This is a genomic window from Nocardia sp. TBRC8007, assembly GCF_056629435.1.
Genome location: NZ_JBWSOR010000002.1, coordinates 1 through 57,671, shown reverse-complemented (window position 1 = coordinate 57,671; position 57,671 = coordinate 1). Strand labels below are relative to the sequence as shown.

Annotated in this window: 43 protein-coding genes (1 of these 43 running past the window's edge); 18 read left to right on the top strand and 25 right to left on the bottom strand. The window is 64.8% G+C overall.

Going from position 1 to position 57,671, the window contains the following annotated elements:
• Together ACX4ZE_RS02885 and ACX4ZE_RS02880 are read left to right on the top strand one after the other, a co-directional pair.
• Positions 1–842, top strand: the 3' portion of a protein-coding gene (locus tag ACX4ZE_RS02885; RefSeq protein WP_480271703.1) for a serine hydrolase. 55 nt of this gene lie to the left of the window's left edge; 842 of the gene's 897 nt are visible here — the last part of the coding sequence; its start codon lies beyond the left edge, outside the window; its stop codon occupies positions 840–842.
• A 193-nt stretch (positions 843–1,035) separates the two neighbouring features.
• Positions 1,036–1,482 carry an SRPBCC family protein gene (locus ACX4ZE_RS02880; protein ID WP_480271702.1) on the top strand — a complete coding sequence of 149 codons (447 nt, stop codon included), beginning with the start codon at positions 1,036–1,038 and terminating at the stop codon, positions 1,480–1,482.
• Positions 1,483–1,642: 160 nt separating this feature from the next.
• Here the strand turns inward: ACX4ZE_RS02880 and gatA are convergent, their stop codons facing one another.
• Both gatA and gatC read right to left on the bottom strand, forming a co-directional pair.
• Positions 1,643–3,115 carry an Asp-tRNA(Asn)/Glu-tRNA(Gln) amidotransferase subunit GatA gene (gene gatA / locus ACX4ZE_RS02875; protein WP_480271701.1) on the bottom strand — a complete coding sequence of 491 codons (1,473 nt, stop codon included), beginning with the start codon at positions 3,113–3,115 and terminating at the stop codon, positions 1,643–1,645.
• Positions 3,116–3,253: 138 nt separating this feature from the next.
• Complete coding sequence (gene gatC, locus ACX4ZE_RS02870; protein ID WP_480271700.1) at positions 3,254–3,553, bottom strand: Asp-tRNA(Asn)/Glu-tRNA(Gln) amidotransferase subunit GatC; 300 nt, start codon at positions 3,551–3,553, stop codon at positions 3,254–3,256.
• 362 nt (positions 3,554–3,915) lie between these two features.
• On the opposite strand from gatC, the gene ACX4ZE_RS02865 reads away from it, so the two are divergent.
• On the top strand, positions 3,916–4,566 hold the full coding sequence (locus ACX4ZE_RS02865) for an ACT domain-containing protein (RefSeq protein WP_480271699.1): 651 nt from the start codon (positions 3,916–3,918) through the stop codon (positions 4,564–4,566).
• Between the two features lie 58 nt (positions 4,567–4,624).
• On the opposite strand, the gene ACX4ZE_RS02860 is transcribed toward ACX4ZE_RS02865, so the two are convergent.
• The 4 genes from ACX4ZE_RS02860 to ACX4ZE_RS02845 form a co-directional block, all read right to left on the bottom strand.
• On the bottom strand, positions 4,625–5,164 hold the full coding sequence (locus ACX4ZE_RS02860; protein WP_480271698.1) for a GNAT family N-acetyltransferase: 540 nt from the start codon (positions 5,162–5,164) through the stop codon (positions 4,625–4,627).
• A gap of 76 nt (positions 5,165–5,240) precedes the next feature.
• Entirely contained in the window at positions 5,241–5,573 is a 333-nt protein-coding gene (locus ACX4ZE_RS02855) for a hypothetical protein (RefSeq protein ID WP_480271697.1), read from the bottom strand.
• 21 nt (positions 5,574–5,594) lie between these two features.
• Positions 5,595–6,911, bottom strand: a complete 1,317-nt coding sequence (locus tag ACX4ZE_RS02850) for an AAA family ATPase (protein ID WP_480271696.1) — start codon at positions 6,909–6,911, stop codon at positions 5,595–5,597.
• A 44-nt stretch (positions 6,912–6,955) separates the two neighbouring features.
• A complete protein-coding gene (locus tag ACX4ZE_RS02845) occupies positions 6,956–7,111 on the bottom strand; it encodes a hypothetical protein (protein ID WP_480271695.1) in 156 nt (51 codons plus the stop codon).
• Between the two features lie 363 nt (positions 7,112–7,474).
• On the opposite strand from ACX4ZE_RS02845, the gene ACX4ZE_RS02840 reads away from it, so the two are divergent.
• Positions 7,475–8,206, top strand: coding sequence for an IPT/TIG domain-containing protein (locus ACX4ZE_RS02840; RefSeq protein WP_480271694.1), 732 nt, complete (start codon positions 7,475–7,477; stop codon positions 8,204–8,206).
• Positions 8,207–8,743 (top strand): IPT/TIG domain-containing protein, encoded by a 537-nt coding sequence (locus ACX4ZE_RS02835; protein WP_480271939.1) that lies wholly within the window; start codon positions 8,207–8,209, stop codon positions 8,741–8,743.
• Between the two features lie 220 nt (positions 8,744–8,963).
• On the opposite strand, the gene ligA is transcribed toward ACX4ZE_RS02835, so the two are convergent.
• From ligA to ACX4ZE_RS02800, 7 genes are all read right to left on the bottom strand, one after another.
• The gene (ligA, locus tag ACX4ZE_RS02830; RefSeq protein WP_480271693.1) at positions 8,964–11,069 is read right to left on the bottom strand and encodes an NAD-dependent DNA ligase LigA; all 2,106 of its coding nucleotides are present in this window, start codon (positions 11,067–11,069) and stop codon (positions 8,964–8,966) included.
• 98 nt (positions 11,070–11,167) lie between these two features.
• Complete coding sequence (locus ACX4ZE_RS02825) at positions 11,168–12,202, bottom strand: methionine synthase (protein ID WP_480271938.1); 1,035 nt, start codon at positions 12,200–12,202, stop codon at positions 11,168–11,170.
• A gap of 146 nt (positions 12,203–12,348) precedes the next feature.
• Positions 12,349–13,452, bottom strand: a complete 1,104-nt coding sequence (mnmA, locus tag ACX4ZE_RS02820; RefSeq protein ID WP_480271692.1) for a tRNA 2-thiouridine(34) synthase MnmA — start codon at positions 13,450–13,452, stop codon at positions 12,349–12,351.
• Positions 13,452–14,681, bottom strand: a complete 1,230-nt coding sequence (locus tag ACX4ZE_RS02815) for a cysteine desulfurase family protein (protein WP_480271691.1) — start codon at positions 14,679–14,681, stop codon at positions 13,452–13,454. The genes mnmA and ACX4ZE_RS02815 overlap by 1 nt, the downstream gene beginning before the upstream one ends.
• Before the next feature lie 106 nt (positions 14,682–14,787).
• A complete protein-coding gene (locus ACX4ZE_RS02810; RefSeq protein WP_480271690.1) occupies positions 14,788–15,663 on the bottom strand; it encodes a lysophospholipid acyltransferase family protein in 876 nt (291 codons plus the stop codon).
• Between the two features lie 4 nt (positions 15,664–15,667).
• Positions 15,668–16,495 (bottom strand): GNAT family N-acetyltransferase, encoded by an 828-nt coding sequence (locus ACX4ZE_RS02805; protein WP_480271689.1) that lies wholly within the window; start codon positions 16,493–16,495, stop codon positions 15,668–15,670.
• A 193-nt stretch (positions 16,496–16,688) separates the two neighbouring features.
• Positions 16,689–17,981, bottom strand: coding sequence for an NAD(P)/FAD-dependent oxidoreductase (locus tag ACX4ZE_RS02800; RefSeq protein WP_480271688.1), 1,293 nt, complete (start codon positions 17,979–17,981; stop codon positions 16,689–16,691).
• 111 nt (positions 17,982–18,092) lie between these two features.
• Between ACX4ZE_RS02800 and ACX4ZE_RS02795 the strand changes: the two genes are divergently transcribed.
• From ACX4ZE_RS02795 to ACX4ZE_RS02785, 3 genes are all read left to right on the top strand, one after another.
• Positions 18,093–18,950, top strand: coding sequence for a LysR family transcriptional regulator (locus tag ACX4ZE_RS02795; protein WP_480271687.1), 858 nt, complete (start codon positions 18,093–18,095; stop codon positions 18,948–18,950).
• Positions 18,951–19,211: 261 nt separating this feature from the next.
• Positions 19,212–20,462, top strand: coding sequence for an ATP-binding protein (locus ACX4ZE_RS02790; protein ID WP_480271686.1), 1,251 nt, complete (start codon positions 19,212–19,214; stop codon positions 20,460–20,462).
• 42 nt (positions 20,463–20,504) lie between these two features.
• Positions 20,505–21,215, top strand: a complete 711-nt coding sequence (locus ACX4ZE_RS02785) for a PIG-L deacetylase family protein (RefSeq protein WP_480271685.1) — start codon at positions 20,505–20,507, stop codon at positions 21,213–21,215.
• A 114-nt stretch (positions 21,216–21,329) separates the two neighbouring features.
• Here ACX4ZE_RS02785 and ACX4ZE_RS02780 read toward each other — a convergent pair whose 3' ends face one another.
• Both ACX4ZE_RS02780 and ACX4ZE_RS02775 read right to left on the bottom strand, forming a co-directional pair.
• Positions 21,330–22,286 carry an electron transfer flavoprotein subunit alpha/FixB family protein gene (locus tag ACX4ZE_RS02780; protein ID WP_480271684.1) on the bottom strand — a complete coding sequence of 319 codons (957 nt, stop codon included), beginning with the start codon at positions 22,284–22,286 and terminating at the stop codon, positions 21,330–21,332.
• A gap of 109 nt (positions 22,287–22,395) precedes the next feature.
• Positions 22,396–23,181, bottom strand: coding sequence for an electron transfer flavoprotein subunit beta/FixA family protein (locus ACX4ZE_RS02775; protein WP_480271683.1), 786 nt, complete (start codon positions 23,179–23,181; stop codon positions 22,396–22,398).
• Between the two features lie 272 nt (positions 23,182–23,453).
• Between ACX4ZE_RS02775 and ACX4ZE_RS02770 the strand changes: the two genes are divergently transcribed.
• Genes ACX4ZE_RS02770 through ACX4ZE_RS02760 form a run of 3 tightly spaced genes read left to right on the top strand, consistent with a single transcriptional unit; the run spans position 23,454 to position 27,213 of the window.
• Positions 23,454–24,299: a class I SAM-dependent methyltransferase gene (locus ACX4ZE_RS02770; RefSeq protein WP_480271682.1), complete on the top strand. Its 846-nt coding sequence runs from the start codon at positions 23,454–23,456 to the stop codon at positions 24,297–24,299.
• Positions 24,296–25,963, top strand: a complete 1,668-nt coding sequence (locus tag ACX4ZE_RS02765) for a 1,4-alpha-glucan branching protein domain-containing protein (protein WP_480271681.1) — start codon at positions 24,296–24,298, stop codon at positions 25,961–25,963. Before ACX4ZE_RS02770 ends, ACX4ZE_RS02765 begins: the two co-directional genes overlap by 4 nt.
• Positions 25,960–27,213 carry a glycosyltransferase family 4 protein gene (locus tag ACX4ZE_RS02760; protein WP_480271680.1) on the top strand — a complete coding sequence of 418 codons (1,254 nt, stop codon included), beginning with the start codon at positions 25,960–25,962 and terminating at the stop codon, positions 27,211–27,213. The genes ACX4ZE_RS02765 and ACX4ZE_RS02760 overlap by 4 nt, the downstream gene beginning before the upstream one ends.
• Before the next feature lie 81 nt (positions 27,214–27,294).
• On the opposite strand, the gene ACX4ZE_RS02755 is transcribed toward ACX4ZE_RS02760, so the two are convergent.
• Positions 27,295–28,041 (bottom strand): acyltransferase, encoded by a 747-nt coding sequence (locus tag ACX4ZE_RS02755; RefSeq protein ID WP_480271937.1) that lies wholly within the window; start codon positions 28,039–28,041, stop codon positions 27,295–27,297.
• Positions 28,042–28,310: 269 nt separating this feature from the next.
• Here ACX4ZE_RS02755 and ACX4ZE_RS02750 point away from each other — a divergent pair, with 269 nt between their 5' ends.
• Positions 28,311–29,639, top strand: coding sequence for an outer membrane protein assembly factor BamB family protein (locus ACX4ZE_RS02750; protein WP_480271679.1), 1,329 nt, complete (start codon positions 28,311–28,313; stop codon positions 29,637–29,639).
• Between the two features lie 6 nt (positions 29,640–29,645).
• On the opposite strand, the gene ACX4ZE_RS02745 is transcribed toward ACX4ZE_RS02750, so the two are convergent.
• From ACX4ZE_RS02745 to ctaD, 8 genes are all read right to left on the bottom strand, one after another.
• A complete protein-coding gene (locus tag ACX4ZE_RS02745) occupies positions 29,646–30,872 on the bottom strand; it encodes a THUMP-like domain-containing protein (protein ID WP_480271678.1) in 1,227 nt (408 codons plus the stop codon).
• The gene (locus ACX4ZE_RS02740) at positions 30,872–31,849 is read right to left on the bottom strand and encodes a class I SAM-dependent methyltransferase (RefSeq protein WP_480271677.1); all 978 of its coding nucleotides are present in this window, start codon (positions 31,847–31,849) and stop codon (positions 30,872–30,874) included. Before ACX4ZE_RS02740 ends, ACX4ZE_RS02745 begins: the two co-directional genes overlap by 1 nt.
• Before the next feature lie 37 nt (positions 31,850–31,886).
• The gene (locus ACX4ZE_RS02735) at positions 31,887–32,663 is read right to left on the bottom strand and encodes an enoyl-CoA hydratase-related protein (RefSeq protein WP_480271676.1); all 777 of its coding nucleotides are present in this window, start codon (positions 32,661–32,663) and stop codon (positions 31,887–31,889) included.
• 108 nt (positions 32,664–32,771) lie between these two features.
• Complete coding sequence (locus ACX4ZE_RS02730) at positions 32,772–33,536, bottom strand: NUDIX hydrolase (protein WP_480271936.1); 765 nt, start codon at positions 33,534–33,536, stop codon at positions 32,772–32,774.
• A gap of 122 nt (positions 33,537–33,658) precedes the next feature.
• Complete coding sequence (locus tag ACX4ZE_RS02725) at positions 33,659–34,492, bottom strand: ABC transporter ATP-binding protein (RefSeq protein ID WP_480271675.1); 834 nt, start codon at positions 34,490–34,492, stop codon at positions 33,659–33,661.
• A gap of 128 nt (positions 34,493–34,620) precedes the next feature.
• The gene (locus ACX4ZE_RS02720) at positions 34,621–35,379 is read right to left on the bottom strand and encodes an aminoacyl-tRNA hydrolase (protein WP_480271935.1); all 759 of its coding nucleotides are present in this window, start codon (positions 35,377–35,379) and stop codon (positions 34,621–34,623) included.
• Positions 35,380–35,451: 72 nt separating this feature from the next.
• Positions 35,452–36,669: a phosphoserine phosphatase SerB gene (serB, locus tag ACX4ZE_RS02715; protein ID WP_480271934.1), complete on the bottom strand. Its 1,218-nt coding sequence runs from the start codon at positions 36,667–36,669 to the stop codon at positions 35,452–35,454.
• Between the two features lie 166 nt (positions 36,670–36,835).
• Positions 36,836–38,578 (bottom strand): aa3-type cytochrome oxidase subunit I, encoded by a 1,743-nt coding sequence (ctaD, locus tag ACX4ZE_RS02710; protein WP_480271674.1) that lies wholly within the window; start codon positions 38,576–38,578, stop codon positions 36,836–36,838.
• A gap of 296 nt (positions 38,579–38,874) precedes the next feature.
• On the opposite strand from ctaD, the gene ACX4ZE_RS02705 reads away from it, so the two are divergent.
• The 6 genes from ACX4ZE_RS02705 (at position 38,875) to ACX4ZE_RS02680 (ending at position 56,736) form a co-directional block, all read left to right on the top strand.
• Positions 38,875–40,002 carry an ABC transporter substrate-binding protein gene (locus ACX4ZE_RS02705; RefSeq protein WP_480271673.1) on the top strand — a complete coding sequence of 376 codons (1,128 nt, stop codon included), beginning with the start codon at positions 38,875–38,877 and terminating at the stop codon, positions 40,000–40,002.
• Between the two features lie 143 nt (positions 40,003–40,145).
• The gene (locus tag ACX4ZE_RS02700) at positions 40,146–40,607 is read left to right on the top strand and encodes an AMP-binding protein (protein ID WP_480271672.1); all 462 of its coding nucleotides are present in this window, start codon (positions 40,146–40,148) and stop codon (positions 40,605–40,607) included.
• Between the two features lie 196 nt (positions 40,608–40,803).
• On the top strand, positions 40,804–54,093 hold the full coding sequence (locus tag ACX4ZE_RS02695; protein ID WP_480271671.1) for an amino acid adenylation domain-containing protein: 13,290 nt from the start codon (positions 40,804–40,806) through the stop codon (positions 54,091–54,093).
• Entirely contained in the window at positions 54,090–55,103 is a 1,014-nt protein-coding gene (locus tag ACX4ZE_RS02690) for an ATP-binding cassette domain-containing protein (protein WP_480271670.1), read from the top strand. The genes ACX4ZE_RS02695 and ACX4ZE_RS02690 overlap by 4 nt, the downstream gene beginning before the upstream one ends.
• Complete coding sequence (locus ACX4ZE_RS02685; protein ID WP_480271669.1) at positions 55,100–55,918, top strand: ABC-2 transporter permease; 819 nt, start codon at positions 55,100–55,102, stop codon at positions 55,916–55,918. Before ACX4ZE_RS02690 ends, ACX4ZE_RS02685 begins: the two co-directional genes overlap by 4 nt.
• Complete coding sequence (locus ACX4ZE_RS02680) at positions 55,918–56,736, top strand: ABC transporter permease (RefSeq protein ID WP_480271668.1); 819 nt, start codon at positions 55,918–55,920, stop codon at positions 56,734–56,736. Before ACX4ZE_RS02685 ends, ACX4ZE_RS02680 begins: the two co-directional genes overlap by 1 nt.
• Before the next feature lie 36 nt (positions 56,737–56,772).
• Here ACX4ZE_RS02680 and ACX4ZE_RS02675 read toward each other — a convergent pair whose 3' ends face one another.
• On the bottom strand, positions 56,773–57,165 hold the full coding sequence (locus ACX4ZE_RS02675; protein WP_480271667.1) for a DUF7144 family membrane protein: 393 nt from the start codon (positions 57,163–57,165) through the stop codon (positions 56,773–56,775).
• Positions 57,166–57,671: the final 506 nt, after the last annotated feature.

Genomic DNA, 57,671 nt, shown 5'->3' with positions numbered 1-57,671 from the left:
TTGCCTTCTGTGCGCCTATTCCCGGCGAACGCCGAATGGCCGAGGCACCCGCCATGGTCATGGAAGCCGCTAGTCCCTCGCTGCCGGGCCTCCCTGTGTTCTCGCCTGACGCATTGGCCGCCGATTTCACCTACCTGCGGCAGCGGCTCGCTGGGGAGGTCGGCATGGCGATCATGCCGGTCGGCGGTAGCCGGATAACCCTCTTCGGCACCTGGAGCAGTGGCATCGCATGGTCGACCATCAAGGTTCCGCTCGCGATCGCCGCACTACGGCACGACCATCGCGGGCAGATCGTCCGCCAGGCCGAGGCCGCCATCACAGTATCGGACAACGAAGCCGCCCGAGTACTGTGGCGGTCACTCGGCAATAGCCGGGAGGCCGCCGCGGCTGTCCAAGCCGTACTGGACGAAGCGATTACCAGTGCCGTCGGCGCGGAACCACGCACCATGCTGGACTACACCGCCTTCGGTGGGACCGAATGGACACTGACCAACCAGGTCCGGTTCGCATCTCAACTGCCTTGCTTAGCCGAGACGTACCAGGTTCCTGAACTGATGACGGCGATTACGCCCGAGCAGGCATGGGGCCTCGGCGTTCTGGAGGGCACCGCGTTCAAGGGTGGCTGGGGGCCGGACGATGTAACCGGCATCTATACCGTCCGACAGTTCGGCTTGGTCCCGGTCCGATCCGGAACAGTCGCCGTTGCCTTCGCCGCACAGGCCGATTCGGGCGCATTCGACGATGCCACCGCCATCCTGAGCCAGCTGGGGCAGTTGCTCGGCCGCCACCTCCACGAGTTGAATGGCGGGTTCTGCCCACCACCGCCGATCAGCCCGGAGTGACCAGGCCTGTCCCTGGTAGTTTCCAGTATTCAGCTTCGCGTGTACCATTGTTGATCCGCTCGCCGCGCTCGCATTCCTCATAGCCACGGTCACCATGACGATATCGATCAGGGCACCGCCATAGCGGTGCCCTGATCATCGGTTCCACTCGACATCTACACACGACCAAGTTGGAACGTGTTCTAATTCCCTCATGGCCTTCATCATCGACCGCGCCATCGATATCGACGCACCCACCGATCTGGTGTGGCAAGTGATCACCGATTTCCCGCGTTACAGCGAATGGAATTCCTTCGTTTCGCAGTGCCGCAGCTCCCTGGTTCCCGGTGAGCCGATCGATATGCTCGTCCATGTCTCCGGCTCGAGCCCGCGTAAACAGCGTGAATGGATCCGCTCGCACACCCCTGGCCGAGGATTCAGTTACGCGATGCGGCCGCTCCCACTAGGAGCACTGCACAGCTTGCGCTCACATACCGTGACACCCCTCGCGGACAACCGCACCCGCTACGAATCACATTTCGAACTCGGTGGATGGCTCCGCCCGGTAGTCGTCGCACTTCTGGGCGAGAACCTGCGCCGCGGCTTCACAGATATGACCGAGGGAATCCGCAAGCAAGCCGAATCACTACCCGCCGCCTGAACAGCCCAGCCCACACCTGGCGATCCCGCGTCGGTCCACTCCTGGAACACGTCTACGAAAGAAGCGGAAGCGACCGACCAGGGACCATCACAGAGCTGCTCGGTCCTCGCTACCCGCTTGGTATCGGAGGAACGAACAGCCCTGCGTGGCGCGGCCCAGGTCAGGCGATCGAACCGCGGGCGACCTCATACGCAGCGCCCACCCGATAGAGCCGATCGTCAGCGAACGCGGGAGCCATGATCTGCAGACCGACGGGCATGCCGTCGTCCTCGCTCAGACCGGAAGGAACCGACATCGCCGGATGGCCGGCCAGATTGGTGGGCAGAGTGCACAAGTCCGACAGGTACATGGCCAGCGGGTCGTCGACCTTCTCGCCGAGCTTCCACGGTGTGCAGGGGCTCGTCGGCGAGACGAGCACATCGACCTGCTCGTAAGCGTTGTCGAAATCGCGGGCGATGAGCGTGCGCACCTTGAGCGCCTGACCGTAGTACGCATCGTAATAGCCCGCCGACAGCGCATAGGTACCGATCATGATGCGGCGCTTGACCTCAGGGCCGAATCCGGCCGCACGGGTGGCCGCCATGACCTGTTCCGCGCTGCGCAGTCCGTCATCGGCGACACGCAATCCATAGCGCATGGCGTCGAACCGCGCCAGATTCGACGACACCTCCGAAGGCAGCACCAGGTAATAGGAAGCCAGCGCGTACTCGAAGTGCGGACACGACACTTCGACCACTTCGGCGCCGAGATCCTTCAGCAGGGCGACCGCGGCATCGAAAGACGCGAGTACGCCCGGTTGGTAGCTGTCGGAATGCAACTCCTTCACCACCCCGACTCGCACACCGCGCAGATCACCCCCGGCCCCCGCACGCGCGGCGGCCACCACCTGAGGCACCGCGACGTCGCGCGAAGTGGAATCGCGTGCGTCGTATCCAGCGATCACCTCATGCAGCAGCGCGGTGTCCAGCACCGTCCGGCCACACGGGCCACCCTGGTCCAGCGAAGACGCGCAAGCGATCAAGCCGAAACGCGACACCGTGCCATAAGTCGGCTTGGTCCCGACAGTCGCGGTGACGGCAGCAGGCTGGCGGATCGACCCACCAGTATCGGTGCCGATCGCCAGCGGCGCCTGATTCGAAGCCAACGCGGCCGCGGAGCCGCCGCCGGAGCCACCCGGGATACGGGTGGTGTCCCATGGATTGCGGGTCGGACCATAAGCCGAGTTCTCGGTGGAGGACCCCATGGCGAACTCGTCCATGTTGGTTTTTCCGAGGATCGGGATACCCGCCGCACGCAACCGCGTAGTGACTGTCGCGTCATACGGCGACATCCAACCATCGAGGATTTTCGACGCGCAGGTGGTCGGCATGTCCGTAGTAGTGAACACGTCCTTGAGCGCCAGTGGAACCCCAGCCAGCGGCGAAGCCGGCTCAGCACTGGAGGCGAGAGCGGAGTCCACCGCGGCCGCGGTCGCCAGCGCCTGCTCCTGCGCGACATGCAAGAAAGCATGGTACTCACCGTCGACCGCGGCGATCCGATCCAGATACGCCCGGGTGACCTCCACCGAGGACAACTCACCGCCGTGGATCTTACCGGCCAGATCGGCCGCCGACAGTGTGGTCAGATCGGTCATTCACCCTCCTGTGTTATGCGGGAGTCCCCGCACCCCGTCGGCCGAACGACCGCTGCGCGATTGTCCGTCACTCGGCCTCCTGTGTCACGCGGGAGTCCCCGCACCCCGTCGGCCGAACGACCGCTGCGCGATTGTCCGTCACTCGGCCTCCCCGAGGATCTGCGGGACCATGAATCGCTGTTCCTCTACGGCGGGCGCCCCGGACAACGCCTCCTGTGGAGTCAGACACGGCACCACTTCGTCGGGCCGGGTCACATTGCTCACCGGATTCGGCGAAGCCGTGGCCGGGACATCGGCTGCGGCGACCTCGGAGATGGTCTGCACATGGCTCAGGATCGAATCCAACTGTCCGGCAAAATGATCCAGTTCGGCATCGGACAGCGCGAGCCGGGACAGCCGGGCAAGGTGTGCGACCTCGTCACGGGAGATGGCGGGCACCACGGAACCCCTTTCGGCTTCGATTTCAACAGTTCACACCGACTCCGCTCACGACGGACGGCGACGTGCGCGACAAACACGTGCACGACAAACACATAGCCTAGCTACCGGCGCCGACCACCCCTCCGGCACCCACGCTTCGTCCGGCGACCCACGCAGTCGAACCGAACCGGCACCTGGCAACCGCTGTCGGGATCACCGCATCTGTCCTGAGCCGTTCGACCCGTCACCCTCGCACACATCATCGACGTGACCCAAGTCACCAGCATGACCTCGACTCGATAACCAGCCGTCAAGGGTGTAATCATTGCTTTACCCGGGTATATGTTGAGAATCTCGGTCGCTCGAGGAAAGGAACGCACGTGTCGTATCTACTCCGCGTGCAGCTTCCAGATCGACCGGGAAGCCTCGGGGCGCTCGCACTCGCGTTGGGCTCCGTCGGCGCCGACATCCTCTCGTTGGATGTGGTGGAGCGCGGTGCGGGCTACGCTGTCGACGACCTCGTCGTCGAGGTCCCCTCCGGTGCACTGCCCGACACTCTGATCACCGCGGCCGAATCTATCGGCGACGTACTCGTGGACTCGATACGCCCCTACTCGGGAGTGCTGGACACACACCGCGAACTCGAGCTCATCGACAACGTGGCCGGCGCCCGCGACGACCGGTTACAAGTGCTGGTCGACGGTGTGCCACGGGTGCTGCGGGTCGGCTGGAGCACAATTATCGGTATCGGCCCACACGGTACCTATCGAGTGGTCGGAAGCCCCGGTGCACCACAGACACAAGCGGGTTCGGCGCCATGGATGCCGCTGGAGAAACCTTCCACGCTGGATCCCGAGGCCGACTGGGTACCGAAGATATGGCGCGATATGGACACCAGGCTGGCCGCCGCACCGCTCGGCAACACAGGCAAAGCGTTGCTATTAGGTCGGCCCGGTGGTCCTGACTTCCGGCCCTCCGAGGTGGCCCGGCTCGGTTATCTCGCGGGGATAATCGCGACCGTGCTCATCTAGTTCCGGTAGGTCCGGTTTCGCCGCCGACCCGGCTCCACTCGAGCGAGTCGCCCCTCGGCTATGGCGCTGTACCCGCGGAGTCCCTTCCCTCCGGAAGGAATGGTAACCGCAGAACATGCAGCTGTTCACCCGACCCGGTGCGCCAGTCCCGACTCGGGACAGGGTGAAAACCGAAGCGGTGGTAGATCCGGCGGGCATCCACCATGGCAGGCATAGTGGTGAGCACAACAGCGGCGAATCCCTCCGCGCGGGCCAGGTCGATCACCGTACGCACCAACTCCGTTCCGGCACCGAGACCACGCGCCGACTTCGCGACAGCCAACATACGGAACTCCAGCTCACCCGGTAGCGCGATCTCCGCGTAGGGAGTGCCGGGATACGCGACGGTGAGTGAGCCGACGATCCGGTCGGCATGGGTGGCGACAAGGATCCGGCCGGTCACCGCACGGCGAGCGGTATCAGCCAGCTCACCCGCGTACGGGCTGTCGGCTGACACGTAGCCCTCACCGACGTAGACCTGTACGGTCAGTTCACCTACCTCGCCGTACTCCTCGGGTCGAGCCGCCCGGACGACGACCCCGAGGTCGTACACACGCATACCATGCATAATGCCATCGGCAGTCGTGTCGGCCGTCGCCCACGCGCCACACTGAGCGGACCCGACCCATCTCTGCTCAGCTGGGCAGGCAAAGCTGCCAGCGTTCTGGTTTACCCACCGGATAGACAACGGTGAAAAGATCCCCGCTCTCCGGCCAAGAACTGGTATTCCAGACGAAACGGCCGTACACCACTGTGCCGGGGACCGAAGGCCCGGTGAGTTCGCCGGTGATGGTCACATACTGCTCACCAAAAGCATTCGGACGCGGGCTCACACCGGTGACATACAGCGTCCCCTGCTCCGGGTTCGTCAGCTGACGGCCCGGACGACCCTGGCGGGCACGGACGGCCAGCGCGATCAGCGACGCCAGTACCGCGGTCAGGATTACCAACGAGGCGAACTCCAGCATGTCCTCATGCTAGGACCCGCGCTATACCGGCATGAGCTCGCTGCCGCCCTGGCCAGTACGGCGAATCTGCCATACCGAGGTGCGAGTGCGTTGCGAGCGCCCATTGCCCCGATCGATCAGGATACGGTTGCCGGTGGTGAAGATCAGTTGAGCGCCACGGCGATTGGTCTCCGGATTCTGAAACAACTGGATCAGCCGGTCAGTCTCCTCGACAGACAGGCACACGTCGATATCGTCGATGACCAGGACCCGGCCCATATCCAGGGCGTCGAGCATGGCGGGCAGCAGCCGCAGCAGCGCTAGCGTGGCGGAAGATTCGTCGCCGATCTCGAACGGATTCTCGATGCCCTCGTGCACCAGGTTCAGGCCGACTCCGCGCCGGGCCACCATCCGCGCGTACAGGGCATCGCGCGCGGCTTTCAGGTTGATCAGCTCGCGCTCGAGCAACACGTCGGTGAGACCGTGCTCGCGCAGTAGCTGATCCGCGTAGTCGCCAGAAGCGGCACACCGATCGATCTGTTCAGCGAGACCGGCGATGTCGGCATCCAATTCGCGCAAGTAGTCGGTATACATCGGGTCGTTCTCCGCGATGAGCACATCGGTGATGCCCAGCTCGGCACTGCGCAGCAGCATCATTAAGCGGGTCGCGTTCTCCGGCGACCTGGACAGATGTCCGGCCAGCCGATAGGCGACGGCGGCCTGCTCAGTGTGCCCGCACTGCACCTCTAGCATCGATTGAAACCACCGGTACGCGGGTACGAGCGCATCGGAATACAGCTGTCCGGCGAGACTGAGCAGCAGCGCGTTCGGACGGACCAGCGGCACCAGCGCGGCGATTCCATAGCGGGCCGCCTCGAACATCGGGCCGATCTTGATCTGTTCTCCGCTGCGCTCGAACACGATTCGCTTGCGCGAGCGTGGATGGGTGTGCAGCCATTCCGCAGTCACGTCGGCGGTGCTCAGTCGGAATCCGTAGGTGTAGGGCACCCCCTCGGCCACGAACGCCGCCACGAATTCCGAAGGTCGATCCGGGAATCCGAGGTGCGGAACCCGAACCGGTCCCGCATACGGATCCCACCCGGCGACCGAGTGCACCACCGCGTCTCGCATCTGCCGGAGTGCGTCGATCAGGTTCGTCTTGCCCGCCGCGGCGCCACCATGGATAGCGGTCACCGGCACAGCGACCGGCCCGCTGCCCTTGGTGAGCCGCAGCTCCTGTGCATCGGCCAGCGATCTGTGATTGGTCACCCGAAAACTGCGCAGCATGTCGCCATACTTCCCGCTGCGCACCGACTCGGCGACACCAGCCCGGCAGTAACCGCGTCCAGGATGATCCACCCGGTCCCCGACAACCCCGAATCGATATCATGAGTGGAAGCGGGCTACATTGCCGGGCCTGCGGTTTCGAACCCCCACGGCCCACGGCAGCCACCGCCATCCTCGCGCACGTGCCCTAGCGCCCCTTCCTGCCACCACCGGATAAAGACAGTCGCAGATTCCACGTCGAATTCGTCCGAGGCGAAGAGCTCGACCCTCATCGGCTTCATGCTCTCCCGCTTCTCGACGGTATGCCGTATCGACCGCGTTCAGGTCAGCCCTGTACTCGAATATCTCGAAACCCGGACCCCGACCTCGAAGCTACTCCAGTACAGCAACTCTCGGCGCCGGACATCCGATTACATACCATCCGGGCCTGATACCCACTGCCGGACAACCATTATCACCCCACAAGACCGGCCGTTCACAGTTCCGAGCCGAAAACTGTCCAGGCAATTCGTTGCGGAACCGCGGCCAAGGATACGTTGCGGAACCACCACCGCCGGTGGCCTACTGAATACAGCGGTAGCGCTTAACTCGATAAATGTTGCAGGACAACCACTTTCCATGTTCGAAGACCTCCGATGGCGCCTGTGCTCACCTCACTCGACCCCACCTTCGGTCCCACCTCCGGCGGCAACACGGTACAGATCTTCGGCAGCGGGTTCGCCGGCGTCGGCCCGCTGACAGTACGGTTCGGGGCGACCGCCACCACGTTCACCATTGTCTCCGACACCCAGATCGACGCCATCGCCCCGCCTGGCACCGGCACCGTCGAGGTCACCGTCGCCGCCCTGCTGAACGGCACCAGCAACCCACTGCCCTACACCTACAACGGTGCCGGGCTGCTGTTCTTCACCGATGGCGTCTCCCCTGTCGGCAATGTGTATTCGGTACCGCAAACCGGTGGCACACCGACTTTCCTGGCGACCGACCTGAGGCCCGTAGGTCTCGTCCGGGTCGGTAGCCTACTCTACATCTGCGATCAAGGGGCCGATCGGGTGGTGACGGTGCCGACAACCGGTGGCACGCCGACCTCCCTGGTGACCGGACTGTCGAGCCCTACGGATATCACCGTCTCCGGCAGCACCCTGTTCATCACCAACTTAGGTACCAGTCAGGTAGTGTCGGCGCCGATCACCGGCACCGCCACCCCCACCGTGATCGCCACCAGCCCCACCGGCATCTTCGGCATCACCGACGGGGTGCCCACCCAATCGGGGCTTGCTTCGGTCTCGGCGGCTCTGCTGGCCGCACCTGTGCTCACGGCGCTCAGCCCGATTTCCGGTCCCGAATCCGGCGGCAACACGGTATAGATCTTCGGCAGTGGGTTCACCGGCCCGTTGACCGTACGGTTCGGGGCGACGGCGACCACCTTCACCATCGTCTCCGACACCCAGATCAACGCTATCGCCCCACCCGGCACCGGCACCGTCGAGGTCACCGTCACCTCCGTGGACGGCATCAGCAATCCACTGCCCTACACCTACGGCGGCCTGTTGTTCTTCACCGACTTCGGCGCCGGCAATGTGTACTCGGTGCCGCAAACCGGAGGCACACCAACCCTATTGGCGTCCGGCCTGGACCTTCCTATAGCCCTCGTCCGGGTCGGCAACCTCCTCTACATCTGCGAGCCCGCGGCCAATCGAGTGTCCACGGTGCCGGTCACCGGCGGCACACCGACCCCCTTGGTGACCGGACTGTCGAACCCTTCAGGTATCACCGCTTCCGGCAGCACCCTGTTCATCACCAACCGAAACACCGCTCAGGTGGTGTCGGCGCCGATCACCGGCACCGCCACCCCCACCGTGATCGCCACCAGCCCCACCAGCGTATTCGGGATCACGATTTGAGCGGCGACCCGACCACCGCATTGTGCGGCACCGCCGAGATCCCCCTCGGGCCGTGCCGCACAGCACAGCGGGGCTGCAGCAGACGCCACAGGGGGAGCGCCGCACCGAACCCGGCTGACGCACCTGTGCTCAAAGTTGGTGGGACGAGGCATGATGAACTCTTGATAGTCGCCCATCAGTTGATCCTCATACCTCAAACTATCTCGAGGGCAAGTATCGTTCACTCCTCGGCTTCGGCATCCGCCGCGGCCGTCTCCGGCGCGACCGCATCGGGTCCGCTTGCCAGCAGCCGCCGGAATCCCTCCTCATCGAGGATCGGCACACCCAGTTCCTCCGCCTTGGTAGCCTTGCTTCCCGGTGCGTCACCGACCACGACGAACGCGGTCTTCTTCGATACCGAACTCGCGGCCTTGCCGCCGCGCACCAGAATTGCCTCCTTGGCGCCATCACGGGTGAATCCCTGCAAAGAACCGGTCACCACGATGGACAGGCCCGCGAGATGGCGCGCGACGGAATCGTCGCGTTCATCTGCCATCCGCACCCCAGCGGCCCGCCACTTCGCCACCACGGCGCGGTGCCAGTCGACGGTGAACCATTCCGATACTGCGGCCGCGATGGTCGGACCGACGCCATCCGTGGCAGCCAGTTCCTCGACCGAAGCCTCCTCGATACGGTCCAGGCTTCCGAACTCGGCGGCCAGCGCGCGCGCTGCCGTGGGGCCGACGTGCCGGATAGACAAGCCGACCAGCACTCGCCACAGCGGCCGGTTCTCGGCCGTGGCCAGATTCTCCAGTAAACGCTTGCCATTGGCCGACAAACTGCCGTCCTTATTGGCGTATAACGAGGTGGTCAGCAGAGCCGCCTCATCCAGATCGAACAGGTCGCCCTCGTCGATGATCGCACCGGATTTCAGCAGATCGATCGCACCCTCATAACCGAGCGCCTCGATGTCGAACGCGCCACGGCCTGCCACGTGGGATACCCGCTCACGCAACTGCGCCGGGCAGAATTGCTGATTCGGACAACGGATGTCGGCATCGCCCTCCTTCTCCGGCCGCAACTCGGTGCCACACTCCGGGCAGTGCGTCGGCATGACGAACTCACGGACATCGGCGGGGCGCGCATCCACCACCGGGCCGAGTACCTCGGGGATCACGTCACCCGCCTTGCGAATGGTGACCGTATCGCCGATCAACACGCCTTTGCGTTTGACCTCGGCGGCATTGTGCAAGGTGGCCATCGCGACAGTGGAACCTGCGACGGACACCGGCTCCATGACCGCGAACGGGGTCACCCGGCCGGTACGGCCGACATTCACCTGGATGTCCAGCAGCCGGGTCGTCGCTTCTTCCGGCGGGTATTTGTAGGCGATCGCCCAGCGCGGGGCGCGCGAGGTCGAGCCGAGACGGCGCTGCAACGCGGTCTCATCGACCTTGATCACCTGACCATCGATCTCATGATCGATATCATGCCGGTGCTCGCCCCAGTAAGCGACCCGCTCGATCACCGCGTCGATACCCCGCACCCTTCTGATGTGTTCTGATACCGGCAGCCCCCAGGCCGCGAGCGCCCGGTACGCCTCGTGCTGCGTGACCGGGGCGTAGCCCTCGATGCGGCCGAAGCCGTGGCAGACCATCCGCAACCTGCGCCGCGCGGTCACTGCCGGGTCCTTCTGCCGCAAAGAGCCCGCCGCGGTATTGCGAGGATTGGCGTATGGCGGCTTTCCCTCTGCGACGATAGCGGTGTTGAGCGTCTGGAAATCCTCCAACCGAAGGTACACCTCACCGCGAACTTCCAGCAGCTCCGGAATCGGGAATTCGTCGCTGGGCGTCAACTCGCCTGGGATGTCGTCGATGGTGCGGGCGTTGAGCGTCACATCCTCACCAGTGCGTCCATCGCCGCGGGTGGCGCCGCGGATCAAGCGCCCGTTCCGGTAGACGAGATTCAGCGCGACGCCGTCGATCTTCACCTCACACAGATAATGCGGGTCCGGCCCGGTTTCCGCCTCCACTCGCGCGGCCCAGGCCCGCAACTCGTCGATATCGAACACATTGTCCAGCGAAAGCATCCGCTCGAGGTGGTCCACTGCGGCGAAATCAGTCGCGAAACCACCACCGACGAGCTGGGTGGGCGAATCGGGTGTGCGCAGATCGGGCTGCTCGTCCTCCATGGCCTGCAACCGCTGCAACAACGCGTCGAACTCGCCGTCGGAGATGATCGGCGCGTCCCGTACGTAGTAGCGGAACTGGTGCTCACGCACCTCGTCCGCAAGCTGCTGCCACCGCACTCGCAGCTCCGGCGGCGCCGCATTGTCGCTGTCACTCACGCTTGGCACAGTAGCCGAGCGCACCGACAGTGCATGCTCGTGTTCCGCACATCAGACGCGGCCCGTCCCGACCCAGAGCAGACGACGAAACGTCCAGTTCAGTCGAAGGAAAGCCGCTCCGGCTCTTCGGCATAGGCCCGTGCCACCTCATTGGCCAGGCGCAAGGCCTTGCGTCCCCACTCCGGAGAAGCGCTCGCCATACCGCAGGCAGGGCTGACCGCCACTCGCTGCGCGAGCGTCCGGCGACCGAAGCCGAGCCGATCGACCAACCGGACTCCCGGTTCGGCGAGACTACGCCAGGTGACCGGAGTGGTCGGAGCTACGGCCGGAACGACGCCGAGCACCAGATGTTTACCCCCTTGGAGGGTTTCCCCTACCTCGTCGAGCTGCCCGGTGCCGATCGTGCTCAGGTCGAAACCGAGCGCGGCGGCGGCAGTGCTGCGCAGCAGACCCAACGCCGGGACCTCAGCGCAGCTGTGCACGAGCACCGGCACCGATTGTGCGGTGATCACTGTGTCCAGGACGGCACACGCTTGTGGCTCGGGCAGCGCGCGCACGGTATCCAGTACGCTCACGCCACGCAGCGAACCGTCGAGTACCGCAGTCAGCGACGGCTCATCCAGCTGCAGGACGGCATGGGCGCCGAGCCGCTTGCCTACCTCGGCGAGGTGCTGGGACAACCCCTCGGCCAACGACTCCGAAAGGTCGCGCACGGCACCGGGATCAGTGAGCACGCGATGCCCACCCGGCAGCTCCACCTGTGCGGCCAAGGTCAGCGGACCCGCCGCTTGGACCTTGACCGTGCGTCCGAGACCGGTCAGTCCAGCGTCCTCCCAGGCTTCTTCGAGCGCGTCCAGATCAGTGCGTAACAGATCATGGGCGCGCCGCGAAACCGCTCCTGGCCGCGACGCGAGCCGATAGCCCCGTGACGTGGTATCGAAACGCAGATCGACCAATAGCGCAGAAGCGCGGCCGATCAGGTCCGCGCCCGCACCGCGCATCGGCAGCTCCACCAGATGCGGCAGCTCGCCGAGCTCGCCGACGATTGTCGCGGCGGCCTCCCTGGGATCGCTTCCCGGCCAGGAGCCGACCCCGGTCGCGAGTCCGCCGCGGAAACCGGCGAACTCGGGCACCGCATCGGCCGCACTGTCCCGCACCGTACCTGTCGTGCCGGTCTCGTCCACCGTCACCGAACTCCCGTCCGTCCGAACTTTCCGTCACCAGTGTCGAGCGCTCCAGGCGCGGCCACCGTCTGCTGTCGCCGCACCGCACCGTCGTCTCACCACACCGTATCGGTGGATGCGGCCCGATCCGCTGTCGCGGAGATGGTTCCGCTGCCGATCACTTCGTCGCCCTGGGGATCCGAACGGTAGAGCACCACCGCCTGGCCGCGGGCGACACCGGTCAACGGCTCGCGTAGGCGCACGATCAGCCCCGCACCCACCGCCTCGGCGACCGCGGGGGCAGTACCGCCGTGCGCACGCACCTGAGCCACGCACTCGATCGGTCCCGCGGGTGCGGAACCCGAGGTCCAGACTGCTCGCTCGGCCTCGACCGTCCAGACCCGCAGGTCCTCTGCCGTACCGACCCGGACTGTTCCGGTATCGGGATCGATGCCGGTCACATATCTGGGCTTGCCGTCGACCGCTGGTCCGGGTAAACCGAGGCCCTTGCGCTGACCGATGGTGAACCCGTGCACACCCTCGTGCTGCCCGAGTACCCGGCCGTCCGCGTCGATGATCGCACCGGTCCGAATGCCGATCTTCGCGCCGAGGAAGGCACGAGTATCTCCAGAGGGGATGAAGCAGATATCGTGGCTGTCCGGCTTATTCGCCACGGCGAGCCCACGCTCGGCGGCCTCGGCACGAATCCGCGGCTTGGAAGTATCACCCACCGGGAACATCGCGCGCGCGAGCTGCTGTGCGGTCAGCACCGCCAGCACATAGGACTGGTCCTTGTCTATGTCGACGGCGCGGCGCAGCACACCGTCTTCCAGCCGCGCGTAGTGGCCGGTGGCCACCGCATCGAAACCGAGCGCCACCGCGCGGGCGGCCAGCGCGGAGAACTTGATCTTCTCATTGCAGCGCAGGCAGGGGTTCGGTGTTTCTCCCGCCGCATAGGAAGCGACGAAATCGTCGATCACGTCTTCTTTGAATCGATCGGCGAAATCCCAGACATAGAACGGGATGCCGAGTACGTCAGCGGCACGTCTGGCATCGCCTGCGTCCTCTTTCGAGCAGCAGCCGCGCGATCCGATACGCAACGTGCCTGGTATCGCCGACAGCGCCAAGTGCACACCGACCACCTCATGGCCGGCATCGACGGCACGCGCCGCCGCGACGGCCGAATCGACCCCACCACTCATCGCGGCGAGTACCCGCATCAGACGCCTCCTCTCGCACCGGCCAGGCCTGCGGCCTTGGCCCGCTCCACCACCTGTGGCAGCACCCGCAGCACTGTATCGACATCCGCGCGAGACGAGGAGTGCCCCAGCGAGAATCGTAATGACCCACGCGCCTGCCTGGGCTCGGCGCCCATCGCGATCAGCACATGACTCGGCGTGGCGATGCCGGCGGTACACGCCGAGCCGGTCGAGCATTCGATCCCGGCCGCGTCCATCAGCATCAACAGCGAATCCCCTTCACAATCAGGGAAAGTGACATGCACGTTGCCGGGCAGGCGGCGATCGTCGAGCGGCCCATTGAATATCGCGTCCGGAGCGATCACGCGAATGCCTGCGATCAGCGCGTCACGAAGAGCGCTCAATTCGTTCGTCCGCGCGGGTAATTCGATGACCGTTTGCCGCAAGGCGGCGGCCAGGCCGACAGCCGCCGCGGTATCGGAGGTTCCCGAACGCAGGTCGCGCTCGTGCCCGCCACCGTGCAACAACGGCACACACGGCACCTGCCTGCCGAGCAGCAGTACACCGACACCGTGCGGGCCACCGACCTTGTGACCGGCGAAGCTCGCCGCGGAGAGCCCGCTGGCTCCGAAGTCGATGGGAAGCTGAGCGGCCGCCTGCACCGCGTCACTGTGTATCGGCACACCGAATTCCTGCGCCACGGCGGCGAGTGACCCGATCGGCTGGATGGCGCCGACTTCGTTGTTCGCCCACATGATGGTGACCAGTGCGACATCGCCGGGATTCGCGACGAGCGCGGCACGCAGGGCGCCGGGCGCGACCATCCCCTCATCGTCCACCGGCAACCAGGTGACCTCCGCGCCCTCGTGCTGCTCCAGCCACTCCACCGCGTCGATCACCGCATGGTGCTCGATCGAGCTGGCGATGATCCGAGTCCGGCATGGCTCGGCGGCACGACGCGCCCAGTAGATGCCCTTGACCGCCAGATTGTCGCTTTCGGTGCCACCGGAGGTGAAAATGACCTCCGAGGGCCGGGCACCGAGGTCGGTGGCGATCGCCTCACGTGCCTCCTCCAGCAGCCGCCGGGCAGCCCGTCCCGATCCGTGCAGCGAGGAGGCATTCCCCGGTATTCGCAGGGCAGCCGTCATCGCCTCGATAGCCGCAGGCACCATCGGTGTGGTGGCCGCGTGATCGAGGTAGACCGTCTGAGGCGCCGCGCCGTTGACCGGACCCGAAAAAACCGACTTCATGACCAGTAAAGGATAACTGTCACCCGCAGTGGGTCGTTCCCACCCATATCGCGGGCCTGCGGCACGGGCACCTGCCAAGAGCCGAACAGGTGCGGTCGCAGGACCGCTACCAGGCCGCGCCGCGCACTGCCGACTCACAGCGATGGGCCAGCTCGCGCCGATCCGAACCGGGCTGTTGCACCGGTTCTAGCACTACCTCGGCGAGCAGGCCACGCGAGCGCAACACCCGGCGCACGGAGGATATGAATGTATCCGCGCCGAGGAACCCCGGCGCCGTGCACGGCATACCGCGCCGGTCCAGATACCGCAGTCGCACCGGCTGTACTGCGCTTCCTGTGTCCACCGCTGCCTGGAACAGCGCGGGCCGCATCTTGCCGGAAGCACGGCCACACCAGGTGGTGCCCTCCGGAAAGACGCCGATCCGGTCGCCGGCGGCCAGCCGAGCAGCCACTACGGATACCACATCGGGCAGTTCTCGCAGGCGTTCCCGTTCGATCGGGATGACCCGCATCACTTGTGCGAGCTTGCCGAAAAACGGCAAATCCACCAGGTCCGCGCGTGCCACGAAACCGAGCGGCTGCACTGAGGCCAGCGCAACGATATCGGTCCAACTGATATGCCCGGCGACAACCAGCGTTCCGCTGCCGGAAACGCCGTACCCAACCGGCGCGGACACGACATCGCCCACATCAGCGCCGCCACGCTTCGGCGCGGCCCCCCGGTTGTCGACTATGCGTAATCGAATGCCGAGGCAGCCGAGCAGCGAGCGCGCGTAACCTCGTTGCATTGATTCACGTTTGCCACGTGGCGTCACCATGTACGCGACCGGGAAGCTGAGCAACAGTCCGGCGACTCCGGCCAGCCGAACGGCCACCCATCCTGGGCCCGCCTCGGCGATCGCGTCCAGGCAGTCGGTCCCGCATGGACTCGACGGCATCCACGCGTGCGCAGTGCACGCGGCAGGCGGCATATCGAAGCCCACAGTGTCACCGTCTCCGATCGAAGGTAGCCGCGGCATCGCGTAGGCGGTCGAGGTAGCGGGTGTTGATAGTGTCCAGCCCGAGCAGCGCGACAAAGTCGGCCACCGCGAAATCGAGATCGTGCGCGGGCTCGCCGCAGAACTTCGCGCCCAGCCGCAGATAGCCACGCATCAGTGGTGGAAGCTTCGTCCGCGACGGTGCGGTCAGTTCATCCAGACACCTGCCCTCGACGAGCACCGGACGGTACGGACGCACCCGGCGTTCCTGCTCGCAGGCATGCCTGCCGAGCAGCAGGTCACGCACCCCGCGCACATTCACTCCCAACGGGTCTGTCGGGGACTGCTGCATCGGTACCGATACACACCCCATCACCCACTCATAGCCGGTGAGTTGGATGTAATGCAGGATGCCCGCCCACATAAGGGTGAGTACCGAACCGTTGCGATGCTCGGGCACCACGCAGGCCCGGCCCATCTCCACGATCCGCGTGCCCACCGGATCCAGTTGGGCGAGATCGAATTCTGTCGCCGCGTAGTACCCACCCGCCGCGACCACCTTGTCCGGCGGCAGCATGCGGTAGCAGCCGACGAACTCCCCGCTGATGTCGTCGCGCACGAGCATGTGATCGCAGTACTCGTCGAAATGGTCGGCGTCCAGGCCAGTTCCATTGTCCAGGATCCGGAAGCCCGGCTCTTCGGCGAAGACCCCATAGCGCAACCGCTGCGCGGCGACACGATGAGCGATATCCGAGGAGACCACCAGCGAGTACTGCGGCCGTTCCTCCCTGGATATCACCGGTCGAGCCGAGGCTGTCAGCACGGACGAAATAGTCATACCTGAGATGAAGCCAGTTCGACACTGCGCCAGAGCAACTTCTAAATGTCACCTCGACACCGGTTCGGTGAACGAGATTTCAGTCACACCCAGTCGTTCACCAAATAGTTCCGCTGCGTTCACCCGACCACGGCATGGGCGAACAGGCGGTCATGAATACGCCGCGCCGCAGCCCCGGCAAACCGAATGCGGCTCAGGCTGCGCTGTGCTGCGCAGCGTGTGTCTCGGCCGGAGCTGTCCGCTCTTCGGCGAAGCCTGGCCGCCCGGTACCGATGAACGCGATCAACCAAGAAGCGACCGCGGCGAAACGGTTACGGAAGCCGACCAAGTAGAACAGGTGCACCGCCAACCACATGAACCAAGCCGACACACCGCGGAAAGTGATGTGCTCATTGAGTTTCGCGACCGCGCTGAACCGGCTGATCACCGCCATACTGCCCTTGTCCCAGTAGCTGAAGGGGGTACCGGGCCGCTTTTTACGGCTGATGATGTCGGCGGCATGTCTGCCTTCCTGCATGGCTACCGGCGACTGTCCGGGGTAGCCGTTGAGCGAGGTCATATCTCCGATGGCGTAGATGTCCGCGTACCCGCCGACGGTGAGGTCCGGGTTGATCAGCAACCGACCCGCCCTGTCGGTCTCGATACCGGTGGCATCGGCCAAGATCTTCGCGAATCCGCCCACCTGCACACCTGCCGACCAAACCACCGTTTCGGCCTCGATGACATGTTCGACATCGTCCGCACCCTTGACGGAGACCTTGCCGTACTCGATGTCGGTGACGAAAGTGTCCAGTAACACGTTGACGCCGCTGTGGGTCAACGATTTCCTCGCATAGTCTGACAGCCCGCCACCGAACGGCGGGAGCACCGCACCGGCGCCTTCTACCAGCGTGACCGAAATTTCCTGGCGGTAATGACGCTTCGCCAGCTCCTGCAGCTGGCCCGCGACCTCGACGCCGGTCGCACCCGCACCGACCACGACGAAATTCAGGAGCCCGCGCTTGGTCTGCTCGTCGGCATTCGCGGCCTCGGTGAAAACGCGTTCGATCTGCGCGCGCAACCGCCGCGCGTCAGCGATGGTCTTGAGCGAGAAGGTCTTCTCGGCGAAATCGTCCCGGCCGAAATAGGACTGACTGGCACCAGTCGCCGCGATCAGCGAGCCGTAGCGAATCCGATGCCGCACACCCGCGTTCTCATAGATGACAATGGCCTGATCCGGATCAATGGAGACTACTGTGCCGAGGCGGACATCGGCCTCGCGGTGGCGGCGCAGGATGCCCGCGATCGGCGGCGCGATCTCCTCCGCGGTGAGCACTCCGGTCGCTACCTGATACAACAGCGGTTGGAACAGATGCTCGGGCGTGCTCGAGATCAGCACGTAGTCCACACCGGACTTGGCCAGTTGCTTGGCGGCTGCGAGCCCACCGAATCCCGATCCGACAATGACCACGCCCGCGGTTTCGATCCCCGCATCCACGTACTCCATACAAACCTCCTTCTCTCATTACAAACCGTGATCCGGAAGGCGGATATTTCAGGTGTCAGAGCGCATACTTGAGATGACTCTTATCTCGATTCGTAATCAATAGGAGGTGCTGTGGAACTTCGGCAGCTCACCTACTTCGTCGCGGTGTGCGAGGAGCTCAGTTTCAGTGGTGCCGCCACGCGCTGTTTTATCTCCCAATCCGCGATCAGCCATCAGATCTCCCGGCTCGAACGCGACCTCGGCGTGCAACTGTTCGAACGCTCGACTCGATCGGTAGTACCCACGGACGCCACCGCCCGGCTACTCCCCCTCGCGAAACAAATGCTGAGCCTGGAGTCGGCGATCCGCGCCGCCGTGCGCACAGCAGGACCGCGCATCCGGCTGGCCGCGAACATGTCCTTCGCCACTCGCTCGCTATCGGCCATCGCAGGCGCGCGCGCCGCGCATTCGGAAGCCGAGATCGAGTTCGTGATCAAACCATTCCGCCAACGCATCACCGCGGTCGCCGACGGAGATTGCGATCTAGCGCTGATCCGGGGCCGGGTCGACCAGCACGGCCTCGTGGTGGAGCAGCTCTGGGTCGAAGACCTGGTGATCGCCACCTCCAGCGCACACCCACTGGCCGCCACATCCACGGTGACCCTGGCCGACCTGAGCTCGTATCCACTGCTACTCCCGCCGGAACAGGAGCAAGTGCTGTTGCATACGGTGATCCGCAACGCATTCGCCGAATTGCCTACCGGCCCCACCTTCGGGCCACCCATCACGCCAGACCACACCGCGACAATGGAACTCATCAACCGGCCCGACGCCTGGACTGTGCTCTACGCCGAAAGCCCCACCGAGGGGCTGGTGGTGCTACCGCTCACCGAGCACAAACTGCGCATCCCGGTCTCGGCCGTATTGCGCACCGATCTCCGGCGCTCACCGATCCTGACCACCCTGCTGTCCGCACTGCGACGCAGCTGAACCAGGGCAGACGGCGAGGAAAGCGTACTCGTCTATCCGCTACGTGACGTCCCGATCGAATCGGATCACGCACCCACACCGCACCTCGACATCGGCCGAAACCAGAGCCGAAGCACCACCAACAGTCCACCGAATTCGCGATTCGCCGATCCACTCTGCCGCAGATCAGCAATATATAGTGCCGCAAATCGGCTATAAATAACACCGCATATCGGCAATGTATATCGCCGCAAATCGGCAACAGGAACTACCATAGGGTGCATGGCGACCGGAAATCTACGACCGCGACATGCGGCCGAAGCGGTACGCGACGCGTTATCGGATACCCGGGTCGTGCTGGTCAACGGTGCCCGCCAGGCCGGTAAGAGCACGCTGGTGCGGTCGATTGCCGGAGAACGCGCGGCCACGTGGCGGGACCTGGACCGGCCCGACGACCGACAGGCCGCGATCGCCGATCCCGTCGGGTTCGTCGAGGACGATGGGTTGATGGTCATCGACGAGATTCAGCGGGTGCCGGATCTGCTGCTTCCGATCAAAGTGGCCGTCGATACCGACCCGCGCCCCGGTCGCTACCTACTGACCGGATCCGCACGCCTGCTCGGGCTGAGAGATCTTCCGGACACGCTTCCCGGTCGCATGGATACGATCGAGTTGTGGCCTTTCTCACAGGGAGAAATTGATGGGGCCCCAGATGGATTCGTCGACGCGGTCTTCCGTTCTGGGCCTGCGATCGGCACCGATTCGGAAATCTCGCGAGTGGAATACACCGAACGCATTGTGCGCGGTGGCTTTCCGGAAGCGGTCGCGCGGACCGATCAGCGTCGACGGGGTCGGTTCCTGGACAACTATGTGCAGAACCTGATCGAGCGGGATGTGCGACAGCTATCCGAGATCGAGCGCGCACCCCAGCTGACCACCTTGGTGCGGTTGCTCGCGGCGCGATCCGGAACGCTCACCAGCGCAGGCGCACTGGCTGGTGAACTCGAGCTTGCGCGCGGTACGGTCCAACGGTACCTGCGGCTGCTCGAGGAGATCTTCCTCATCAAGCGGATTCCCGGTTGGTCACGCAATATCGGCACACGCGTAACCTCCGCGGCCAAGCTCGTATTCGTCGATTCCGGTGTCGCCGCCCGGATGCTCGCTATCGATGCCCACACTCTGCGGCGACCGGGAGGCCTGTTCGGTCCCCTGCTGGAGGGGTTCGTGATCTCGGAACTCGCCCGGCAGCTGACCTGGAGCGCGACGCCGGCCGAGCTCTACCACTACCGAGACCAGAACAAAGTCGAAGTCGACATCCTACTGGAGGACCGCCGCGGAGCTGTGGTCGGGATCGAGATCAAGGCGGCTTCCACGGTCAAGACAACCGATTTCCGCGGACTACGCGCCCTGGAGGCCAAACTCGGCGACGAATTCCTGGCGGGCATCGTCTTGTACACCGGCGGCCATACCTTGCCGTTCGGCCCGAAGCTGCGCGCCATGCCGGTGAGCGCCCTGTGGCGACTCTCCACTTGATCATGACATGTTTCTCGGGAACCAATGCTTGAATGAACTGTCATGGATCAGGTTCCCGAAGACTGGCAGCGCGGTGTGGTAATCGTCGCGCACCCCGACGACATCGAATACGGTGCCGCCGCAGCGGTCGCGCGCTGGACCCGCCAGGGCAAGGATATTCGCTATGTACTGGTGACCAGCGGAGAGGCAGGAATCGCCGGGCTAAGGCCTGCGGTTGCGGGCCCGCTGCGCGAAGCGGAGGAAATCGCGGCGGCCGAGGTGGTCGGGGTGCGAGAGGTGGAGTTCCTTGGATATCCGGACGGGAGGGTTCAGGAAAGTCTGGAGCTGCGTCGTGACCTGGCCGCGGCGATCCGCAGGCACCGACCGGAGATGGTGGTGTTGTTCAACTTCGGCGACACATGGGCACCTGGTTACGCCAACAGTGCCGATCACCGCGCTGTCGGCCGAGCCGCACTCGACGCCATCTCAGACGCGGGCAACGAATGGATATTCCCCGAGATCGCCGAACAGGAACCCTGGTCGGTGCGGTGGGCGGCGGTCATGGGTCCGGTCGTCACCCATGCTGTGGATGTCACCGACACCCTCGCACAGGCTGCCGCGTCTCTGACCGAGCACCGCCGCTATCTCACAGCATTGACTTCCGTACCCGTCGACGAGCAGGTTCGCATCATCATGGACCGGGTAACCGGCCCCGAAGAAGGGTTCCCCGCCGAGCGTGCGGTCGGTTTCGAGCTGTTCTTTTTCAGCGGCTGATCGGCGTCTCTACCCGGTTTGTCCCAGCAGCGCCTGCTCTCGCGTCTGCGAGCGAAAGATGGCCCCGGCTGTTTCCCTAGCCAGGGCCACCGATTCCGCGCGGCACGCGGGTCGTCAGCCTTTGTGCGCCTTGACTGCTTCAGTCAGCTGCGGCGAGACGTTGAACAGGTCGCCGACAATGCCGTAATCCGCGATCTCGAAGATCGGCGCCTCTTCGTCTTTGTTGACCGCGACGATGGTCTTCGAGGTCTGCATACCGGCGCGGTGCTGGATCGCGCCGGAGATACCCAGGGCAATGTACAGCTGCGGCGAGACGGTCTTACCCGTCTGACCGACCTGGAACTGACCTGGGTAGTAGCCCGAGTCGACCGCGGCACGCGAGGCACCGACAGCGGCACCGAGCGAATCAGCCAATGCTTCGACCACGGCGAAGTTGTCGGCAGAGCCGACGCCACGGCCACCGGAGACCACGATGCTCGCCTCGGTGAGTTCGGGACGGTCACCGGCCACGACCGGCTCGCGCGAGGTCACCTTGACCACGCCCTCTTCCTGTGCGGGTACCTCGATAGTCACCTTCTCTCCCGCACCGGCCTGCGCCGAAGCCTCAACGGCACCCGGACGCAGCGAGATCACCGGCACATCACCAGTGACCTTGGCGTCGACTGTGAACGCACCGCCGAAGATGGAGTGCACCGCGCTGCCGTCGGACTTCACGTCGATGACATCGATCAGCAGGCCGGAGCCGATACGGGCGGCCAGACGACCCGACACTTCTTTGCCCTCAGCGGTGGCAGCGACGATGACCGCGGCCGGGGAGGCCGACTCGGTCAACCCGGCCAGCACATCCACCTTCGGCGTCACCAGATAGTTCTCCACATCGTCGGACTCGGCGACGTAGATCTTCTCGGCGCCAGCGGTGGCTAGCGCGTCAGCCAGCTTCTGGCCGGTACCCGCCGGGCCGAGCACGACGGCGGCGGGCTCGCCGAGCGCACGAGCCGCGGTGATCAATTCGGCGCTGACCTTCTTGATCGCGCCGTCTGCGTGCTCGACGAGCACAAGTACTTCTGCCATTTGTGTTCTCTCCTAAGAAGTCTTCAGTCCTGGAGGGCGGAAAGAGCGGCAATCGCCGAGCGCTCGTTCCGCCCAGCCTGATGCGGTGTCCCGCAGAGCGCTGCCGAGATCAGATGACCTTCTGGCCGATCAGGTACTGGGCGATCTTGGTGCCGCCGTCGCCTTCGTCGGTGATCTTCTCGCCCGCGGTGCGCGGGGGCTTCGGGGTAGCCGCGGTGACCGCGGAGCCCGCGTTCGCCACACCCACAGTCGACGGGTCGACGCCGAGGTCGGCCAACGTGAAGGTCTGCACTTCCTTCTTCTTCGCGGCCATGATGCCCTTGAAGGACGGGAAACGCGGCTCGTTGATCTTCTCGGTGACGCTCACGATGGCAGGCAGACCGGCTTCCAGCTTGAAAACGCCCTCGTCGGTCTCGCGCTCACCAGTGATTTTATCGCCGTCGACGGTCAGCTTGCGCAGGTGCGTCAGTTGCGGCAGACCCAGGTATTCGGCGATGATCGCGGGCACGGCACCGGCGCGGCCATCGGTCGCCTCATTACCGGCGATGACCAGTTCCACCCCCTCGACCTGGCCGAGAGCGCTGGCCAACACCCATGCCGTCTGCACTGCATCGGATCCGTGGATGGCCGGATCGTTGATGTGGATAGCCTTGTCCGCACCCATGGACAGCGCCTTGCGGATGGCCTCGGTAGCGCGGTCTGGACCGGCGGCCAGCACGGTGACCTCGCCACCCTGGGCTTCCTTGATCAACAGCGCCTCTTCGACGGCGCGCTCGTTGATCTCGTCGAGTACGGCGTCGGCGGCCTCGCGATCAAGAGTGAAGTCACCGTCGGTCAGCTTGCGCTCGGACCAGGTGTCGGGAACCTGCTTGATGAGTACGACGATGTTCGGCATCGGTCTTCGTCGACCTCCTGTTCTGGATTACACGGTCATGGTGGTCGCACGAGCTGGGCCGTACGTCCGGGTGAATGGCTCAGGCCGTGTACATTACCTTACGTTAAGTTACCCATGGGTAACTTAACGGTTCGTCTCGCCCACCGCGTGCGGGCTTCCCAGCACAGGATCAAAGAATCGAAGATCGGGGCATGATCGTGCCGAAATCTCGAATCGAGGGCAGGCCGGGTGCGAATGTCCCGTACGGACGCCATAGCAGTAACGTGAGGGTGATGAGCAAGGCTGTGACCACTGCCGCAGTGGGCGACCCGGTAAGTATGACCGCGGCCCCCGAGCCGACCACAGGCGCTGTCGAATCATTGCCGCTGACCGGCGAGCGTACCGTCCCGGACATTGCGGAAGAGAACTATTGGTTTCGTAGACACGAGATCGTCTACGCCCGCCTGCTGGATCATTGCTCCGGAAAGACCGTGCTGGAAGCCGGTTCCGGAGAAGGCTACGGCGCCGATATGATCGCCGATGTTGCCGACAGAGTGATCGGAGTGGACTACGACACCAGTGCCGTCGAGCATGTGCGCGCGCGCTACCCGCGGGTGGAGATGATCCAGGGCAATCTTGCCGCGCTACCACTGGAGGACGCCTCGGTCGACGTCGTAGTGAACTTTCAAGTGATCGAGCACCTATGGGACCAGTCCCAATTCCTGCTCGAGTGCCTGCGTGTACTGCGTCCCGGCGGCGAGCTGCTGGTCAGTACACCCAACAGGATCACCTTCTCTCCTGGCCGCGATACCCCGCTCAACCCGTTCCACACCAGGGAATTGAGTGCCGCCGAGCTGACCGAACTACTGATCGACGCAGGCTTCGAGGTCACCAGGATGGTCGGCGTACACCACGGGCCTGGCCTGCGGGCATTGGACGCCAAGCACGGCGGATCATTCATCGACGCGCAGATCGAACGGGCGCTGGCCGGCCAACCCTGGCCCGCCGAGCTGACCGCGGACGTTGCAAGCGTCACGAGCGACGACTTCGTGCTGGTCGCCGCGGATGTCGAGAACGCCGCGGATGTCGAGAACATTGATGCGAGTCTGGACCTGGTCGCCATCGCGGTGAAGCCTTGACCGAGCGCAATACTGTGCCCCACGGGCATTCCGCAAGTCCGGTACCAGGCCAGTTCACCTTGGTCCTGCACTCCCATCTACCGTGGCTGGCCCACCACGGCCGCTGGCCGGTAGGCGAGGAATGGCTCTACCAGTCCTGGGCCGCATCCTACCTACCAGTCGTCGAGGTGTTGCGAACCCTTGCCGTCGAGGGTCGTTCACATCTGCTGAGCTTAGGCATCACTCCGGTGCTCGCAGCTCAACTGGACGACCCGCACTGCCTGGCAGGCATGCACCACTGGCTGGGCAACTGGCAGCTGCGCGCCGACGAAGCCGCTATGGCGGGCAATCTCGCACTCGGTAGACGTGAGCACCGATCGGCCACCGCGGCGCTGGCCGAATTCGAGCAACACTGGCGGCACGGCGCGGCGCCGGTCTGGCGCGAACTCATCGACGCCGAGATCATCGAACTGCTCGGCGGCCCCTTGGCCCACCCGTTCCAACCTTTGCTGGATCCGCGGCTGCGACAGTTCCAGCTCACCGAAGGCTTGGCCGACGCGCACCATCGCTGGGGCCACACTCCCGCTGGAATCTGGGCGCCGGAGTGCGGCTATACCCCTGGCATGGAGATCGGCTACCAAGCCGCAGGGGTAACACATTTCATGGTCGACGGCCCCGCACTACGTGGCGACACGGCGCTCGGCCATCCAGTACACGAGTCCGATGTGCTCGCTTTCGGACGCGATCTACACGTGAGCTACCGGGTATGGTCACCGAAATCGGGTTATCCAGGCCATGGCGCCTATCGTGATTTTCATCACTATGATCACGCTACAGGTCTCAAACCCGCACGAGTCACCGGGAAGTCCATCGCCGGACCGGATAAAGCGCCCTACGACCCCGAACTGGCAGCGGCTGCTGTCACCTGCCACGTGGACGACTTCGTGGACACCGTGCGCGAACGATTGATCGCCGAATCCGCACGAATCGGGCACCCCGCCCTGGTGGTCGCCGCATTCGACACCGAACTGTTCGGCCACTGGTGGCACGAGGGGCCGCAGTGGCTGGCCCAGGTGCTGCGGGCACTACCTGAGGCCGGCGTGACCGTAGGCACGCTGACCGACGCGCGCGATCGGGGCTACCTGGGAAAACCGGTGCCACTGGCCGACTCTTCCTGGGGCTCGGGCAAGGACTGGCGGGTATGGGCGGGCGAGCAGGTACGCGATCTGGTCGAGCTCAACGAGGACATCGTGCGACTGACCTTGGACACCGTCGATAAGCTGCGCGCCGCTCAGGGCGGTGCGCTCGGCGTGCGGGATCAGGTAGCCGACCAACTGCTCCGCGAGGCTATCCTGACCGTGTCCAGCGACTGGGCGTTCATGGTCAGCAAGGACTCCGCCGCGGGCTACGCGCGCGACCGCGCGCACCGACACGCTCACGCGGTACGGGAAATCGCCACGGCGATCGCAGCGGGCCAAGTCGCGAAGGCACGGCAGTTGACGGCAGGATGGGGGGCGGCCGACGGGCTCTTCCCCGGCGTAGACGCACGACGACTGACCTCCGCGGGGTCCATCTCCCCCGCCCTCGGGGCAGCATCCGCGGCCGTGCCGGAATCGGGCTCCGCCGCAACGGACCCCGGCCTCGTCTCAGCGGAACCGGGCTGCGCCGCAGGAGGACTTGCATGAAGATTTTGATGGTGTCGTGGGAATACCCACCAGTCGTGGTCGGTGGGCTCGGCAGACATGTGCATCACCTCGCTGTCGAGCTGGCCTCGGCGGGTCATGAGGTGGTCGTACTGTCCAGGAGACCTTCCGGTACCGACTCCTCGACCCACCCCACGCACTCCTTCGCCGCCGATGGGGTGCTCGTGGTGGCAGTAGCGGAAGACCCGCCGGTATTCGACTTCGGTGCGGATATGCTCGCCTGGACCCTGGCCATGGGGCACGCCATGGTGCGCGCAGGCGTCGCTCTCGGTAAACCGGGTATAGGCGACGGCTGGACGCCCGACGTCGTGCATGCGCACGACTGGTTGGTCGCGCACCCTGGTATCGCACTGGCCGAGTACTACGACGTGCCGTTGGTCTCGACCATCCATGCCACCGAGGCGGGGCGACACAGCGGCTGGGTCGCGGGCAAGGTCAACAAACAGGTGCATTCGGTCGAGTGGTGGCTGACCAACGAATCCGACGCGCTGATCACGTGCTCGGCCTCCATGCGAGACGAAGTACAACGTCTCTATGGTCCGGAACGGATCCCGATGACGGTGATCCGCAACGGAATCGACGTGGGCGCTTGGACCTTCCGTCCGCGCGCGCCACGCAATGGCCCGCCACGACTGCTGTATGTGGGCAGACTCGAGTACGAGAAGGGCGTGCAGGACGCGATCGCGGCGTTGCCGCGCATCAGGCGCGCCTATCCCGGCACTACTTTGACCATCGCCGGTATCGGTACCCAGTTCGAGTGGCTGCGCGAGCGGGCCCGAGCACACCGGGTCGCCCGCGCGGTGACTTTCGCCGGTCAGCTCGCACATGAGGAGCTACTCGGCTGGCTACACGGCGCCGACGCGATTGTGCTACCCAGCCGGTATGAACCCTTCGGCATCGTCGGCTTGGAAGCCGCCGCGGCGGGTACGCCGCTGATCACCTCGACGGCAGGCGGCCTGGGCGAGGCTGTGATCGATGGCGTCACCGGCGCTTCCTTCGCACCCGCGGATGTGACCGGCCTGGGCGAGGCGGTCTGTGCCACTCTCGACGATCCCGCCGCCGCTCAGCAGCGGGCCTACGCTGCCAGAGAACGACTCACCGCCGATTTCGCCTGGGATGTGGTGGCGGCGGAAACCGCCCAGGTGTATCAGTCGGCCAAACGGCGGGTACGCAATCCGCTGGGGCGTCCGACCATTGTGGAGCGCCCACTTCCGGAACGCGATCCGCATTGACGGCTCTTCCCACCGCCTGAAGGCAGAAGATTCCGGCCAGCGCGGACCGCGCCGCGTTTCCCGATCCTGCCGGATACGCGGCTAGGCGGTCTGGGTCTGGGTGACGCCATTCTTCTTGCGCGCGATATCCTCCAGCGCCGCCTGGTACCGGGCGCGTTCTTCCGCACCGGAGTCCCAGACATCCTTGCGGTTCTTGACCACCTTGGCCGGTGCGCCCACAGCGATACCGTAGTCCGGGATCTCGCCCTTGACCACAGCGTGCGCGCCGAGCACACAACCGCGGCCGACTCGGGTCTCACGCAACACGGTCACCTTGGCGGCGATCCATGTATCGGGACCGATCCGTACCGGGCTCTTCACAATGCCCTGATCCTTGATCGGCACGGTGATGTCGTCCATCTTGTGGTCGAAATCGCAGATGTAACACCAGTCTGCGACCAGAGTCGATTCACCTATCTCGATATCGAGATAGGTGTTGACCACGTTGTCCTTACCGAAGACCACCTTGTCGCCGATGCGCAGCGAACCCTCATGGCAGCGGATCGCGTTACCGTCACCGATGTGCACCCAGCGGCCGATCTCCAATCTGCCCAACTCCGGCGTCGCATGGATCTCCACGCCACGACCGAGGAACACCATGCCGCGCAGCACGATGTGCGGATTGGCCAAGCGGAACTTGAGTAGCCGGTAATAACGCACCAGGTACCAGGGGGTGTAAGCCCGATGCGCGAACACCCAGCGCAAGGACGCCAGTGTCAGAAATCGTGTCTGCTGCGGATCGCGACGGCGTGATCCCCGCCAGCGCGAACGCAACGGTGCGCCCCACATGCTCGTCACGAACGCCTCTCCTGTCTTGGTCCTACCCTGCCGCCCCGCCTCTAAGGCGGCACGGTATAGCCTAACGCCCGCGGCGTGTGCCGCCGACGACCGGCGGGACTCGTTCGCCTCATGCCGGTCTCCCGTACAGTGACTCTCGCGGCGACGGCAGTGAATCGCCCGTCGGCGAGAGCGGACACACCGGCGCGAAGACCGTTCCGGGACAACGGTTCGGCACCTCATCGGTCTCGCGCGAGCCAACGACGACAGGAGTGCGGCAGGTGCGAAGCGGCGGCGTACTGGCTACTTTCCGGTGGCGACCGTCCCGGAAACGTACCGCGACGGTGCTGGTCACGGCCGGTATGCTGATCGTGTCCGGCTGTGGCACCGATATCGACGACATCACCGTCGGTTCCGGCAAGGGGTGGACCGCCGTCCACCACGACGGCCGCAACAGCGGCAGCAGCCCCGTCATCGGTACCAGGAAAATCACGCTGAGCTGGTCGCGCCCGGTCGGGGGGCCGATCGCCGAGCCCGTCACGCTCGGCCCTGACAGCCAAATGTTCATCACCACCCGACTGCCGAACTGCTCTATCTTCTCCTTCCAGATGAAGACCGGCCGCAAACGCTTCTGCGACACGCTCGGCCCCACCGCGATATCGGCTCCGACCTTGGTCGACGGTATGACCAACGTCTATGTCGGTGACGACAACCATATGAACTCTTTCAACTACTTGGGCCAACCACGCTGGCGTACCCGAGTCACCGGAACACCGGTCTCGGCGCAGTTCACTGGCGACGGGAATCTGCTGACCATCACCCAGTCCGGCCAGATCGACGTGCTGTCACGACAGACAGGCGCCCAACTGATACCGACAGTACGATTACTCGACGAACCGAATCTCCCGGTCCAGTCCACCCTGCCCCGGCCGACCTCTGAAGCAGAACTCGACGACTGCTTCACCGGAGGCCCCGGATGCCCTGTCGCGAATATCTCCCCCATCGACACATCGAGCGGCCGCTTCTACGTCACGCTGCGGAAGCCGGGCGAGCCCGCCGCCGCGCTGGTAGCCCTACGCTACACCGACGGCGAAATCCACCAGGAATGGAGCGAACAACTCCTGAAGCGCGGCAGCGCGACCAATCCGACCCTGTCCGCGGATGGCGGCACCGTCTACGTCGGTGACAACAGCGACCGTCTGATCGCGCTCGATGCCGCCGACGGCCGGATCAAGTGGATCCAGCAGCTGCCATGGACACCGCGCGGAGGCATCTCGGTGTCTCGTGACGGACTCATCATTCCCGCCGGTGACAACGGCTACCTGCTCGCTCTGCGGGACAAGGGAGATGCTGTCGAAGTGGCCTGGGAGCGTAAAGACCTCGCATTGCGCGGCACCCCGGTGCAGACCGCGGGCAATACCGGCTACACCACCGCGGCCATCGGCGAGGGGCTGAACCTGATCGTATTCGACACCAAGACCGGCGCGACCGTCGATTCCGATGTCCTTCCCCAAGCGCGGGGCACCACTACCGGTACCTCGGTCGGGGCCGGGGGCAAGATCGTAGTCGCCACTCGGATCGGTGAGATCTTCGCTTTCGAACCGGAATAGCCATCACTACCGCGTACGTGAGTCCACCGCAGTGCACAGGAACGCTGTCGGCGTGCGCCCGATTCGAGTGATCACCACAGTGAGCGGCCGGGAACCCGCCGGTTTCACGATGCGCCGCAGCCGGTCCGGATCCACCTCGACCCCGCGAACGAGGATCTCCAACGGCCCGCAGTCGTGACGGTGAAGACGGGCGCGCAGGGCTTTCTCGCGATAGTCGAGACGATCGATGACGCGAAAACCACGTATCCCGGCAGGGAGGTGGTCGCCGGTAAGGTAGGCGATACGGGGATCCAGTTGCCACAGCCCCAGTTTCGCAGCGTAATGCCGGACGAGTCCTGCGCGCACAACAGCACCGTCCGGATCGATGATCCATTCTCCTGGCGCGCGCTCATCGATGCCGCTGGGTTCGGCATCGGTGAGAGTCCACGCGGCGCCCGTGGACGAGAGCACCGTGGCACGACGGGTGACACCAGGTTCAGCAAGACTTCGGGACCACAGACAGGCCTCGCGCACCGTGCCGTCCAGGGAAACGATCTCGATCTCACCCAACCAGCCAAGACGTTCGAAATCCAATCCGGGCGCGCACTTCACCGCCAGCTCGCGGCCCTGATAGGCCGCGAGCAGATCTGGCAACGGCGGCTGCAGCTTGGCTGGATCGTGGGTACGCCTACCACCGGAACGCCGCGCCGGGTCGGCGAAGATCACGGTGCCGCTGCTGCACGGGCGCAGCGCATCCGCCTTCGCCAGCATCACATTCCATATCTGAGCACTGGTGACGGACGTACGCGACTCCCCTACCGGAAAACGGCACTGACTCAGATTGTGTGTGGCGATGGCCAACCGCACCTCGTCCAGATCGCTGCCGAGCACAGCGGGGCATACTCGGGCCAGTTCGACGAGGTCCGCACCGATCGAGCAGGTCACATCGTGCACAACCCGCCCCGCCAGACGCGCGGCCCGGTGCCTGGCGACGATCGACGGAGTCGCCTGTTGCAGGGCGTCGTCGGTGAACAGCCACTCTCCCGCGTCAGCGAGTTTAGCTGCGGCGCGGCGACGTAGCCGGACCGTCTCGACCAGAGCCGCGGCCCTGTCCTCGTAGGCGCGCCGCACCTGCTCGAGATCCTTCAGCAGGGATACCGCGGTCAGCGTGAGTTCATCCACCGCGACCAGTGCGGCCCGACCGGCAGGGCTGCCCAGATACCCGACGTCGTCACGGGAGAAGTGATAGCCCACTACTTTCCGGCAGCGCCGGGCTTCATGCCGGTGATCATAGCGTTGTAGAAGAATCGACGCGGCACCACGCGGCGCATGACATTGTCGTCCAGCCAGCTCAGCCCCTGCCAGGCACGATACATCGCCATTCGGTACCGCATGGTGAGTTTCTCAGCGGGCACCGCCGCCTCGAAAGTGCGCACTGGCCAGCCCCACAACGCGGCCGCGAGCTCCTCAGTCGTGGCGGCCACCTCGACAGCTCCCGCTGAACGAGCCATGGCTTCCAACGCCCTCGGATCGAAGGTATGCAAATCCACGACCGCTTCCAACGCTGCGGCGCGCGAGGATTCATCCAGCTCCTCTTGCGGACGCCGCCACCCGCTGAACATCGGAAGCTTAGTGACCGTGGTGGTGACCCCCCAGGTGATCCGGCCCAGCCACCGCGCGTAGAAGTTACCGACCGTAGTCGGCTCGCCTGCGAACACAAAGCGGCCACCGGGCTTGAGCACGCGCAAACATTCCTTCAGCGCCAACTCGACATCGGGAATATGGTGCAGCACCGCGTGGCCGACCACCAGATCGAACGTGTCGTCCTCATATGGGATGGTCTCCGCGTCGGCGACCCGGCCGTCCACGTCCAGCCCGAGATTGCGCGCGTTACGCAGCGCCACCTTCACCATGCCCGGAGACAGATCGGTGACCGAGCCGGATTCTACCACCCCCGCCTGCATCAAGTTCAGCAGGAAGAACCCGGTGCCACAACCCAGTTCGAGTGCCTTAGGGTAGGGCAACGGGGCTGGGCCGACGGCGGCGTCGAATCGCCCACGCGCGTATTCGATACAGCGTTCGTCATACGAAATGGACCATTTATCGTCGTAGGTCTCGGCTTCCCAATCGTGGTAGAGCACCTGGGCCAGCTTCGTATCTTTGCGCGCTGCTTCGACCTCCGCCTCGGTGGCATGCGGGTTAGGCGCAGGGTCCTCGGGACTTACCGTCATGGTCGGCTAGCCTACCCAAATCCCCAGTTGAAGCCTGCTATCGCCCCACGAATTCCGCAGTTCCGGGTCCATTGACCAGATAAGAACCTGTTCCGATCAGGCGATCTTCGGTCAGAAACAGCGCGGACCATTCGGTCCTGGCACGGTCGAAGCCGTGCGGGCCTGCTTCGAAGACCGCTTTCGCGGCGGATAACGCACGAGCCGGACCTGCCACGAACTGCTGTGCCCACCGCATCGCGGTGGCGTACACGTTGTCCGGTGCGACGACCTCGTCGACCAGACCGAGTGCCTTTGCCTCGTCCGCACCGACGAAACGACCGGTGTACACGAGATCCTTGGCCTGTCCCGGCCCGATCAGCAGCGATAGTCTGCGGATACCCGCGAGTGGAATCAGACCCGCCTTGATCTGCGGCATGCCCAGCTTGACATTGTCACCGATGACACGGCGATCGGCACCGAGCGCCAATTCCAGCCCGCCGCCGAGACAGTAACCGCTGATCGCCGCGACCGTGGGCTGCGGCAGGCGGGCCAAGCAGCCGAGCGCCCGCTGGAAGTCGGCCGCCACTGCACCAGCCTGATCGGCCCCGAAATCGGACAGCTCAGCCAGATCGTCGCCAGCTGAGAACACCCGCTCATCGCCGTGCACGACCACTGCGGCGATACCGGGATCCGCCGCGACAGCGTCCGCCACTTCGGCCAACTCGAGCGCCAGCTGCACGGTCAACAGATTCATCGGCGGGCGAGCGATCCGCAGGACAGCCACGCGGCGGGCGGCATTTCCCTCGGCCAGCTCCAAGGTCACGAATTCGGCCATGGGAAGCCACGCTACCGGGTGCCAGCATGAGCGGTCAGGCCCGGAGGCGGCAACGCAGCATAACCACGCAGGGCCCCGCACATGCTGAAAGGAACACAGCATGAGCGGTCACGGACGTATGGATCCCTTGAGCTGACCGGCATCCGGGAGGTCGGCGAAGTAGCGCTGGCTGTCCGGGAAGGACAGCAGCTGTCTGCCATCGACCGCGGCCGGCACCGGCAGGATCGGATCGATCGCCCGCCGCGCGGCCAGAACATCGGCCGTAGAACCGAATGCGCTGAGTGTGACCAGCTGCGACCAGGTCGGCGGCAGCAGAATATCGGTGCCACGACGCCAACGCTCCAGCGCCTCGGCCGGAGTACGCCACTGCACTTCCGCCGCCTCCGAGGTGGCGCCGTCTGCACATTGCCCTTCCGGCAGCACCGCGACGAAGAACCGGGTGTCATAACGGCGTGTCTCGATCACCGGGGTGATCCAGTTGGCCCACGGCCGGAGCAGATCGGCGCGCAATACCAGCTTCTCCTCGGCGAGGAATGCGGCCAGCGACAGTTCTCTGCGCTCCAGCTCGGTGCGGGCGGCGCGGTAACCGACGGTATCCGCGACAACACTATCGGCGGTAGGGCCTGCCAGCAGAACGCCGCATTCCTCGAATGTCTCCCGTACCGCCGCGCAGACCAGCGCCTTGGCCCTGGTCCTGGTAGTGGCGAAACGCTCGGCCCACCAATCGGGCTCGGGCCCGGCCCAGATGATATCCGCCGTACCGTCGGACGGATCGACCCTACCACCGGGGAATACGGTCATCCCGGCGGCGAACGCCATGGCGCCTACCCTGCGCTGCAAAAAGACCTCGGGCCCTGCGGCGCCGTCGCGCATGAGTACCACCGTCGACGCGTCCTGGGGTGACGCTGTCGGCGGCACCGAGTCGTGCCGCGCTTCTGTCTCACTCACCCTTGCACCCTAACGCGTGCTTGGTGAGCGACGTCCCGCCAGCCGTATCAGCGGGTACGGTGACGGCCCGCACGACGTGCTCGCCGCGCGAAGTAGCGACCGTCCACCCGATCCAATAGGATCGACTGCCGAAAAGCGTCGCTGAGGCTTTCCGCGGTGAGCACATCGGAGAGCAGTCCTTGCGCGACCACTTCGCCCTCGTTGAGGAGCATCCCGTGGGTGTATCCGGGCGGGATTTCCTCCACGTGGTGAGTGACCAGCACCGTCGCGGGCGCATCAGGGTCGGCGGCGAGATCGCCGAGCCGCTCCACCAGCTCCTCCCGACCGCCCAGATCCAAGCCTGCGGCGGGTTCGTCGAGCAGCAGCAGCTCGGGATCGGTCATCAGAGCACGAGCAATGAGCACTCGCTTGCGCTCGCCCTCCGACAGCGTCCCGTAGGTGCGATCCGAAAGGTGTTCGGCACCCAGGTTCTCCAACATATCGATAGCGCGGTCGAGGTCCAGATCGTCGTAACGCTCCCGCCAACGACCGAGCACCGCGTATCCGGCGGACACCACCAGATCGTTGACCTTTTCGTCAGGCGGAACCCGGTTGGCTACGGCGGCCGATGACAGGCCGATACGCGGGCGCAGCTCGCTGACATCGACTTTGCCCATTTGCTCCCCGAGTAGATAGGCGATCCCCGAGGTAGGGTGCATCTCGGCCGCGGCCATCCGCAGCAGCGAGGTCTTGCCCGCGCCATTGGGGCCGAGGACCACCCAGCGTTCGTCTAGCTCGACTCGCCAGGTGACCGGACCGACAAGAGTATGTCCGGAACGGCGAACGGTCACGTCGGTGAAATCGATGAGCAGATCGGAATCCGGTTGCGACACGGGCTCCATCTTGGCCCACTCGTAGGGGCACGTGCCAACATGGGCAGGTGGCAGGGGCCTGCTCCGGTACATATGGCATCGCGGAGCGGGACCCGGAGCGGACCCCCACACCGGATGCGACAGGACCGCTCAGGCGTTCACCAAGACCGGGGCGGTACCGCGATCACAGTCATCGAACCCGGCGCTACCTCGGTGAATCCCGCGTCACGCACGGCGACCGCAGTGCCATCGGCTACCTGTCCGACCAGTTCCGACCACTGCCGGGCATCCGATTCCCGCACTGCGCAACGAAATCCGAGCTCCGCCCAGCGCAGGACATGTTCGATCGGCAGAGCGCCGGCCAGCAGCATGCTCGCGTGACCTACCTGCGCTGCCGCTTTCCCCAGGGTCATCCCGAGCGCGGTGCGCACCCACAGCACAGGCAACCCAGCATCCGGCGGGCCGGGATCGTCATGGTCGAGATCGGTGCCACCGATCTGCAGGCGTTTGATCAGCGGATCCACCGCGCCCACCGGACCAGGCACCAGCGCCCTCGCCTGTGCCCCATCGATCTCGGCGGTGACGCCGTGCACCGCACCGCTCGCGTGCCACTTACCGCCTCGGGCACGTCGGACGACCTTGCGGACGCGCGATCGCGTCCATGCCGAATAGTGCTCCCGCCATACCCCACCAGGTCCGACCCGCTCGTCCAGGCACAATGCCGCCACCGCGGCTGCCGCCGCGGCGAGCAGCGCACTGCGCGAAGGCGGGTCGGTTCTGGGTAGATGCAAGACCAGCTGCATCGCCTGCACCATGGCCGGATCATCCGGGTCGCGGGCGCCGCCATAGCCGCTGGCCAGCACCGCGTGCCTGGCGCGGAAGCCCGCATCGTCCGAGGCAATCACGGCCGCGTCCATGAAACTGCACACCACCCTGAGCCTACCGGTCCGCCGCTGTCCGCAGCAGCGCCGGTTTCGATCGTCCTGGCCTCACCCCAGCGGAACACGGCGCAGCAGGCCGTCCTTGGCGTCGGCGGCCTCCACTTCGTGTCGGGTAACTCCGAGAATGAACAACACCGCGTCCAGATAGGGATGCGAGAGCGCGGCATCGGCGACCTCACGCAGCGCCGGCTTAGCGTTGAAGGCGATACCCAGCCCGGCGGCGTTGAGCATATCTATGTCGTTGGCGCCATCACCGACTGCGACGGTCTGGCCCATCGTCACTCCGGCCTCCGCCGCGAACTTGCGCAGCGCAGTGGCCTTCGCCGCGCGATCGACGATCTCGCCGACGACCCGGCCAGTGAGTTCGCCTTCGACGATCTCCAAGGTGTTCGCCTGCACGAAATCCAGTTCCAGTTCGTGTGCCAGCGGTTCGATCACCTGGCGGAACCCGCCCGACACCACACCGCAGCGGAAGCCGAGCCTTCGCAGGGTACGGATAGTGGTGCGGGCGCCTGGCGTCAACTCGATCTGCTCGGACACCGCCTCGATCACCGACTCGTCGAGCCCGGCCAACGTGGCCACTCGTTGCCGCAGCGATTCCGCGAAGTCGATCTCCCCCCGCATGGCGGCTTCGGTCACCCGCTGGACCTCGTCCGCTACTCCCGCGTACGCGGCGAGCATCTCGATCACTTCACCCTGGATCAAGGTCGAGTCGACATCGAACACGATCAAACGCTTACCGCGGCGAGACAACCCGGCGCGCTCCACTGCGACGTCCACCTGCTCATGTACCGCGACCTCGGCCAAAGCCGTACGCAACCGGGAATCAGTGTCCGGTCCGGGATCGGTCGCTGTGACCAATAGCTCCATACCGGTCACCGGATAGTCGGCGATCCCACGAATGGTGTCGATGTTGGCGCCCAGAGTGGCCAGCTGCCGCGATACCGCACTGAACGCGCGTGCGGTAACCGGGGCGCCTAGGATCACCACCGCGTGCGTGGAAATCGGTTGCCTACCGATCGCAGCGCCCACTTCGACCTCGACGTGCATACCGACGGTATTCATTGCCTCTTCGAGTTCATCCTGCAAAGCCTCCGGATCATTCGGACAGGCAACCAAGACACCGAGGGTCAACCTGCCTCGGATCACAACCTGTTCCACATCCAGCAGACTCACCCGGTGCCGAGACATAGCCGCGAGCAGCACGGACGTCACACCGGGACGATCCGGTCCGGTGACAGTGACGAGAACGGTGGTGTCGGCCAACTGATGCGCTCCATATTCGATGTTCGCCACCGCTGTGCTGGACCTCGTTGTCGCAACGTGCGCGGTGCGTGCTGTCTCCCCAAACGAGTGTGCACCCGCTGGTCACCAGCGGGTGCACACATCGCAGAGAATCCTACGGCGCTGCCGGACGAGGTCCGGTAGCCGCCTACTTTGTTATCGCGGCTGTCTCGTGGACCTGAGTGGCATGCTTGCCCGAACCCCAGCCCACGTGGGCCTCTGCGCGCATGCGCTCGACCATGTGCGGGTAATGCAGCTCGAAGGCGGGCCGCTCGGAACGGATGCGCGGCAACTCGTAGAAATTGTGCCGCGGCGGCGGGCAGGTGGTGACCCATTCCAGGGAGTTGCCGTAGCCCCACGGGTCGTCCACAGTGACGACCTCGCCGTAACGGTAGCTCTTGAAGACATTCCACAGGAACGGCAGCATGGACGCGCCGAGCACGAAGGCGCCGATCGTCGAGATCGTGTTCAGCGTGGTGAAGCCGTCGCTGGGCAGGTAGTCGGCGTAGCGACGCGGCATGCCTTCGGCACCGAGCCAGTGCTGCACCAGGAACGTGGAGTGGAAGCCGATGAAGGTGGTCCAGAAATGCCACTTGGCCAGACGCTCGTCCAGCATCCGCCCGGTGATCTTGGGGAACCAGAAATAGATACCCGCGAAGGTGGCGAACACGATAGTGCCGAAGAGCACATAGTGGAAGTGCGCCACGACGAAGTAGGTGTCAGTGACGTGGAAGTCCAGCGGCGGGCTGGCCAGAATGACGCCGGACAAGCCACCGAAGAGGAAGGTGACGATGAAGCCGACGGAAAACAGCATCGGCGATTCGAAGGTCAGATGACCGCGCCACATGGTGCCGATCCAGTTGAAGAATTTCACGCCGGTCGGAACTGCGATGAGGAAGGTCATCAGCGAGAAGTACGGCAGCAGCACCGCACCGGTGGCGTACATGTGGTGCGCCCACACCGCGACTGACAGAGCCGCGATACCGAGGGTGGCGTAGACCAGAGTGGTGTAGCCGAAGATCGGCTTACGCGAGAAGACCGGGAAGATCTCCGAGACGATCCCGAAGAACGGCAGCGCGATGATGTACACCTCGGGGTGGCCGAAGAACCAGAACAGATGCTGGTAGAGCAGGATGCCACCGGTCGCGGGGTCATAGATGTGGGCACCCAGGTGACGATCGTAGGCCAAGGCGAACAGCGCGGCGGTCAACACTGGGAAAGCCATCAGGATCAGCACGCTGGTCACCGCGATGTTCCAGGTGAAGATCGGCATCCGGAACATCGTCATACCAGGCGCACGGAGGCAGATAACGGTAGTCAGCATGTTCACACCACCGAGGATGGTACCGAGACCGGAGACCGCCAGGCCGAGAATCCACAGGTCGGTGCCGACCCCGGGGGAATGCAGGATGTCGGTCAGCGGCACGTACGCCGTCCAACCGAAATCAGCGGCGCCACCTGGAGTGATGAATCCCGCGGTGGCCATGGTGGCGCCGAAGGCGTACAGCCAGTAGCTGAACGCGTTCAGTCGCGGGAAGGCGACATCGGGGGCGCCGATCTGCAGCGGGAGGATGATGTTGGCGAAGCCGAACACGATCGCGGTCGCGTAGAACAGGAGCATGATCGTGCCGTGCATGGTGAACAGCTGGTTGAACTGCTCGGTAGAGAGGAACTGCAGGCCGGGACGCGCCAGCTCACCACGCATCAGCAGAGCCATGAGACCACCGATGAGGAAGAAGCCCATCGACGTGGTCAGGTACATGACCCCCAGAACCTTGGGGTCCGTGGTGGTGACCATCTTGTAGATGAACGAGCCCTTCGGCCCGGTCCGAGCCGGATACGGCCGAGTCGCTTCCAATTGAGGGACTGGCTGGGGCTCTACGGCAGTCACTGATCCTCCTGAAAGGTGCCTTTAGGTCGCTCCGCAGGCTCCGCTGATCGCATCTGTCCCTGATGTCGGGACAGACGACAGTTCGCTTGCGCTCTTCGCATCGTAAACCTTGTCGTCACGGAAGACCGAACGGGTCCTACTCTCTGTCGTATTCGGATGCTCGCAGACTGATCCGCGCACCGACGGACTCGCTGCGCGACGATTGTCCATCCTGGTGGTATCCGCTCTGCCCGTGGCCGTGGAACTGTGGTGTCCTCGCCCGCGGCCGAACAGCGCGTACATGTACCCTCACTCGCATGCCGGTGAGCGACGTGATGCTGAGCGAAGTAACGCGTGCAAGCACTCGAATTCGCACCGCTCGTACCCGAGGCGACCACCATGGCAGGGCTGGCCGACGGCTCTTGGCGCTCGCTACCGTATGCGTCGCGCTGATTCTGGCGGGATGTGGCGGCACCGTCGGCGATGCGGACAGCTCCGCTTCGATCGTGCGGACCACGACGAACATCGCGGGCGCCGGCGTAGTCGGGCTCGACCGCGACACCAGCCGAGCCTGCGCCCTGCCCAGCGCCCCCGACCCGGCGGCAGGCAGTACGCGCAAGGTCACCCATGCGTATGGAGTCTCGGCGGTGCCGGCCGACCCGCAGCGCATCGTAGTGCTCACCACTTCCGCACTGGACGCGGTCTGCGCGCTCGGTCTGTGGGAGCGGGTCGTCGGCACGGTTACCCTGGGCGGGCCGAAACGGCAGCCTGCCTACCTCGGCACCGGTGTACTCGATGTTCCCGGCATAGGAACCGCGGCCCGGCCCGATCCGACCCGGATAGCCGAGCTGAACCCGGACCTGATTCTCGGTGAGGTTCCGACCGGAGCGGCGAGCTTCACCGCATTAAAAGCTATCGCGCCAACTGTACTGGTCGGTAAGAACACCAGCTGGCAGGCCGAGTTCATGGCGTTCGCAGCAGCTCTGGGGCGCCGCGGTGCGGCGGAAAACACGCTGCGGAATTTTCGCACCGAAGCACGCGATACCGGCGCCCTACTGGTGGCGAACCAGACCCAGGCATCGGTCATCCGGTTCACCGCTGACACCAACCGGGTACAAGGTGGTGACAGTTTCTCCGGCCAGGTACTCGGCGAGACAGGCGTGCAGCGGCCCCCCGCCCAGCGTGGCGCTTCGTTCGATGTGCGCCCGAGCGAGTTCGCCACCAAAGCAGAGGGCGATGTGATCTATGTGATCTTCGCCGGTCCCGAAGGCAAGAAGCATGGCGCGGCCGTACTGCGCACCCGTGCGTGGAAGAAACTCGGGGCCGCTACCGATCACCGGGTGTTCGCCGTCGAGGACGCCGTCTGGCACGGCGGCGGACCCGTCGCCGCTCATGCGCTGCTCACCGATCTGCGCGATACGCTCAACGGCTACGTGACCGACTGAGAGCCGGGCATACACCTAGGGTGCGGGCTCACCCACCCTAGGAGAGCACGATTCAACGCTTGGGTCGCTGTCGCGGGTCCACCTCGAAGAGGAGATTGACAGGTACGCCGAATACCTCTTGAACCGAGATTCGAGGACACGACATGCACACGCTGACCGATGCGCTCGCCGACACCGGCTACGCCCAGCCACCGGTGCGGCCCGCCGCCGAGATCGATCCGCACGCTGCCGTAGTATCCACCCCCGACTGCGAACTCACTCGCACCGAACTGGATCGCTGGTCCAATCGGCTCGCTCGGCTGTTGCTGCGGCGGGGTACCTACCCCGGCGCCCGAATCGCCGTAGCGATCGACCAACCGATCGAGTCGGTCGTAGCCGAACGAGCCGCCGCCAAGATCGGTGCCAGTACTGTCCCGCTCATCGAAGCCGGCCGCGCCGCCTTCGGCACCGCATTCGGGATCACCACCAAAGCCGCACATCCCGGACCGAGTTCCGAGATCACCTGGTTGGTGCTGGACGAGCGCTCCACACTGCAGCATTATCTGACCAGCTCCGACGCCCCGCTCGGCCCGGCCGATCTGGATCTTCTGCTGACAACCCGCTGACCGGACACACTCCTGTCCATGTGGCCCGGACCGTGAGGTTCGGGCCACACAGTGTGCGCCATATTCCCGCAGCGCCGAGCACATCGGTTCAGAATTAACTTGTCGCTTGCTATGCGGCGGCAGGTGCTACACCGCGGTAGCTACGGACGATCACTCTCCTGGAGTATCCCGGCGCGGTCACAACGTAGGACACGTTATGCAACAGCCTTTCCCTTCGGCCACCGGGACACACACTGTGCTCCCTGAAGGGGCCTTCGCCCTGTCGGCGGCGCAGCGCGGTATCTGGTTCGCCCAGCACATCGCCGGTACTACCCCGATATCCATCGCCCAGTATGTCGAATTGAACGGACCGATCGATCTCGAGCTGCTCGCACAATCGTCGCGGCAAGCCGGACGCGAATTCGGTACCGGCTATCTGCGCCTGATCGAGGTGGACGGCCATCCGTTCCAAGTCGTCGACCCCACGCTCGAAGACAGCCTGCAGACCATCGATGTACGTGCCGAACCCGATCCGGAGGCCGCCGCGCACGCATGGATGCGCGCGGAATACGAGACTCCGATCGAGCTGACCCGCGACCGGCTGGTCCGCATCGTCATGCTACGCATCGATACCGACCGGTGGTTCTGGTATTCGCGGATCCACCACATCGTGCTCGATGGCATGGGCGCGTTGACCATGATGCAACGCGCGAGCGAGCTCTACAATGCTGCCTCGGCCGGCCGCACACCGACGCCTGCGCACACAGCGGAACTACGCGCGATCGTCGAGGCGGATATGGCTTACCGCAGCTCGGACCGGTTCAGCACCGACCGGCAGTACTGGCTCGCGCATCTGGACGGCATGGCCGAGCCGGTGAGCCTGGCCGGCCGTGTCGCAGGGGTGAGCGGGCATCCGAGACGGGCCACAGGGACGCTGTCCGAGGATACCGTCCGGCTGCTCGGCACCGTCGCCGAGCAGGTGAGCTCCGGCGTCGCGCCGACTGTGGTCGCCGCCTTCGGCGCGTATCTCTGTGCGATGACCGGTACCTCGGAAGCCATACTGAGCCTTCCAGTTTCGGCACGTACTACCGCCGCTTTGCGGCGCTCCGGCGGCATGGTCGCCAATGTTGTCCCATTGCGGCTACCGATGACGCCCAGTACGACGGTCGGCGCAGCCATCCGAGCCGCCCGGAGCGAGCTGACCGGGGCCCTACGCAGGCAGCGCTATCGTCAAGAAGACATCTTCCGCGACCTCGGCCTACCGATGGACGAAGCAGGCTCGTTCGGGCCCTCGGTAAACCTGATGATGGCCGATACCAGAATCCAGCTCGGTCCGGTCACAGGGCGGCTGCACGTACTGACCGCAGGATTGATCGATGACCTGTTCGTCAACCTGTATCCAGGCGTCGGTGGCGAAAGCATGCATATCGACTTCCAGGCCAATCGCAATCTCTACACCGATACCGAACTGGCCGCGCACCACCACCGATTCTTGTCTTTCCTGCACCGTTTCCTCACTGCAGGAACGGATGCGCCGCTGGCGACCATCTCGGTGCTCTCGAACGACGAACGCGCCGATTACGCCCCTGCGCGCGGGGCTGCCGGCGGCACACCGCTGACGCTGTCCGCGTTGCTCGCCACCGGGGCGACCCGTGACCCGCATGCGCGAGCCCTTATCGAGGGTGCCACCGAGTTGACCTACCGCGAGGTGGACGCCTACACCAATCGCCTCGCTCGGGTGTTGATCGCTACCGGCGCCGGACCCGAGCGCGCCGTGGCGATCTCGATTCCACGCTCGATCCGGTCAGTGCTGGCAATGATCGCGGTGACCAAGACCGGCGCGGCTTTCGTACCGATCGATCCGACCTATCCGTTCGACCGGATCGAACACATGATACGGGACAGCGGGGTCGTCTCAGGAATCACCATCACGGCCGCGCGCAAATCATTGCCGGACCGGATAGCCTGGTCGATCCTCGATGACGAGGCCATCGAGGCCGAGATCGCCGAACAAAACCCCGCCGTACTCGATGATGCCCAGCGGATCGTCACGCCTCATCCCGATCAGACCGCTTACCTCATCTATACCTCCGGCTCCACCGGACTGCCCAAGGGCGTGCTCGTCTCGCACCGCGGACTGGCGAATTTAGCCGAGAGTTCAAGAACCGCATTCGGAGTAGACTCGAATTCGGTTGTCGCCCATGCTGTATCGCCCAGTTTCGATATTTCTGTCGAGGAGATTCTGGTCGCGTTCACAGCCGGAGCGACCTTGGCTGTTGTGCCACCATCGGCCTACGCGGGCGAAGAACTGTCACATGTGCTGCGAACTCACCATGTGACGCACCTCAATGTCACTCCGGCCGTCGTGGGATCGCTGGATCCAGCGGCACTGCCCGAGTTGCGCACCGTGGTCGTAGGCGGCGACGCTTGCCCGCCCGAGCTGGTCACGAAGTGGTCCGATCGTACTCTGCTCAACGGCTACGGCCCTACCGAGACCACCATTACCGTCACCCTGAGCACCCCGCTGACACCCGATGCACCGGTCACCATCGGCGGTCTCACCCCCGAGGTATCGGCCGTGATCCTCGACCCGTGGCTACGGCCACTGCCCCCAGGTAGCACCGGTGAGCTTTATCTCGCCGGTCCTGGTTTGGCTCGTGGCTATCACCGACGCACTGGGCTCACCGCCGCTCGGTTCCTCGCCAACCCCTACGCACCGGGCGAACGTATGTATCGTACCGGCGACCTGGTCCGCTGGATCGAGCACGAGGGCCGGATCGACCTGGAATACCACGGCCGCAGCGACTTCCAGATCAAGGTGCGCGGCTTCCGTATCGAACTCGGCGAGATCGACGCCGTGTTGCAACGGCATCCTGACGTCGACTTCGCGCTCACCCTCGGTGTCGACACCGGTACCGGCGCAACGGCCTTGGTCTCATATGTGCTTCCGAAGCCGACGGCGGAAATCCTCCCTGAGGCGCTACAAGCCGCAGCCGGAGCATCCCTTCCCGCATACCTGGTCCCCACAGTGGTCATGGTGCTCGACAGTCTCCCGTTGACCCCACTGGGCAAGGTGGACCGCAAGGCGCTGCCCACACCGGAGTTCGGCACACGCACCAGCACCAGCAGACCACCGTCCACGCCACAGGAACGGACGCTCGCCGCACTGTTCACCGAAGTGCTCGGCCTGGCTTCGGTGGGCGTCGACGAAAGTTTCTTCGCGCTCGGCGGCGACAGCATCATCTCGATCCAGCTGGTGTCACGGGCGAAGGCCGCAGGCCTCGGATTCAGCGCACGAGATGTCTTCGAGCGCAAGACTGTGGCGGCGCTCGCCGCGATCGCCACCGAAGTGCGAACCGAGGTGGTGGCAGAATTTCCCGGCGGCGGGGTCGGCGAAGTGGAACTCACGCCGATCGTGCGGGCAATGCTGGAGCAGGGCCGGACCTGGTGGCGGTTCGCCCAGGCCGTACTGATCGAATTGCCCGAGGGAATCGAGCGCGCACAGCTGGTCACCGCACTCCAGGCACTACTCGACCGACACGATCTGCTGCGCTCGACACTGCACCGGGTCGGCGATGGCTGGGGCTGGGTGGTCGGCGAAACCGGTTCGGTGCGGGCCACGGATCTCTTGGCGACCGTGACTGCGGCGGCGGATATCGAGCAGGTCTGCGAACGCGAGTTACAGCGCGCCGCCGATCGGCTCGACCCGAGCTCCGGCGCAGTCGCGCGCGCGGTGTGGATCGAACGGGCGGACGCACCGCCGCTGCTATGGCTGGTATTGCACCACCTCGTTACCGATGGCGTCTCCTGGCGTATCCTGCTCCCCGATCTGGCCACCGCCGCACAAGGCGGTGCGCTCGCTCCGGTCGGCACCTCGTTCCGGCGCTGGGCGCATGGACAGCGCGAACACGCCGCCACCCGGATCACGGAACTGCCGCTGTGGCAGCGTACGCTCGCCGTGCCCGATCCCCCGCTCGGCTCGGCGCCGATAGATCCCACTCTCGACGTAGTCGCCACCATGAACCACCTGCGGACCATCCTTCCGCAGTCGATCACGCAGACCGTGCTCGCCACCGCACCGGATCGTTTCCACTGCGGCGCCGATGATGTGCTGCTCACCGGGCTCGTGCTCGCGGTAACCCGATGGCGCGGGCGTGCCTCGACACTGTTCACTCTGGAAGGCCACGGTCGGACGGAAACCATCCTGCCGGGCGCCGACATCGCACGCACAGTGGGCTGGTTCACCAGCGTCTACCCCGTCGCAGTGGATCTGACCGGCATCGATCTGGCGGATGCGTTCGCAGGCGGCGCCGCTGCGGGCGCCGCGATCAAAACCACCAAGGAGCAACTCCGGGCGCTACCGGACAAAGGCGTCGGGTTCGGCATGCTGCGCTACCTGGTCCCCGACAGTGCGGCAGCACTCGCTCGAGCACCCAGCCCGCAGATCAGCTTCAACTACCTCGGCTCCGCGACCACCGGCGGCGACGCACAACCGTGGTTGCCGCTCCGGTTCACCGCTACTCAGGACCAGCACGCGCCGCTGGCCGCGGTTGTCGATATCAACGCGGTCCGCACTGCCGCCGGCCTGGAAGTGACCTGGTCCTACGCCTCCCGTTTGCTCAGCGCGGCAGACATCGGCGAACTCGCCGCGCTCTGGACGCGAGCTCTCACCGCCCTCGCCGAACACGCAGAATCCGCCGGTGCGGGCGGTCACACACCCTCGGACTTCGATATGGTCGCCGTCACCCAGAACCAGATCGACCTCTGGGAACAGGACTACCCGAATCTCATCGACGTATGGCCGCTCGCGCCACTGCAATACGGCCTGTTCTTCCACGCACGCTACGACGCCGACACTTCCGATGGCTACACCGTGCAGTCATTGCTCACCCTGGCAGGAACGGTCGACTCGGCTCGGCTGCGGCGCGCCGCACAGGCTCTGGTAGTCCGGCATGAGAATCTGCGTGTCGCCTTCGTCGAGACTCCGGACGGCCCACGTCAGCTCGTTCTGGATGACGCCGATATCGAATGGCAGGAGGTCGACCTCACTGGTCTCGCCGGATCCACCGGCAGTATCGACGAGGACGAGCGCACCCGCGAGGTCGATCGGTTGATCGCCGTGGATGCGCGTACCCGGTTCCAGCTCACCCGCCCCCCGCTGCTGCGCTGCATGCTCATCCGGATCACCTCCGACACGTACCGTTTCGTCCTGACCAACCATCATCTGGTGCTGGATGGCTGGTCTACCCCGCTGCTCGTGCGGGAATTGCTCACCCTCTACACCATCAACGGCGACACCACCGCGCTACCACCGGCACGCTCCTATCGCGAATTCCTGGCCTGGCTGCATCACAGAGACCACACCGCGTCGCTCACGGCATGGACCAGCGCACTGGCGGGAGTGGACACCCCGACCCGCGCGGTGCCCACTCTCGCCGGGATCGAATCAACCGACACCGGCATGCTCTCCACCGACCTCACTCGCGCCGCGGTGGCTCAGCTGGAAAAGGTGGGAGGGGAAGCCGGCGCTACGGTGAATACCGTGGTACAGGCCGCGTGGGCAATGCTGCTCGCTGTACTCACCGGTCGCACCGACGTAGTGTTCGGCGGCACCGTCTCGGGCAGGCCACCGGAGCTGGCTGGGGTCGAGGAGATGGTCGGCCTGTTCATCAATACCCTGCCGGTACGGGTACGACTGGAACCGGCGGAGAAAGTAATCGACTTGCTCGCCCGCCTGCAGTCCGAGCAGGCGCGGCTGCTGGACCACCAGCATATCGGCCTGGCCACCATCCACCAGGCGGTCGGCCTTCCTGAATTATTCGACACACTCACGGTATTCGAGTCCTACCCGATCGACCGTGCGGCGCTGTCGCAGGCGCTGGACATCGCGGGGATGCGGGTACTCGAGGTATCGGGCACCGACGCGACGCCGTATCCGTTGAACCTCATGGTGATTCCACTGCGCGGCCCCGACGGTCACGACACGTTGCGGATCACGCTGAAATACCTGACCGACCTGCTCCCGACCTCGGCGGCGCAACCGTTGCTCGATCGCTTCGTCCGGCTACTCACTCAGCTCACCGGCAACCCGCACGCGCTGGTCGCCCAGCTGCAGTACTGTGACGACGCCGAACGCACCGCGCTGTGTACGGTACGCGGCCCACAGCCGGTACCGCCCGCCCCCCTACCCGAGCTGCTCACCTCGGCCGCACAGCTGAACCGCGACGCGATCGCGGTCGCCTCTGGTGAGCTCACCATGTCTTACGGCGAACTCGACGCATGGTCCAATCGCTTCGCGCGAGTACTGCTACGCCGAGGGGTCGGACGAGAGATATTCGTCGTGCTCGCACTCACCCGCTCGCTGGAATCGGTGGTCGCGGTCTGGGCACTGGCCAAGACCGGAGCCGCGTTCGCTCCCCTTGACCCGAGTTATCCGGTGGAGCGCATCGAACATATGCTCAGCGACGCCAGGGCACCGATCGGCGTAACGGTCACCGCGACCGGGGAGACCATGCCCGGCACTGTCGACTGGCTGTTACTCGACGACCTCAACACCATTCGCCGGGTGATGACCGTCTCGGACGCACCGATCACCGACGCAGAACGTGGCGGGCCCATCGACCTCGACCAGACGGCCTATCTGATCTATACCTCCGGCTCTACCGGTAAACCGAAAGCCGTGCTGCTCAGCCACAGGGGAATAGCTAATCTCATTGCTGCGCAAAGGGAATCGCTTGATCTCGATCACACCGCCCGCGCCCTGCAAGTAGCCTCACCCAGCTTCGACGCCTCGGTGTTCGAGCTGTTGACCGCACATGGTGCGGGCGGCAAGCTGGTGGTGGCTCCACCAGACGTCTACGGCGGTGCGGAACTGGAACGGCTGCTGCGTACACAGCGAATCACCCACGCGGTGATCACCCCCTCGGCACTGGCCACCATGGAACCCACCGAACTGGATCAGCTGCGCGTACTCGCGGTCGCGGGCGAGGCGGCAACCCCGGAATTGATCGAACGCTGGTCACCGGGCAGGCACATGGTGAACCTGTATGGTCCTACCGAGTTCAGCATCTGGGCGACCGGGCCGGGCGAACTCGTCCCCGGCGAGCCGATCACAATCGGCGGACCGATCCGCGGCGCGGCCACCATGGTGCTGGACGCCTGGCTGCGCCCGGTGCCGGTAGGCGTGCCCGGTGAACTGTACTTGTCGGGTCCCGCGCTTGCGCGCGGCTACTTCAACCGGTTCGCGATGACCGCGAGCCGGTTCGTCGCAGATCCCTTCGGCACTCCAGGCGGGCGCATGTACCGTACTGGGGACACGGTGCGCTGGGTGACCGGACACGCGAACGGATACGTGCTGGAGTACCTGGGCCGCAGCGACTTCCAGGTCAAGATCCGCGGCGTGCGCATCGAGCTCGGCGAAATCGATGCGGCACTCTCCCGTGACAGTGAGATCGAGTACGCGGTGACCATCGGACGCACCGGGCCTGCCGGGACTACCGAGCTGGTGTCCTACGTCTTGCCCGTCGAGGGAGCGCGGTTGGATGTCGAGCGACTGCGCGCGCGTGTAGCCGCCGAGCTACCCGGATATATGGTGCCCGGGTACCTCATTGTGCTCGACTCGATTCCACTCACTCCAGTCGGCAAATTGGATCGCAACGCCCTTCCGGTGCCAGATTTCACTCAGACGCATCATCCCTACCTGGCACCGCGCACATTGGTCGAAGAAGCGGTAGCCGAGATTTTCGGCGAGGTACTCGGCCGGGCACAGGTCAGCGCCGACCAATCGTTCTTCGAGCTCGGCGGCAACTCGCTGAGCGCGACCAAAGTCGTGGCACGGGTGAATGCGGCGCTCGGCGCGCGCGTAGCGTTGCGTGATCTGTTCGACGCTCCGACCGTGGCCCAGCTATCCGCCCGGGTGGTTCCCACTACCGGCGCGGAGCCGGGACGCTTCGTCCTCGCCCCGCGGATTCGCCCGGACCGTGTGCCGTTATCGCCCGCGCAGCACCGGATGTGGGTGCTCAACCGGATGGACCCGGCCTCATCCGCCTACCACATCGCGGTGGCACTGCGGCTCACCGGCGCCCTGGATATCGCGGCCCTGCGCGCCGCTTTCACCGATGTGGTCGATCGGCACGAGAGCCTGCGCACTCTCTATCCCGCGGACACGGAGGGTCCTCGCCAGGTAGTAGTCGACGCCGATGTGGTGGTCCCAGCTGTGCCGGTTGTCGGCACTGCGGACGGTGCGCAACTGCGTGCACGAATCGCCGAGCTGGTCGATGCCGGGTTCGACCTCGCCATGCAACCACCCCTGCGGGTGGGACTGTTCCGGATCCACGATGCCGATGGAGCATCCCACCCCGCCGAACCGATCTCACCGAGCCGAGTGGCGATCCCAGAAGCGGGAACGGACACCGCATCGCTGGTACACGTTGTCGTACTGGTAGTGCACCACATCAGCGCCGACGGCGCATCAATGGCGCCGCTTGCCGCCGATCTGGCCGCCGCATATGCACAACAGTCGAGTGGCGAAACAGTCGATCGCGCTCCGCTGCCGGTGCAATACGCCGATTTCGCGCTCTGGCATCGCGAGGTGCTCGGCGACGAAGATGATCCGGAATCGGCTGCGGCAGAACAGATCAGGTTCTGGTGTGAAACTCTGGCCGGTACGCCCGATGTGCTGGAGTTACCCGCGGATCGGCCCCGTCCCGCAGTGCAGACCATGCACAGCGCCAACTTCGGTTTCACCGTCGATGCCGAGATACACGGTGCGCTGGTAGAATTCGCCGCCACACACAATGTCAGTCTATTCATGGTGACGCACGCCGCACTCGCGGTGCTGCTGGCCCGGCTCGGCGGCACCGGCGACGTCCTGATCGGCACCCCGATCGCAGGCCGTGTCGAGGAGGCACTCGACCAGCTCGTCGGCATGTTCGTCAACACCTTGACACTGCGTACCCCGGTCGATCCGAGAAACAGCTTCGCTGCCTTCCTCGACATCGTCCGGTCCACGGATCTCGATGCCTTCGCCAACGCTGATGTCCCGTTCGAACGTCTGGTCCAGGTGCTCGACCCCGCCCGTTCGACCGCGCATCATCCACTGTTCCAGGTGTCGCTGTCACTACAGAATTTCGTCGAACCGGTGCTGGAGTTGCCCGGTCTGCGTTTCGAAGTGCAGGATTTCGAGCGCAACGCCACTCAGTTCGATCTTTCCCTGGAGCTGCGCGAGCACTTCGATACGTGTGGTCCCGCCGGTATCGATGCCGTACTGGCCTACGCGACGGATCTGTTCGACGAGACGACGGTGGCATCGTTCGCGGTCCGGTGGCAGCGCGTACTCGAGACCGTTCTCGCGCGGCCCGACGTATGTATCGGCGATATCGATATCCTCGACGCCGCTGAGCATTCGACGTTGGTGCCGGTACACGCTCCCTCGGCTGTCACGGTGACGACACTGCCACGCCTGCTGACCGAGACTGTGCGACAGTATCCGGATCGGCCCGCGCTCGTCGTGGGCGGGGACACTACGACCTACCGGGAACTCGACGCGCATGCCAACCGACTGGCTCGGATCCTGCTCGAATCCGGCGCCGGTCCGGAAACCGTAGTAGCGCTGGGCCTTGCGCGCTCGGCAGAACTGCTGATCGGGATATGGGCGGTCGCGAAGGTGGGTGCGGCGTTCCTACCGGTCGATCCGACCCATCCGATCGATCGCATCGACCACCTACTGACCGATTCCGGGGCGCAGCTGGGCCTGACCCGCACCATGTTCCGGACGAAACTGCCCGACAGCGCGACCTGGTTGTCGCTCGACGATCCTGTCATGGTCGAACAGTGGGGCGCCGTGAGTAGCCACCCAGTGACCGAGCATGACCTGACCAGCTCTATCCGACCGGACAATCCAGCATGGATAATCTACACCTCCGGCTCCACCGGCACCCCGAAAGGTGTCACAGTCTCCCATCGTGGTGTCGCTGATCTAGTTGCCGCGCAACATCTTTTGCTCGATTTGACTGAACATTGCCGGGTATTGCAGCTGGCCTCACCGAGTTTCGACGCCTCGGTGTTCGAAGCGCTCATGGCCTTCGGCTCCGGTGCCGCGGCGGTAGTCGTACCGCCGGAGATCTTCGGCGGCAGTCCGCTCGCCGAGCTGATCGATGTCGAGCAGGTCACACATATGATCATCACCCCCTCCGCGCTGTCCACCCTCGATCCAGCCGAGGTGACTGGTGTCCGGATGCTCGCAGTAGCCGGTGAGGCCCTCGGCGCTGAACTGGTGCAACGCTGGGCCGGTGGACGCCGGATGGTCAATCTGTACGGCCCGACCGAGTTCACCATTTGGGCCACAAGTTCGGCACCCTTGGTACTCGGCGGCCCGGTGTCCATCGGCACACCGATACCGGGTGCGGCTGTGCTGGTCCTCGACGACCGGCTGCACCCGGTCCCAGTCGGTGTCGCGGGTGAACTGTACCTGGCCGGTCCCGCGCTGGCGCGCGGCTATCACGCCCGCGCGGGCCTGACCGCCACCCGCTTCCCTGCCAATCCGTTCGGTGTCGAGGGGGATCGCATGTACCGCACCGGCGACCTGGTGCGCTGGATACGCGGCAGAACTGGACCGGAAGAAGCAGAACTGGAACTGGAGTATCTGGGCCGCACCGATTTCCAGGTCAAAGTACGCGGCCAGCGCATCGAGCTCGGCGAGGTCGACGCGGTGCTCGGCCGCGCCGAAGGCGTGGACTTCGCGGTGACACTCGGCTTACCCGGCCCTACCGGAGCGACCGCACTGGTCGCCTATCTCGTGCGCACCCAGGGAACCGAACTGGAGATAGCGGAGGTTCGTGCGTTCGCCGCAGGCATTTTGCCCGGCTATATGGTTCCCGCGGCGTTCATCGTGCTGGAGGAGATCCCGCTCAACGCGGTAGGCAAACTCGATCGGGGGGCGTTACCCATCCCGCGATTCACCGCCGAACACACCGAGTACCGGCCCCCATCCACCCCGACCGAACAACAACTGGCCACGATCATCGGCGAACTGCTCGCCGTAGACCAGGTGGGGGCGGATGATTCGTTTTTCGCGCTCGGCGGCGACAGCATCCTGGCGATCCAGCTCGTATCACGAGCCAAGCAGCACGGCATCACCTGCACCCCGCTGCAGGTATTCGAACACCGCACTGTAGCGGCGCTGGCCGCGGTAATCGACACCACAGGCACCGCGGTGGCGCTGGTCGAACTACCCGGCGGCGGTGTCGGCGAATTACCGTTGCCGCCGATCGTGCACTACATGCTCGAACGAGGTGGCGACTACAAGCGCTTCACCCAGTCCGTGGCGTTGAGTCTACCGACAGGGATCGATCGTACTCAGCTCATCGCAGTCCTCACCGCGGTCATCGATCGGCACGACATGCTCCGCGCACGGCTGGTCGACGACCTCGATACCGGCCCACATCTGCTCGTCGGCCCGCCCGGCTCGATCGAGGTGGACCCACTTGTGCACCGCGTCGAATTCGACACCATCGACCCGATCGAACTATCCGAATTCGCCATGACCGAACTGGACGCCGCGGCCGATCGGCTCGATCCGGCCAACGGCATTGTTCTGCAGTTCATCTGGCTGGATCCTGTGCACGACGCGGGGGTACGCACCACCGAGGGGCGATTGATCGTGATCGCACACCACTTGGTGATCGACAGCGTGTCTTGGCGCATCCTGATACCCGACCTGATCGCCGCTTGGGCCCAGGTCTCGACAGACACCACACCAGTACTCGCCGAAACCGGCACTTCGATGCGACGCTGGGCCTACGCACTGATCGACGAGGCACGCTCCGCGCACCGCAGCGCTGAACTGGCGTACTGGCACGACGTACTCACCGGACCCGATCCACTGATCGGCAGCCGAGAACTCGATCCAATGATCGATCGGACCGACACACTCCACATGGTCGAACGCGATGTTCCCACCGACGTCACCACCGCGCTGCTGACCACTCTGCCCGGTCTGTTCCGCGGCAGCGTCAACGACACCCTGCTGGCCACCCTGGCCCTGGCACTGGTGCGCTGGCGTGATACCGAGCCGGAGGTGCTGCTGCGGATGGAAGGCCACGGCCGCCAAACGGAAATAGTGCCAGGCGCTGATCTTTCCCGCACCATCGGCTGGTTCACCAGCGTCTACCCGGTGCGACTGCACTTGGCCGAAGTCGATATCGGCGATGCGATCGCCGGTGGCCCAGCCCTGGGCACAGCGATCCGGACAGTGAAGCATCAGCTGCTCGCTGTGCCGGACAAGGGCATCGGGTTCGGCCTGCTGCGCTACCTCAACCACGACACCGCTGAGCGCCTTCCTCGCCGCCTGCCCGGACAAATCGGTTTCAACTACCTCGGCAGGTACTCCACCAGCGACATCCCGGCCGGCCTCGAAGGCATGGGCTGGCTGCCCACCACCGATCTGGGGAATCTGCACATCACCGAACACCTCGATGTCCCCCTCCAAGCAGCCCTCGACGTGAACGCCGTTGCACTCGCCGGCCGACTACAGGTCAGCATCGGCTATCCCTCGACCCTGCTCACCCACAACGAGATCACCGAACTGACCGAGCTGTGGCTCGACACATTGCACGCCGCGGCCCGCTACGCGCATACCGCTGCGGCGCACATCGCTGCCGAGGAAGAAGCCGCAGCCACCTCGACGGCGACTATCCCGGCAGCAGGCGGGCTCGGAGTCGATGTGGTCCTGCCAATCCGACGCGGCGGCAGCGAACCCGCCCTTTTCTGTATCCACCCGTCGTCCGGAATATCCTGGACCTATCTCGGATTGGCCGATGCGCTGACACCAGGCAGACCGATCTACGGCCTGCAAGCGCCGGACCTCTGCGGGCATGAAACACCGCCACGCTCGATCGAAGAATTCGCCGACCGCTACATCCGCGAAATCCGCGCCTTGCAGCCCAGCGGTCCCTACCACCTACTCGGCTGGTCTTTCGGTGGACTCATCGCCCATGCGATAGCCACGAAACTGAAAGCCGAGGGCGCCGCGCTCGGTACGGTCGCACTACTCGACGCCGATACGGCCGATATCGATGGCGACAGCATCGAGCGGCTCACCGCGGGCTCGTTCGTCCACACGTTCGGCTCGGTCTTCGGCATACCCGATCTTCCCGTCACAGCAACCGCGCAACAAGCAGCGGATCTGATCCGCGAACGACTCGGTGGCATCTCACTCATCGATGCAGGCACTCTGGAGCGAATGGCTGGATCGTACAATGCCGCCGCACGGACCAGAACCGGCTATCGCCGCCCGGTATTCGACGGCGACATCGTGTATTTCAGCGCGACCGTCGACACCTCCGATATCTTCGGTCCCGATGGATGGCGACCGTATGTGACCGGCGCGATCGTCAACCACGATATCGAGGTCACCCACGACGAAATGACCGCACCGCACGCACTGCCGATCATCGCGCGTGTGCTGGATGCACATCTGGGCGACACACATCATGGAGGTCGAGGATGAACTTCGATCAGGGAGTCGCCGTCGAGGGGGTCGAAAAATCCTTCGGCGCCGTCACGGCATTGCGCGGGGTCGATTTCACGGCCGAACCGGGCGAAGTGCTCGGCATCCTCGGTCCGAACGGCGCGGGCAAGACCACCACGGTGAATATCCTTTCGACACTGATCCGACCGGATCGAGGCCGAGCGCTGGTCGCCGGGCACGATGTGGTCACCGATGCTGCGGCGGTGCGCCGCAGCATCATGCTGACCGGACAATACGCCGCACTCGATGACATGCTCAGCGGCTACGAAAATCTCGTCATGTTCGGCAGGTTGATGGGCCTGCGCAAGCACGCCGCCCGCACCCGCGCAGGTGAACTGCTCGAAGAATTCGATCTCGAACGGGCCGCCGGACGCCGGGTCGGCACCTATTCCGGCGGTATGCGCAGGCGTATCGATATCGCCTGCGGGCTCGTCGTCCGACCCGACGTAGTGTTCCTGGACGAACCCACCACCGGACTGGATCCACGCAGCAGACAAGGCGTGTGGGATCTGGTATCCGGCTTCAAAGAAGTGGGCATCACCACCCTGCTCACCACCCAATACCTGGAGGAGGCAGACGCGCTCAGCGATCGGATCATCGTCATCGACCACGGTATGGTGATCGCCCAAGGGACGGCCGACGAACTGAAGTCACGCACCGGAGGCAGTTACTGCGAGGTGGTGCCGCTGGATCTGAAGGACCTGCCCGCCATCGCCGCGGCGTTGGGGTCGCTGCTGCCGCAGGAAAACAGAGCCGCGCTCACCGCCGATTCCGATCGGATCGCCGTTCCGGCACCGAACGGGGCAAAAACCCTCGCCGAAGCGCTACGCCGACTCGACAGCGCAAGCATCGAACTAGTGGACATCGCGCTGCGCAGACCCTCACTCGACGATGTTTTCCTCCAGTTGACCGGGCATCTGGCAACCGTGCCCGACACCAGGAACCGCAAGGACACCGTCGGCCATGCGAAGCGGGAGACCGTACCATGACGACCACGACATGGCTCAGCCCGACCCGCGCGACACCGATGCGGCCACAGCAGTGGTGGGTGCTGACCACCCGATTGGTCGTGCCTTCCATACGAACCGGCGAGGTACTCACCTCAGTGCTGGCGCCAGCGGCGTTCACCGCCAGCTTCTACCTCCCGTTGAAAACGATCATGACCGTCATCGGCACCGGATTCAGCAGCTATGCACAGTTCATGATGCCGCTGGTGATCCTGCAGGCCACCGCGTTCACCGCCGTCTCGGCAGCTTTTCGAGCTGCCACCGACTCGGTCGCCGGACTCAACCAGCGCTTCGGGGCGATGCCGATCCCACCGCTGGTCCCAGTGGCGGCACGCCTGTCCGGTAGTGTCTTCCGTTTGGTCATCGCGCTGATCACCGCGCTGATCTGCGGCTACGTCATCGGATTTCGCTACTATCTCGGCACCGTGCATACCATTGGCTTCCTGCTGTTGTCGATGCTGATCGGGCTCGCACTGATTCTGGGCGCAGATGTGATAGGAACGGCATCACGCAGCCCGGAGTCGACCGCCCAAGCGCTGGTGCTGCCACCGCTGATCTTCGGCATGTTGTCGACCGGAATCGCGCCGGCGGATCAGTTCCCACAGTGGGTGCAGCCCTTCGTACGCAATCAACCGGTCTCACAGTGGGCAGTCGCCTTGCGGGCATTCGCCGGCGACACCATACCTAGTGCGGGCCAGGTGACTTGGTCACTGCTAGGTCCGCCACTGGCCTGGGCACTCGCCATTCTGGCGGTCTGCGTTCCGCTGTCGGTCCGGCTGAGCTCGCGGAGGGCGTAATGGTGCTACCCGCCGAACGCCAGGAGGACCTGCGCACCAGCGCAGAGGTGTCGATGTCAGCGCTGGTGCCACACACCCTGATCCAGACACAACGGCTACTGGTGCGCTGGACACGCAATCCGGTCACGCTGACCGAGACGCTGGTCATTCCCTGTCTGCTGTTGTTCATGCTGAACACCGTGATCGGCGGGCAGATCGAGAAATTCACCGGCGAGAGCCCGCTGTATGGCTCGGTACCGATGGTCGCTCTGGTCGGCGCACTGTCCGGCGCGGTAGCCGGTGGCGTTCTGCTCGGTCGTGAGCGCGACGCAGGTCTGCTCGCCCGCTTCTGGGTACTGCCAGTACACCGCGCCTCCGGCCTCGTTTCCCGCATCCTGGCCGAAGGCTGCCGCATCGTCGTGAGCACCCTCACGATTGTCCTGGTCGGCTATCTGCTCGGGTTCCGCTTCCACCAGTCCCCTCTGGCGACGATCATATTCCTGCTCATTCCGGTGCTCTTCGGCCTGGCCTTCGCCACTATCGTCACGGCTGTGGCCGTCTACACGGCAAAAGCGACCTTGGTCGAGGGGATCACCATCCTGACCTCGCTGATGATGTTCTTCAGCACCGGCTTCGTGCCTCTGCGCGCCTTCCCACAGTGGATTCAGCCGGTGGTCCGCAACCAGCCGATGTCAGTGGCGGTCGACACTATGCGCGCCCTCTCCTGCGGTGGGCCGCTGACCCGGCCGCTCACCCTCGTCCTCGCCTGGTCGCTCGGCGTGACGATCCTCTTCGCCGTGCCCGCGGCCATTGGCTACCGCCGGGCCAGCAGACGCTGAAACCATCTCAGGAGCCGTCGAAGAGTTCGGTGCCGACTATTCGGGCGCGAGCTGCTTGGCCAGAGCCCAGATCGCCAGCACGTCGATGGCGATGAGTACCAATGCCCACAGCGGGTAGATCGATACGAACAAGAAGTTGTCCAGAATGCTGACCGCCGCCAGCGCGATACCCACGAGATAACCCCATGGCTTGCCGGTCACCACCCCGACACCCGCGATCATTACGAGCACCCCGATCGAGAGATGGATCCATCCCCACGCGGTGACATCGACCAGGAATACCTGCTCCTCGGACACCACGAAGACCTCCCGTCCCGCGATCGCCGCAATGGCCGTCAACAGGTGCAGAACACCGGCGACGAGAATGAGCACGCCCGCGAAGATCGCCATATTGCTGAGCGCTGGGCGGTTATTCATCGGATCGGTCACGACACCCACTCCCTTCCGAACTCGCGGGCACCTGGCGGCACGACAGAGCCGCGCACCTGGCCGACCCTGCTCGGATACGCCGGAAAGACGTCGCCGCATCGGTGACCGTGCCGCGTGAGTTCCGACACTGCCGCCGCCACTCCGCGACGGAGAATCGACCGACCGGTAGGTCCGACAACGGTTTCGTAGCCGACGATACCGAGTGTCCGCGCCCGCGCCCGGCATTGCCAGCGCGCTGCCCTGAAGCACGATGGGCTTATAGCGAACTCTCAGCATAGCTTCTGTGGATATCGAGACCGATGCGGTCGCTGATGCGGATGTAACGCACAATAGAGGGCCGCGCGGTGCGGACCGACACTCTTCTTCATACAAACACACACCCCCAACGACACAAGCTGTTGTGCTCCACAGACGCATCACCCACAAGGAGTAGTGTTCGAGGTGAGGTATCCAGTAACCACAGCGGGCTCGAGAAAGGCGTAGAGACAAAGATGAGAGTGATCGAT

Bases quoted from the DNA above. Each gene is read 5' to 3' on its own strand.
- ACX4ZE_RS02735 (WP_480271676.1), bottom strand. From the start codon at position 32,663: ATGGCCGAATTCGTGACCTTGGAGCTGGCCGAGGGAAATGCCGCCCGC.
- ACX4ZE_RS02785 (WP_480271685.1), top strand. From the start codon at position 20,505: ATGGATCAGGTTCCCGAAGACTGGCAGCGCGGTGTGGTAATCGTCGCG.
- ACX4ZE_RS02720 (WP_480271935.1), bottom strand. From the start codon at position 35,379: ATGGACGCGGCCGTGATTGCCTCGGACGATGCGGGCTTCCGCGCCAGG.
- ACX4ZE_RS02880 (WP_480271702.1), top strand. From the start codon at position 1,036: ATGGCCTTCATCATCGACCGCGCCATCGATATCGACGCACCCACCGAT.
- ACX4ZE_RS02775 (WP_480271683.1), bottom strand. From the start codon at position 23,181: ATGCCGAACATCGTCGTACTCATCAAGCAGGTTCCCGACACCTGGTCC.
- ACX4ZE_RS02740 (WP_480271677.1), bottom strand. From the start codon at position 31,849: ATGACGGTAAGTCCCGAGGACCCTGCGCCTAACCCGCATGCCACCGAG.
- ACX4ZE_RS02755 (WP_480271937.1), bottom strand. From the start codon at position 28,041: ATGTGGGGCGCACCGTTGCGTTCGCGCTGGCGGGGATCACGCCGTCGC.
- ACX4ZE_RS02725 (WP_480271675.1), bottom strand. From the start codon at position 34,492: ATGGAGCCCGTGTCGCAACCGGATTCCGATCTGCTCATCGATTTCACC.
- ACX4ZE_RS02860 (WP_480271698.1), bottom strand. From the start codon at position 5,164: ATGCGTGTGTACGACCTCGGGGTCGTCGTCCGGGCGGCTCGACCCGAG.
- ACX4ZE_RS02790 (WP_480271686.1), top strand. From the start codon at position 19,212: ATGGCGACCGGAAATCTACGACCGCGACATGCGGCCGAAGCGGTACGC.
- ACX4ZE_RS02840 (WP_480271694.1), top strand. From the start codon at position 7,475: ATGGCGCCTGTGCTCACCTCACTCGACCCCACCTTCGGTCCCACCTCC.
- ACX4ZE_RS02690 (WP_480271670.1), top strand. From the start codon at position 54,090: ATGAACTTCGATCAGGGAGTCGCCGTCGAGGGGGTCGAAAAATCCTTC.
- ACX4ZE_RS02805 (WP_480271689.1), bottom strand. From the start codon at position 16,495: ATGACTATTTCGTCCGTGCTGACAGCCTCGGCTCGACCGGTGATATCC.
- ACX4ZE_RS02680 (WP_480271668.1), top strand. From the start codon at position 55,918: ATGGTGCTACCCGCCGAACGCCAGGAGGACCTGCGCACCAGCGCAGAG.
- ACX4ZE_RS02780 (WP_480271684.1), bottom strand. From the start codon at position 22,286: ATGGCAGAAGTACTTGTGCTCGTCGAGCACGCAGACGGCGCGATCAAG.
- mnmA (WP_480271692.1), bottom strand. From the start codon at position 13,452: ATGCGGGTACTCGCCGCGATGAGTGGTGGGGTCGATTCGGCCGTCGCG.
- ACX4ZE_RS02770 (WP_480271682.1), top strand. From the start codon at position 23,454: ATGAGCAAGGCTGTGACCACTGCCGCAGTGGGCGACCCGGTAAGTATG.
- gatA (WP_480271701.1), bottom strand. From the start codon at position 3,115: ATGACCGATCTGACCACACTGTCGGCGGCCGATCTGGCCGGTAAGATC.
- ACX4ZE_RS02700 (WP_480271672.1), top strand. From the start codon at position 40,146: ATGCACACGCTGACCGATGCGCTCGCCGACACCGGCTACGCCCAGCCA.
- ACX4ZE_RS02695 (WP_480271671.1), top strand. From the start codon at position 40,804: ATGCAACAGCCTTTCCCTTCGGCCACCGGGACACACACTGTGCTCCCT.
- ACX4ZE_RS02685 (WP_480271669.1), top strand. From the start codon at position 55,100: ATGACGACCACGACATGGCTCAGCCCGACCCGCGCGACACCGATGCGG.
- ACX4ZE_RS02760 (WP_480271680.1), top strand. From the start codon at position 25,960: ATGAAGATTTTGATGGTGTCGTGGGAATACCCACCAGTCGTGGTCGGT.
- ACX4ZE_RS02800 (WP_480271688.1), bottom strand. From the start codon at position 17,981: ATGGAGTACGTGGATGCGGGGATCGAAACCGCGGGCGTGGTCATTGTC.
- ACX4ZE_RS02845 (WP_480271695.1), bottom strand. From the start codon at position 7,111: ATGAGGGTCGAGCTCTTCGCCTCGGACGAATTCGACGTGGAATCTGCG.
- ACX4ZE_RS02730 (WP_480271936.1), bottom strand. From the start codon at position 33,536: ATGCGCGACGGCGCCGCAGGGCCCGAGGTCTTTTTGCAGCGCAGGGTA.
- ACX4ZE_RS02705 (WP_480271673.1), top strand. From the start codon at position 38,875: ATGCCGGTGAGCGACGTGATGCTGAGCGAAGTAACGCGTGCAAGCACT.
- ACX4ZE_RS02855 (WP_480271697.1), bottom strand. From the start codon at position 5,573: ATGCTGGAGTTCGCCTCGTTGGTAATCCTGACCGCGGTACTGGCGTCG.
- ACX4ZE_RS02815 (WP_480271691.1), bottom strand. From the start codon at position 14,681: ATGAAGTCGGTTTTTTCGGGTCCGGTCAACGGCGCGGCGCCTCAGACG.